Raw genomic sequence first — 54,919 nt, 5'->3', positions numbered from 1 at the left:
CCTCCTGCCTTTACTGTTTCGATTGTTTGCCGGACGGATTCGGCCTGCAGGGCCAGCCGCTGCTGCTCCCGCGCGAGCCAGTCGAGATGGCGGCTGAGCGCCGCTACGGGATCCGCCCGGCGCTCAAGGAGCTCCGCGATCGCCGGCAGGCCCAGGCCCAGTTCCCGCAGCAAAAGGATGCGCTGGAGCTGAAGGAGGGCGGCGCCGTCGTAATACCGGTAACCGTTGTGGCCCACCCGGCTGGGCGTCAGCAGGCCGATGCGGTCATAGTGCCGGAGCGTGCGGCTGGTGGTGCCGGCGAGCCTGGCTACGTCCTGGATGGACCAGTCCTTGCCACCGGCGTCGTAGAAATCCTGCATGCACCGAGCCTAGCCATTGACGCTGCGTCAAGGTCAAGGGCGGCGGACCGTCATCCAACCCGCCGGCCGTGGGGCCTCCGGCGCCTGGCCTGGGCCACTAAACGCGTGAAGGCGAAAACGAAGATGGCCTCGATGAGCAGCATGAGGCCCAGCAGCAGCCACTGCTGCCGGCTGATGAAGACGACGCACCCGGTCAGGGCCAGGACGGTTCCCAGGGCGAGCGCATAGATGGCGAAGCCAACGGCCACACGGGCGCTGCGGACCCCCGTCCGGAACCCGAAGCCGTGCGGCTCCCCGCCGGGCTGTCCGGGGACGCGGTCCGGCGCTGCGGGGCCAAGGGAGTCAAACTCCTCCCAGGGATCCCTGTCCTGGTCCTGTCCGGTCATGAATCAATTATCCCAAATGCGGAAACCCAGAGACGCCGGGTACAAAAACAGCGGCCCCTCCAACCTGGGTTGGAGGAACCGCTGGATGGGGTCCCGGCGTATGCCGGAGGCCGCCGAAGACTTAGAGCGGGCGGATGTTCTCTGCCTGCGGGCCCTTGGGGCCCTGGGTCACATCGAATTCGACCTTCTGGTTCTCGTCCAGTGAGCGGTAGCCGCTGGTGGCGATTGCCGAGTAGTGGGCGAATACGTCAGCGGACCCGTCATCGGGGGCAATGAAGCCAAAACCCTTTTCGGCGTTGAACCATTTAACTGTGCCTGTTGCCATGGCTGCATTCCTTCATGTGACTCTGATTCTCTCCCCGGGGATCGTCCCGGAGTGTGCGGGAGTTAGTCCCCCACAGACCCCAACGTACGGGGCGCAGGCTCTGGGTGCAAGGGTGTGCGCCATAAAGTGCCGTCAACGCATGCCCTCGCGCCGGATCGCGGTGGCGATGGCGGCCGCCCTGGTGTCCACCCCGAGCTTGGCGTAGATGTGCGCCAGATGGGTTTTGACCGTGGCCTCGGAGATAAAAAGCCGCCGGCCGAGTTCGCGGTTGCTGAGGCCCTCGGTGAGGAGGCCCAGCAGCTCGGCCTCCCGTGGCGTCAGGACTTCGTCGGGATTGCGGAGCTGCTGGAACAGCCGGGATGCCACCGGCGGGCTCATCACGCTTCTGCCCACGGCCGCCCCCCTGATGGCGGCAAAAATCTCCTCCGGGGCAGCATCCTTCAACAGGTAGCCCATGGCGCCGGCATCCACGGCGCGGACGATGTCGGCGTCGGAGTCGTACGTGGTGAACACGAGGATGGCCTGCCGGCCGTTGAGGTCCCTGATCCGCCTGATCGCTTCGAGCCCATCCATGCCCGGCCCCATGGCAAGGTCCATCACCACCACCGAGGGGGAGAACGCCTGGGCCAGGTGCACGGCGTCCTCGCCGGACGCGGCTTCGGCCACCACCTCGATGTCCGGCTCCGTGCTGAGCAGTGCGCGCAGTCCGCTCCTGACTACCAGGTGGTCGTCCACCAGCAGGACGGTGATGTTGTTCATGCGCCCGCCTCCACCGGCAGCTGCGCCGCCACGATTGTTCCGTCGCCGGGGGCGCTCTGCACGGAGAATGTTCCGCCCAGCTGCTCCACGCGCTGCCGCATGGCCCGCAGCCCGTAGCCTCCGGTGTGCGACGGCGGAGCTGCCGCCGCCGGATCGAAGCCGGCGCCGTCGTCGTAAATGTCCAAAGTCACGGCGTCCGGCAGGAAGCCCAGCGTTACCGTGGCCGCCGACGCCGCAGCGTGGAGCAGGATGTTCGACGCCGCGCTTTGAACGACGCGCAGCAGGGCGTGGCGAACGTCAGGGGAGACCGGCCGCAGCTCACCGGTCACCAGCAGCGTGGTCCCGGGAACGTACTGGCGGGCGGTGGCCAGCAGTGCCTCCGGCAAGGGAACCGATTCCAAACCGGGCGAGGCCAGCTCATGGACGAGGCTCCGGGTCTCCGCCAGGTTCGCGCGGAGCAGGCTGGTGGCCTGGAGAAGGCCGTCACGGGCTGCTGCACTGGGCCATCCACGGCCGGCGGCCTCGAGCAGGAGCAAGCTGCTGGCGAGGCCCTGGGTGACAGTGTCATGGATTTCCCGCGACACCCGCTCCCGTTCGGCAATGGTGCCCGCCCGTCGCTCGCTGGCGGCCAGTTGGCCCTGGGCCAGGGAAATGTCCGCATGCAGGCGGCGCTGCTCCTCGGCGTCGTGCTGTATCCGGTCGTAAATCAATGTCAGCATGACGCCCACGGCCAAGGGCCCCAAAAGCATGGCCAGGTCGGTACCGTTGCCCAGCCGGAACAGGCCGGCTGCGGTGGCGAGTGTGATGGCGCCGGCCAGGACATAGGACGCGGCACCGCGCAGGGCGCTCCTGCAGAGGAAGAAAAGAGCGAAGGAACACCACGCGAAACTCGGTGCAGCCACAACCAGGACCGCCCAGACGGCCACCAGGGCCACCATCCAGGGGGTTCCGCGGCGGTCCTGTACCGAGAGCAGGGCCACGACGGCGTAGAGCAGGCAAGCGGCAACGGCGAGCCCCAGGACCAGCAGATTGTCGGCCGGGGTATGCCGCATGACGTAGCGGACCACCGAGGCCACCAGGAGGACGGCGAAGCCCAGGTGGACGGCTGCTTCGATGCTGCCCGGCCGGCCTGTGGCATTGGGAAGCAGCGGACGGCGGGATCCGGCGCCCTGACCGGCGGCGGCTTGGGCTGGCCCGGTGTGTTGGGTGGTGTTTCTGGCGGGCATGCTGGATCCGGATCTGGTGGCGGGAAGTGCTGCCTTCCATGCTAGGGCTCACGGGTTCTCCCGTGCCTCAGCCTTTTGGCTGATACGGCTGGCCTTTCGTCGGAGCCGGGACCAGACGAAGGCCCGATGCCAGGTCCGGTGTTTCCCGAAAGCATGGATAGCGGCAACACGATCCCTCCCTGACCTAAGGAAACACCTTGAAGAAGTCCACCAAAGCCCTCGCCGCCGCCGCAGCCGGAGCCCTCATGATCACTGCCGGAGCAACGGCTGCCGCCAACGCCGGTACCGCGGGCACTACGGAAGCACCCGTCGTCGTACCTGCCGTTGATGTCCAGCCGGCTCCGGAAACGGTGGTGCAGCAAAACCGCATTGCCGCCGGCGCCTCGGCCCAGGCCGTCACGGCGGCGCTCGCGAAGTGCCAGGCCGACAAGATGCCGTTCGTCACGGTGGCCCTCGTTGACCGCTTTGGTACTGTCCAGGCCTTGCTCCGGGGTGACAACGCCGCCGCCCACACCATCGAAGCGGCAAAGCAGAAGGCCTATACGGCAGCCGCGTTCGGTGCCCCCACCAGCGAGTTGGCCAGGCGCGTCAACGGCAACGGTCCCTCCATCGCGGATCTGCCGGGCACCCTGTTTCTCGCAGGCGGTGTTCCACTGAAGGTCAACGGTGTCTCCGTGGCCGGCATCGGCGTCGGCGGGGCCCCTGACGGCGCCCTGGATGAAGCCTGCGCGGCGGCAGGCGCGGAGGCCATCGCCGGCGCCGCGAAATAGGCTGGACGCGTTGAGGCCCGGCAGCACCGCAGCACTCATGACCGTGGCCGCGCTGGGGTTGCTCCTGGCCGCGTGCCAGGCCAGTCCCGGCCAGCCGCAGGGAGTGGATACCCCGCCGCCCGTTGCCTCGGTCAGCCCCGGTGCCGGGACGCCCGCGCCGCCCTCCTCTGCGTCCCCACCGGCGCTGACGCCCGCGGACCAGGCAAGGCTGGACCAGGACCTTATCGTGGCCGCCAAAGCCAACAACGCCGCGTTGGTGGCCGAACTCATCGGCCAGGGTGGCAACGTCAACGCCAAGGACCCTATCCAGGACTCTGCGTTCCTGTTCGCCGGAGCTGAAGGGCTCAACGACGTCCTGCAGCTGACGCTGGCCTCCGGGGCAGACGTCACCAGCACCAACCGCTACGGGGGGACGGCGTTGATCCCGGCCAGCGAGCACGGACACGTGGAAACAGTGACGATCCTCATCAACGCCGGAGTGCCTGTCAACCATGTCAACAACCTTGGCTGGACCGCCATGCAGGAGGCCATCCTGCTCAACGACGGCGGCCCGCGCCAGCAGGAGGTGGTGCGGCTGCTGCTGGCGGCCGGCGCAGACCCCGGAATCCGCGACCCGGAAGGCCGGACGGCGCTGCAGAACGCTGAGCGGCTCGGCTTTTCAGGGATAGCCGCCGTGATACGCGGCCAGGGTTAGCCGGTCGGGGTGCCGGACCGCCGGGCTTGCCCACCTTTGCCGGTTAACGACGGCGGCGCGCCGCACTCTTGGTGCGACGCGCCGCCGTCGGGCTTTGAATCCGGGGAGATTCAGCGGGCTGTCAGCTCAGACCGCTTCCAGCACGCTCACATAGTTCGCGATGCCCACGCCGCCCATGTTCTGCACAGCCGCCCGCCGTGGCGCCGGGAGCTGCATGTCGCCCGCAGTACCGGTGAGCTGCATGGCGGCGATGACGTGCTGGGAAACGCCGGTGGCACCCACCGGGTGGCCCTTGGCCTTCAGGCCGCCGGAGACGTTGATGGGAAGCTTGCCGTCCTTGAAGACCCAGCCTTCGTTTACTGCCCTGGCCCCCTGGCCGGGTTCGGCCAGGCCGATGGCCTCGTACATGAGCAGCTCGGCGATGGTGAAGCAGTCATGCACCTCGGCGAAGTCCAGGTCCGCCAGGCCGACGCCCGCCATCCCCAGCGCCAGCTGCCAGGACGCGCGGGTGGCGGCGAAGGCGGTGGGGTCCCTGCGGTCGGCGGGGAAAAAGTCGTTGGCCTGACCGAAGCCCGCGAGCCGGACTGGGGCGGTGGCGCCGCCGGTGGGGGAGACGGACAGCACGACGGCGGCGGCACCGTCGGAGACGGGCGAACAGTCGGTGCGGCGCAGCGGGTCCGCCACCATGGGGTTCCTGTCCGAGACGGTGCGGCAGAATTCCTCGCCAAGATCCTTCCGGAGCTGGGCATACGGGTTGTCGACGCCGTTGCGGTGGTTCTTGGCCGCGATGCTGCCCAGTACGTCGGAAACAGGTCCGTGCCGCTTTTCGTAGTGCTTCGCGACCTCGGCGAAAAGTCCGGTGAAGCCGGTGGTGGAGGGCTTGCCGGCCATGTCGTAGTCAGCGCCGAGCAGGGCGGCGCCCACCACGTCTGCACCGGCGTGGGTCATCTTCTCGGCGCCGATCACCAGGACGGTTTTCGCGGTGCCGGCCAGCAGCGACTTGGTGCCCTGCTGGAAGGCGGCCGACCCCGAGGCGCAGGCGTTTTCCACCCGGGTGGAGGGCACGTTGGCCAGGGCCGGGGAGACCTGCAGGGCCAGCGAGGACGGGAACGCCAGCGGCATCATGCCGGAGTTGAACTGGCCCACGTAGATCTCGTCGATCTGCCCGGGGTCGATTCCGGCATTGCCGATCGCTTCGGTGGCCACCTGGACGATCAGGGACTCGAGGGTCTCCTCCGTCAGCTTGCCGAATCGGCTGTGTCCCCAGCCGGTGAGCAGGACATCCTTGCCGAACTGTTCCTTCAGGCTCATGCCGCCACTTCCTCATTCTCGAGCCGGACCTCAAAGCCGGCTTCGGTCTTTTCCCGGATCTCGTCCACGGTGACCCCCGGAGCCAGCCGGGTCAGGGTGAGCTGCCGGCCGCCGTCGTCCGCCTTGTGCAGATCGAAGACGGCGAGGTCGCTGATGATCCGGTCCACGCAGCTGAGCCCGGTCAGCGGCAGCGTGCACTCGCGCACAATCTTTGCGCTGCCGTCCTTGGCGTTGTGCTCGGTGAGGACCACGACGCGCGGGGTCCCGGCCACCAGGTCCATGGCGCCGCCCATGCCTTTAACCATCTTTCCCGGGATGGTCCAGTTGGCCAGGTCGCCGTTGCCGGAGACCTGCATGGCGCCCAGGATGGCCACCTTGACGTGTCCGCCGCGGATCATGCCGAACGAGGTGGCGGAATCGAAGATGCTGCCGCCGGGCAGGACCGTGACGGTCTGCTTGCCGGCGTTGATCAGGTCCGCGTCCTCCTCGCCCTCGTAGGGGAAGGGGCCCATGCCCAGCAGGCCGTTCTCGCTCTGCAGGACCACCCGCACGCCGTCGGGCAGGTTGTTGGCCACCAGCGTGGGGATGCCGATCCCCAGGTTCACGTAGTCGCCGTCGTTCAGTTCCTCGGCCGCGATGGCAGCCATTTCATCCCTGGTCCATCCCATGGGGTTTCTCCTTGGTCTTGTAGCTGTTCCCGTTGACTTAGTTGGGTATTACCGGCGGCACGAACTCGAACGTCATGCCCAGCAGCCACGCGAGCAGCAGCACCACCGGCAGGTGGAACAGGAACTGCTGGAACGTGAAGCCCACCAGGTCCCGGGCCCGCAGGCCCAGCACCGCGAGCAGCGGGAGCATGAAGAACGGGTTGACGAGGTTGGGCAGGGCCTCGGCCATGTTGTAGATCTGCACGGTCCAGCCAAGGTTCATGTTCACGTCCGTGGCGGACTGCATGACGTAGGGCGCCTCCACCAGCCACTTTCCGCCGCCGGACGGGACGAACATGCCCAGGATGGCCGTATAGATGGCGATGATGACGGCGAATGCCCCGTTGCCGCCGATGCTGGTGAAGAAGTGTGCCAGGTGTTCGGACACCGACAGGCCACCGGCCCCCTGGGCCTTGGTGAGGATGGCGGCCATCGCTGCATACAGCGGAAACTGCACCAGGATTCCTGCCGTGGCGGGTACGGCCTTGGTGACCGACTGCAGGAATTTGCGTGGGGTGCCGTGCAGCACCAGCCCCAGCATCAGGAAGACCAGCAGGTATCCGTTGAGTGAACTGACCACGCTGAGGATGGGCAGGGTCAGCAGCTGGGACACCAGCCAGCCCAGGGTCAGCACGCCGGCCAGGATGGGCAGGACCCTGCTGTATTCCAGCCATTCGCCGGGCCGGGACTTTTCGGCCGGCGGTTCGGGCTGGTCATCAAGGTCGACGCCGAGATCGGCCGCCGTCTTCACGCCGGCTCCCGTCGGGGCCGAGAAGTGCGCGATGACCGTGGTCAGCAGCATCAGGATGGCCAGGGTCAGCAGGGACTGCCAGGTGAAAATGGTGGTCCCGAAATCCAGGACGCCGGTGATCTTCAGCAGCGCCGGCGGAATGGAGGCCTTGGTTGCCTGCAGCTGGGCGGCGGAGGAGGACATGCCCAGGGCCCAGACGGCACCCAGCCCCATGAAGGCCGCGGCGCCCAGTGCCCGGTAGTCCACGTGCAGGTCCTTGCGCCGGGCCACGGCCCGCGCCAGGAGGCCGCCGAAGATCAGGCTCAGGCCCCAGTTCACGAACGAGACGGACATGGACAGGACCGCCACGAAGCTGACGGCGGAGCGGGCGGAGCCGGGAACCTGGGCCAGCCGGTCAATCAGCCTGGCCACGGGCGGCGAGGTTGCCACCACGTAGCCGGTCAGTACCACCATGGCCATCTGCAGGGTGAAGGCCGTGAGGTCCCAGAACCCGTTGCCGAACGAATCGACCACAGCCTTGGGTGAGGCGCCGATGGCCAGGGCCGCGATGGCCACCAGCAGCACGCCCGCCAGGGCAAAGATATAGGCGTCCGGGAACCACTTCTGCGTCCACCCGGCCAGCGTTTCAGCCATCCGGGCCAAACCCTTCTGGCGGACGTCCTGGTGGGTAGTCTGCGTGCTGGTCATGAGGGTGTTTCTCTCCATTGAGTACTGTGTTTCAGGGGCTGGCGTGGGTCCGGTCAGGCCGGGACAAGGCCGGTGCGCGGCCGGACGGTGCGCTGCTCGATGTCCTTGACCCGGTCTGTGGCCTGCACCAGCCGCTGGACAAAGACGCCCGGGGTGGCGATGTGGTTCGGGTCCAGGTCGCCGGGCTCCACGATCACTTCCGCCTCTGCAACGGTCAGGATCCCGGCCGTGGCCACCACCGGGTTGAAGTTGCGGGCCGTGTAGCGGTAGACGAGGTTGCCATCGGTGTCCGCGGTGTGGGCGTGGACCAGTGCGACGTCGGCGCGGATGGCCCGCTCCTGGACGTATGTTTCGCCGTCGAAGACCTCGTGCGGCTTGCCTTCGGCCACCAGGGTGCCCACCCCGGTCTTGGTGTAGAAAGCCGGGATTCCTGTGCCGCCGGCGCGGAGGCGCTCAGCCAGGGTGCCCTGCGGGGTGAACTCCACCTCAAGCTTGCCGGCGAGGTACTGCTCGGCGAACAGCTTGTTTTCCCCAACGTAGGAGGCGATCACCTTGCGGACCTGGCCCGCCTCGATGAGGATGCCCAGCCCCTTGCCGTCCACACCCATGTTGTTGGAGACCACAGTGAGGTCCCGCACGCCGGAATCCCGGACGGCTTCGATGAGGTCGGCCGGGATGCCGCTCAAGCCGAACCCGCCGACGGCGAGGGTGATGCCGTCCTGCAGGGACCCTTCCAGGGCCGTGGCGGCAGAAGCCTGGAGTTTCTTCATGACGTCTCCTCGTTGAGCGCGGTAGTCCACTTAGTGGACGCTTGGGATCTGAGTTTGGAGACTACGGGCGCCCGGCAGAACGTGTCAAGAATCACTAGTTTGTGCCTTACAGTATGGACAGTAGGGTGAAAAGCATCCATATTGTGGACAAAGGGGAAGTGATGGCATCGACGCCGGTGCAGGGTGCCCAGGTGGTGGCGCGGATCGCGGAACTGCTGCGGCTGGTGGGCCGTGGCTCGGAGGGGATGCCCCTCGCGGCCCTGGTCCGGGAATCAGGCCTCACGCGCCCAACGGCCCACAGGCTCCTGACATCGCTCGCCGCGGAGGGCTTGCTGGACCATGATCCCGTAACGGGCAATTGGGTCCTGGGTCCGGAAATCCTCCTGATGGGATCGGTGGCCTCGGCACGGTTTCCCATGGAGGACATCGCCCGGCCCAGCCTGCGCCGGCTGGCCCAGGCCACGGGGGAGAGCGCCTTCTTCTCCATCCGCCGGGGCAATGAGACGGTGTGCCTCCTGCGTGAGGAGGGCAGCTTCCCTGTCCGGTCTTTTGTCCTGCATGAGGGCGTCCGCTTCCCGCTGGGCGTCGCGTCAGCCGGGACAGCCATCCTGGCCTTCCTGCCAACGAATGAGCAGGAAGAGTTGCTGGGCCGGTGGCCGGAGCATGCGGGGACCTTCGCGGTGAACCACACGGTTGACCTGGTCCGGAAGAACCTGGCCCGCACCAGGCTGGCCGGCTACTCAGTAAACCCGGGGCTGGTCCTGGAGGGAAGCTGGGGGATGGGCGCGGCGGTGTTCGACCGTTCAGGGCGGCCCGCCTGGGCGTTGTCACTGACCGGCATTGAACCGCGGTTCAAGGCCGAACGGCAGGAGGAGCTGGGTGGCCTGCTGATGGCGGAGGCCCACAGGATTACACAGCAGCTGGGCGGACGCGCCGACGGCGGGCGCCGGGCCCGCTGAGCCGCCACGGCTGTGCCGGGATACGACGACGGCGGGTCCACCTGTCCGGTGACCCCGCCGTCGTACCCCAAAAGGTGGGGAATTCCTGCCTACAGCCCGGCGCGGGGCTCCACGGGCCCTTCGCCCTTCCACCACGTGTCAAAGATGGTCACCGGCACGGTGCGCTTGTGGCGGGTCCGGAGATACTTCTGCTCGATGGATTCGGCCACCGCGTCCGGGACCTCGCGGCCTTCGAGGTAGTCGTCGATCTGGTCGTAGCTGATGCCCAGTTCGTCCTCGTCGGTGCGGCCCGGCCGGTCGTCGAGCAGGTCCGCCGTGGGCACCTTTTCCCACACGCGCGCCGGTGCACCCAGTTCCGCCAGGAGGGCCCGGTTCTGCCGCTTGTTGAGGCCGAACAGGGGAAGGATGTCAGCCCCGCCGTCGCCGTACTTGGTGAAGAAGCCCGTGACGGACTCCGCGCCGTGGTCGGTGCCGAGCACCAGGTAGTTGAACTCGCCGGCCAGCGCATACTGGGCGATCATCCGGGTGCGGGCCTTGGTGTTTCCCTTGTGGAAGTCGGAGATCTCCGAGCCCACGGTCTTCTCGAACTCGTCCTCGAAGCCATCCACCGCCGCCGAGATGTTGAACGTCCATTCGGTCTTGGCCTTGATGAAGTCCAGCGCCGCCTGGGCGTCTTCCTCATCGTGCTGCACGCCGTAGGGCAGGCGGACTGCAACGAAGTTGGCCTCTACGCCCTCGGCCTCAAGCTCATCAACCGCCAGCTGGGCCAGTCTTCCGGCGAGCGAGGAATCAAGTCCGCCGGAGATGCCCAGGACAAAGCCTTTGGTGTGGGTGGCCTTCAAGTATTCCTTGAGGAATGTGACGCGTTTGCGCACCTCCCCTGCGGGATCGATCCGGGGCTGAACGCCCATTTCTTCAATGATCTTGGCCTGGAGTTCGCGCATGGTGTCCAGCCTAGCCAGCGCTGTCAACAACCCTCAACTGTTCCGGGCAGGCCCTGGGCGGCGTAGCTTAGGTGCATGGAGCGGACGGGATGCGCCGTGGTGGGCGGGGGCCCGGCAGGAATGATGCTGGGGCTGCTGCTGGCACGGGCCGGAGTGCATGTGGCAGTCCTGGAAAAGCACCGTGATTTCCTGCGGGATTTCCGTGGCGACACCGTGCATGCGTCCACCATCCGGCTGATCGACGAACTGGGCCTGGGCGCCGGATTCCGGGCCCTCCCGCAGAGCAGGCTGAGCAACGTCGCTGTCCCGGTCCCCGGCAGCGGGCTGGTCACGCTGGCGGCTTTTGACTCCCTGAAGCCCCCGTACAACTACGTGGCCATGATGCCCCAGTGGGACTTCCTGGATTTCCTCGCCTCGGCCGCCGCCGCGGAACCGACGTTCACCCTGCTCATGGAAACGGAAGCCACCGGCCTGGAGTTCGACGGCGGACGCGTCACCGGAGTGCGCTTCCGGTCCACCGCCGGCGGCGCGGAGGGCCCGGAGCAGGTGCTGCACGCCGACGTCGTAGTGGCCGCGGACGGCAGGCATTCAGTGCTGCGACAGGCGGCCGGGATGCGGGCGAAGGAGTACCCGGTGCCCTTTGACACCTGGTGGTTCAAAATCCCGCGCCGCGCCGCCGAGCGCGGCGAAGTCGCCGGGGTGGTCCCCGCCCTGGGGGACCGCGATGCCCTGATCGCCCTCAACCGCACCGACTACTACCAGATGGGATACCTGGCCCCCAAGGGCTCGGATGCCAAAATCCGGGAAGACGGCGTGGAACACTTCCGCCAGCGGGTGGCAGCGCTGCGCCCCGACCTCGCCGACCGCGTTGATTCCATCCGCAGCCTGGCGGACCTGCACTGGCTGGACGTCAGGCTGAACCGGCTGCGGCGCTGGTACGTCGACGGTTTTCTCTGCATTGGGGACGCCGCGCACGCGATGTCCCCCGCGGGCGGGGTGGGCATCAACCTGGCCATCCAGGACGCGGTGGCAGCCGCGGAACGCCTGGCCCCTGATTTGCGCCAAGGGCGCGTGCGGATCAGGACCCTTGCTTCGATCCAGCGCCGCCGCCGCATGCCCACGGTGCTGGTCCAGGCGGTGCAGCGGGTCATGCACCGGGTGGTGTTCGTTCCGCTCTTCGCGGGCACACTGTCCGGCGACATGCTGGCCCGGGTGGGTGACCGGAGGCCGTTCTCCATCCAGCGCCTGCTTTTCTTCATCCTGCGCCACAACCCCGTGGTCAAGCGTGTCCTGCCCCGGGTCATTGCGATCGGGCCGCGCCCCGAGCACGCGCCCGGCTTCGCCCGCCCGCTCACCGTCCCGCCACCCACTAAACTTGGGGCCATGACTTCGCCCACTGACACTGCGGTAGACACTGCAGCTGCCCGCGCCCGACTGCTCGAACTGATCAAGGAACTTGCCGTGGTCCGCGGCAAGGTGATCCTCTCCAGCGGAGCCGAGGCCGATTACTACATCGACCTGCGCCGCATCACCCTGCACCATGAGGCGTCCAAGCTGGTGGGCCAGGTAATGCTGGCACTGGCGGACGACGCCGGCATCGACTTCGAGTGCGCCGGCGGGCTCACCATGGGTGCCGACCCCGTCGGCACTGCAGTGATGCACGCTGCCGCTGACGCCGGCCGGACAGTTGACGCGTTCGTGGTCCGGAAGGCCCAGAAGTCCTACGGCATGGGCCGCCAGGTGGAAGGGCCGTCCGTTGAGGGCCGCAAGGTGCTGGTCCTGGAAGACACGTCCACCACAGGCGGCTCCGCGCTGACCGCAGTGGAAGGCGTCCGGAAAGCCGGCGGCAACGTCGTGGCCGTGGCCGTGATCGTGGACCGCGATACCGGCGCCAAGGAAAAGATCGAAGCCGAAACCGGCGTTCCCTACCTGTTCGCATTCGGCAAGGACGAGCTGGGCCTGGACTAGTCCCGTGACGGGGCCGGCCCCGGCGGCCGGCTCCGTCGGCCGGCTCCGGGACACCTGGGGGACCGGTGTTGGCCCGCCGCTGGTGGCTGATTTATTATTTGCGTTAACACCTTTCAGTTGCTTGGAGATCCTGTATTTTGCTCCCCCCACAACAGCCTTTGAGCGCGACGGACCAAGTCCAGAACCTCATCCTGGAAAGCGCCGATTTCGAGGACTTCCTCAACGAGTTGGCACGCTTCTCCGCGCATCAGATGGCAGGCGACGGCGACGACGCCCTGTGCGGCATCACGCTGCTCCGCGACCGCAAGGCAGCCACCATCGGCTGGAGCAGCGAAGCGGCGCGGGAAGTGGATGAAATCCAGTATTCGCTCGCCCAGGGACCGTGCTTGTCCGCGGCACAGGAAGAGCGCGAAGTCTACGTACCGGACCTCTTGCAGGAGGACCGGTGGGGGCCGGACTATGCGGCTGCCGTTGCCTCCCACGGGTTGCGTTCGGTGCTGTCGCTGCCGTTCAACCTGCAGGGGGAGGCCAAGGCCGCGCTGAACCTTTACTCCGACGCCCCGCGCAAGTTTGACGGCCGGGCGGCGGACAGGGCGCGGGACTTCACCCGGGAAATTTCCGAAGCACTCCGGCTGGCTGTCCGGTTCTCGCTGCACGCAGACAGTGCGACGAACCTGCGGGCCACGCTGGAGTCGAGGACCATCATCGATATCGCCATCGGCATCGTCATGGCGCAGAACCGGTGCAGCCAGGAAGCCGCCGTCGAAATCCTCACCGAGGCGTCCAGCAACAGCAACACCAAACTCCGGGACATCGCCAAGTCGCTGGTGGATTCGGTGGGCGGCACCGCCGGAGCGCGTACCCACTACCAGGAACCGGGCAAAGTCGGCCAGGGTCGGCGGGCCTGAAGGCAGGTTGTGCGGAGGCCCGGCGAGGGTTACGCTAGCGGAGGTTGAGCCGTCGGCCATAGAACCTCTTTTGGAGTACCTATGGACCGCGCGCTAGACGCACTCGTTAACCTTGATGTCCCCGCGGACATCGTCCGGATTGAAGTCCGGGGAGCCCTTCACCACGATTCCCGTGCTGAACTGGTCCACATCATCCGCCGCGTCCGGAGGATGGGCATCCGCTGCCGTATCTGCGTCGATCTCTCGCAGGCTGAACTTGTCGAATCATCCGCGCTGGCAGGTCTCCGCGGCGACCTCAACGCCATGGACACCACGTCCCTGCCGGGCGTCCCCTCCGCCGGGGTGTCCCTTCAGCTCACCCCCGCGGCGCACGACTGGGCACAATGGGACGCCTCCAGCCTCCGCCCGCTCCTGGTGGATGATGACATCAGGGAGCTTTTCCCCGGCGGTGAGTTCGCAGGTGAGTACCCCCAGTTGCCGGTGATGTGGATCGAAGGGCTGTATGGCCGTCCGCTGACGGAATACACGGAGCAGGAACTGCTGCACGCCAGCGACTCCGCTTTTGCCCTGCTGGATAACCCGGACGCCCCCGACGGCGCTGACCTGCTGGGCCGCTATAACGACATTGGCCTGGAGATCCTTCGCCGCCAGCAGGAACCGCAGGCGCCCTTCCCGGCCACAGAGGGGCAGGCCGCCAGCTGACGCTCAGCGTCACCGAACGTTAACATCCGCGGTTGCCGTGGTGACTTTCCCGGGGCTTACGGTAGGAGTGTGCCGTATGAGGGGGAAGTTAATCCACAGAGCCGGCGAGGGGTCTCCGATGCCCGGCTGCTGGCGGAAGCGGCTGCCCTCAAACGCTTTTCGCGGCGTACGTTCCTGGCCGGGGCCGGCGCCTCCGGGCTGCTGGCGGCGGACATGCTGATGACCCGTGAAGTGCAGTCGCAGCGCCGGACCACCAGGATCCTGACCATTGCGGACGACTTCGCCGATGCCTACTACCCGGACGCAAGCTGGTTCCTGTTCCCCGGGTACAAGACCAGCTGGGAAGAAGCGCAGTGGATCCTGAACACGCTCAGGGGCGCACTGAACAAGCGCGCCCGGCTCGCCGCCGTCGGATATTCCAACCTGGGGCTCAACATCACTGAGGTGGTCAACGCGATCACCGACTACATCACTGCAGAGAAGATCACCAAGCTCTTCTTTTACGGGCACAGCTTCGGCGGCATGCTCGCCACCCAGGTGGCGGCCCGGCTCCTGGCCCTGCAGGGTGTCCAGGTGCAGTTCATCCTCCTGGACTCCAGCCCCTACAGCGCCCATGACGTCCTGGACCAAAGCTGGTTCGACGGCGTGGTGTTCCTCTACGAGAGCGGCGTCAGGTTCCCCTCCACCCTGCGCGGCGGGTATGAACTGGGGGAGCGGATCATCCACAAGGACGAACGGAGCTGGCGCCAGATCCTGAACCAGACGCTGGAGCAGCTCTCACCCATTGCCCCGTCCAACGTCCTGGTCCAAACGGAGTCCGCCTACATCTACCACTTCGAGGGAAGCCAGTTCGCCGGCCACCTCGGAACAGCCAAGATGGCCTATATCGGCAACCCCAAAGACGGCACTGTTGACTATGAGACCGCGGCCGAAACCTGGGCGGTGGTGTTCAAGGACAACATGGTCTCCAGCAACCTGCAGACCACGGGTGCGGCGCCCGCCCACGCCAGCCCCGGCTGGAACCCGCAGATTTACCGGCCCCTGGTCACGGAACTGCTGGACGAGTACTTCCCGCTGCCCCGGGGCGGCTCCCGGGTCAGCATCTTCTAGATCTGGTTCTTCAGGTCCGCCACGGAATTCAGCACCTGGTTGGGCCGGAAGGGGTACGCGGCGATGTCGTCCTTGTGCGTGATGCCGCTGAGGACCAGGACGGTGTGCAGGCCTGCCTCCATGCCGGCGATGATGTCCGTGTCCATCCGGTCACCGATCATGGCGGTGGTCTCGGAGTGTGCATCGATCTGGTTCATGGCCGACCGGAACATCATGGGGTTCGGCTTGCCCACAATGTACGGTTCGCGGCCGGTGGCCTTGGTGATCAGGGCCGCGATGGCACCCGTGGCCGGCATGGGGCCGTCCTTGGAGGGGCCGGTGGCATCCGGGTTGGTGGCGATGAACCGCGCACCGGCCAGGATCAGGCGGATGGCCGTGGTGATTGCCTCAAAAGAGTACGTGCGCGTCTCGCCGAGGACCACGAAGTCCGGGCTCTGGTCGGTGAGGATGAAGCCAGCCTCGTGCAGCGCCGTCGTCAGCCCTGCCTCGCCGATGGTGTAGGCGCGGTTGCCCGATTCCGAGCCACCGGCAGACACCTGGTCCTTCAGGAACTGGGCGGTGGCCAGGGCGGAGGTCCAAATGTTCTCCTCGGGGATCTCCAGCCCGGAAGCGCGCAGGCGTGCGGCGAGGTCGCGGGGCGTGAAGATGGAGTTGTTGGTCAGCACGAGGAAGCGCTTTGAGGTGTCCACCCAGCGCTGGATCAGCTCAGCCGCCCCGGGGATGGGCTGGTTTTCATGGACCAGGACGCCGTCCATGTCCGTCAGCCAGCACTCAATCTCCTGGCCGCTCCGGTATACCGCCGGGTTGCCTGCTACCTGGTCCTCGTCTGCCATGCCCTGCCTCCGCCTGTGATGATTGCCCGAAGAGTCCAGTCTAGTGTTGAAGGGTGAACCAAACGCCCGGCATGACAGACGAACCCGACCACCAGCCCGGGGAGGCCGGACCCGCAAAGGCGGAGGTCGGCGTCGGGCCCTGGGAAGGGGAACTGCCGGAAGGCGACCACTGGGACCCTGACCTGCTGGCGGACGGCGACCGGCGCAACGTCCTGGACAAATACCGCTACTGGAAGCACGAGGCGATCGTCGCGGAGCTGGACTCCCGGCGGCACAACTTCCACGTGGCCATTGAAAACTGGCAGCACGACCTGAACATCGGCACCGTGGTGCGCACCGCCAACGCCTTCCTCGCCAAGGAAGTACACATCATCGGCCGACGGCGGTGGAACCGGCGCGGCGCCATGGTCACCGACCGCTACCAGCACGTCCGCCACCACCCCACCGTGGAGGACTTCGTCCAGTGGGCGCAGGGGGAGGGGCTGGCGATCATCGGGATCGACATCTTCCCGGACTCGGTGCCCCTGGAGACGTATGAACTGCCGCGCGACTGCGTGCTGGTATTCGGGCAGGAGGGCCCGGGCCTGACTCCGGAAGTGCACCAGGCGGCCGCCGCCACCCTGTCCATCGAGCAGTTCGGCTCCACCCGCTCCATCAACGCCGCCTCCGCCGCGGCTATAGCCATGCACGCCTGGATCCGCCGGCACGTCTTCAACCAGCACGTGTGAGTATTACCGACAGGTGACCCGAAACACCCTGGCAGCCCGGGAATGGCTAGGATGGTGCCAAGCCGTAAGCGGTCTATTTGAGGGTCATCCACCCACAGACGAAACTCAGCAGAGGAGCCAGCATGCCCATTGCAACCCCAGAGATCTACGCCGAGATGATCGACCGCGCGAAGGCGGGCGGATTCGCCTTCCCCGCCGTCAACGTCACGTCCTCGCAGACGCTGAACGCGGCACTGCGTGGCTTCGCCGAGGCAGAGTCCGACGGCATCGTGCAGGTTTCCACCGGCGGTGCCGCCTACTGGTCCGGTGCCTCCACCAAGGACATGGTGGCCGGTTCCCTGGGCTTTGCTGCCTTCGCCCGCGAGGTGGCCAAGAACTACGGTGTCAACATCGCCCTGCACACGGACCACTGCCCCAAGGACAAGCTGGACGGCTTTGTCCTGCCGCTGCTGGAAGCGTCCGAGGCTGAGGTCAAGGCCGGCCGCAACCCGCTGTTCAACTCCCACATGTGGGACGGCTCCGCAGAGACCCTGCAGGAGAACCTGAAGATCGCCCGCGACCTGCTGGCCCGCACCGCTGCCGCCAAGATGATCCTTGAGGTGGAGATCGGTACCGTCGGCGGCGAGGAAGACGGCGTGGAGAACGCCATCAACGACAAGCTCTACACCACGGTCGAGGACGCCCTGGCCACCATCGACGCCCTCGGCGCCGGTGAAAACGGCCGCTACATCACCGCCCTGACGTTCGGCAACGTGCACGGCGTCTACAAGCCCGGCGGCGTCAAGCTGCGCCCGGAGATCCTCAAGGACATCCAGGCCCAGGTGGGTGCAAAGATCGGCAAGGACAACCCGTTCGACCTCGTGTTCCACGGCGGCTCCGGCTCCTCCGACCAGGAGATCGCCGACGCCGTTTCCTACGGCGTGATCAAGATGAACATCGACACCGACACCCAGTACGCCTACACGCGTCCGGTGGCTGACCACATGTTCAAGAACTACGACGGCGTCCTGAAGGTTGACGGCGAAGTGGGCAACAAGAAGACCTACGACCCCCGCGTCTGGGGCGCCTCCGCCGAAGCCGGCCTGGCAGCCCGCGTGGTGGAAGCCACCAAGCAGCTCGGTTCGGCCGGAAAGACCTTCTAGATGTCGGACGAGTTCCGCCGGAACCTGATGGGGCCGGAGCCCACGCTCCTGCCTGCCGAAACCGAGGTGTACGGGCAGTTGGAGGCCGGCCACGAGGCATTGGACCTGGTGGCCAAGCACCCCACGTCCTCGCTGCTCTGGGCCGTGCTCGCCGAAGAAGCATGGGCGGAGGGCCGGATCATCGATTCCTACGCCTACTCCCGCGTCGGCTACCACCGCGGCCTGGACTCGCTGCGCCGCAACGGCTGGCGCGGCGTCGGGCCCATCCCGTGGGAGCACGAGCCCAACCGCGGATTCCTGCGGGCCCTCTACTCCCTGGGCAGGGCTTCCTCTGCCATCGGCGAGGCCGACGAGCCGGAGCGGATCGAAAAGTTCCTCAACGACTCGGACCCCACGGCGAAGGCAGCGATCGAGGGCAAATTTTAGTCCTTTGCGCTTAAACAACGACGGCGGGTGGTTACCTTTCCAGGAAAGGTAACCACCCGCCGTCGGTCGCTTAAGGCTTGGCGATGCCGGTGCGTGCCATGGCGTCGGCGTAGGCCGCGCGCATGTCCTCGAGGTACTCCTCCTGGCGCGCGGGGGAACCGGCGAAGGCGCGGCCGCTCAGGGAGCGCACCTTGTAGGTCTTCAGGCCGCGGCGCCACAGCAGGGGCACTTCGGTCTTCAGGAGTGCGTTGGCCAACCGGTTGGCTTCGGTTCCGTGCGCCACGATGACGGAGGCACGGGGCACCAGGGCCAGGAACTTCAGCAGCGGCTTCAGGCCTGCCTGGATCTGGTCGGGAGTGAACTTGCCGTTGGGCTCACCGGGAACGTGCCAGGGGTGGACGTTCCACGGCATCACGAACTCGGGGCGCAGGCCCAGCTTCCACTGCAGTCCCAGCATGCGGGTCGCGGCGTCCTGGTCCCCGGCCGTGATGAACCCGGACGGGTCCGCCTCGCCAATGTTGGAGAACAGGCTGATGATGCGGCATTCCTCCACGTCGTGCATGGGATCCACATAGGGGACCACGGTTCCGGGCTTGGTCTCCTGCAGGGAATCGCAGAGCTCGTTAACGGCAGCAACGCTGGGGTCGTAGCGGCGGCTCATGAGCTGTTCGTGGAATGTTTCGGGTGCCAGGGCTGTCATGAAGTGCTGGTTCTCCTGCGGGGATTGGCGTTGCTGCCGCCACGGAAACGGGCACGCGGGGGCGCGACACATCAGCGGCGGTTGATTGGGGTGGGCCGATTCCTGGTCGGCCTTACCCAGTTTAGCAAGCCCCGGGAAACGAAACGCCGGTCCCGTGCACCTGACTCAGCCAGGGCACGGAACCGGCGGGTTCCCGCGTCGCCTCTTGCAGCTACCAGAGGCGGCTGGTGGCCCGGCGGGCGCCCTCGCCGAGGGCCTCCAGCTTGGCGAAGGCGATCTGCGGGTGGACCCGGCCGCCCAGGCCGCAGTCGGTGGAGGCGATGACATTCTCACGGCCCACGACGTCGGCAAAGCGGACAATGCGGTCTGCCACCAAGTCCGGGTGTTCCACCACGTTGGTGGCGTGCGAGACGATGCCCGGGATGATCACCTTGCCCTCGGGGAGCTTGGTGTCCTCCCATACCCGCCATTCGTGTTCGTGGCGGACGTTGGCTGCCTCGAAGGAGTAGGCGCCGGCGTTCACCTGCAGCACCGATCCGATGATGTCGGCGAAGGGGATGTCGGTGGTGTGCGGACCGTGCCAGGAACCCCAGCAGACGTGCAGCCGGATCTGTTCCTGGGGCAGGTCGCGGAGGGCCCAGTTGGTGGCCTCGACGCGCAGCTGGATGAACTTCAGGTAGTCCTCCAGGGAGGGCTCGGGATTGATCTGGTCCCAGCTCTCGGCCAGGGACGGATCATCGAGCTGCACGGTGAGGCCGGCATCGATGATCGCCTTGTACTCCTCCCGCATGGCATCGGCGCAGGCGTAGACAAGTTCCTCCTCCGACTTGTAGTACTCGTTGGCCACGCGGGCGCAGGAGCCGGGGGAGAGGGATGCTACGAAGCCGTCCGACAACCCGGCGGCTGCGAGGCCGGTCTTCAGGTTCCTGATGTCCGATGCCACCAGGTCCTGGCCCGTGTAGGTCAGGGGTCCGGCGATCTTGGGCTGGGTCACGCTCTTGCGGTGAGACAGGATGCCCGAGGAGGGGTCGTTGTAGGCCTCGTTGAACGCCTGCCGGTCGCGCCGGTCGGGGAATGAGGTCAGGACAATGTTGCCGGGCGAGGAGCGGTGCACCTGGGCATCGGCCCAGCGGTCCACGTTGGTTGGCTCCAGGCCGCCCAGCCGTGCAAAGGAGTAGTTCCACCAGGCGCCGTAGTCCACGGAGCTGGACATCGTGTGCCCGTATTCGCCGTCGTTGGGGATGTCGATGCCGAGGTCCTTCTGGCGCTGGACCACCTCCACCACGGAGGCCTCCAGGAGTCCCAGGAATTCAGGGGTGACGCCGTCGGTTTCCTTGGCGGCGTTGGCCGCGATGAGTTCCGGGGTGCGGGGCAAGGATCCCGCGTGGGTGACGCGGATGTGGTCGGTGTTCAGGGACATGCTGGAATCTTCCTTTCCATCGGTCCTGGCAGTAGCACCTTCGGCCGGCAGGAATCCTGCTGGACCGTGGTTGCTGCGGCGTCATCGAGCCAGGTCTCTCGGCCGCTCCGGATGGTTCACTCTCACATAAATCCAGATGCCTGCCCCGGGGCAAGTCTGCGCCGCTTTATGTCGCGACGGGCTGCCCGGCGGCTTTCCTCGCCGTCTCCGGCGCCCTGGCGCTGGCCGTCGTCGCAGGTCCCGCCCCGCTGGCACACGCGGTAGGCGAAGGCCCCAACTACGACGCCAACGGCCAGATCACCACGTCCAGGCTCGCCACGTATGAACAGATGGTCTTATTCCTGAAGGACCAGGATGCCCGCCAGCCGGCAATGGAGCTGGAGGTCATCGGGCAGACGGTCAAGGGGCGTGACATCCACCTGATCAAGTACATTTCGGACCCCGCCAAGCCCACCATCCTGTACCTGACCCAGCAGCACGGCAACGAGCAGCTCACCACCGAGGGCGCCATGGAGTTCATCAAGCACCTGGGGACCGGCAAATCCGCGGACATCCTCAACGGCGTGAACATCCTGGTAGTGCCCATGCTCAATGCGGACGGCGCCATGGGTGACGTGGACTTCTCCCTGGACAATTACCTCGCCAAGGGCGACCGGCACCTCACCCGCTACAACGCCGAGGGCGTGGACCTGAACCGCGACCACGTGGCCAAGGTCCAGCCGGAGACCCAGGCGCTGCACAACAACGTCATGCGCAAATACCGGATCGACTACATGATCGACCTGCACCACCAGGGCACCCGGGCCGAGCGTGACGGCAAGCTGGTGTCGGGCTCCATCCTGTACCCCACCACCCCCAACGCCGACCCCGCCGTCGTCGAAAAATCCAAGCAACTCGGCGCCGTGGTGTTCAACAACGTCGACTCCACCGGCTGGGGGCACCTGGGCAAATACCAGGGCGGCAGTGCCGAAACCATCAGCCGCAACGGCATCTCCGTGGAGTACGGCATTGCCACCCTGCTCTTCGAGATGCGCGGCATGTCGGACCACTACCTGGACGGCTATGCACTCGGGCAGCGCAGCAACGGCTACCTGATTAAACAGACCGTCACCACGCTGACCTCCACGGCCGCGGCCATCGCGGACGGGTCCATTGCCGACGCCGACACCTCCTTCTGGAACACGCTCGCCGAACAGACGTCCCGGCCGGCCGGGGAGGCTGAGGACGAATAGACGGCACCGGCCGCCGCGGCCTTTTGGCAGAAAGGACCGCGGCGGGCCACAACAGTGGACAAAGTGCCCTATCGGCTAAACTTGGGTGGTAAGAGCCCCGGAACTCTTGCTTCGCTGCGCCGTGCTGCGGCTGTGCGAAGGCCGGTATGTTCGGGGCATTCTCATGAACGGCGCTGCATGGGCCCGCCACCTGGTGGCCGGCCCGGGCAGTCCGCACGAATGGGGGAGGATCCCATGCCAGCAATTGTGATCGTAGGAGCCCAGTGGGGCGACGAAGGAAAAGGCAAGGCCACCGACCTGCTGGGCGGCCGTGTTGACTACGTCGTCAAGCCCAACGGCGGCAACAACGCCGGGCACACCGTCGTCGTAGGCGGTGAAAAGTACGAACTCAAGCTGCTGCCGGCAGGCATTCTCAGCTCCAACGCCGTTCCCATCATCGGCAACGGCTGCGTGGTGAACCTGGAGGCACTCTTCCAGGAAATCGACGGACTCCAGGCGCGCGGCGCCGACACCTCAAAACTGCGGGTCTCCGCCAACGCCCACCTGGTGGCCCCGTACCACCAGGTGCTGGACAAGGTGACCGAGCGCTTCCTGGGCAGCCGTGCCATTGGCACCACCGGCCGCGGCATCGGCCCCGCCTACATGGACAAGGTGGCCCGGCTGGGCATCCGCGTCCAGGACGTCTTCGACGAATCGATCCTGCGCCAGAAGGTGGAAGGCTCGCTGCGCCAGAAGAACGAACTCCTGGTCAAGGTCTACAACCGCCGCAGCGTTGTGGTGGACGAGATCGTGGAGTACTTCCTGTCCTTCGCCGAGCGGCTCCGCCCGCTGGTCATCGACAGCACCCTGGTCCTGAACTCGGCGCTGGACGAGGGCAAGGTAGTCCTGATGGAGGGCGGCCAGGCAACGTTCCTGGACGTGGACCACGGCACCTACCCGTTCGTGACCTCCTCCAACCCCACCGCCGGCGGCGCCTCGGTGGGTTCCGGCATCGGCCCCACCCGGATTTCGCGTTCCATCGGCATCATCAAGGCCTACACCACCCGCGTTGGTGCCGGCCCGTTCCCCACCGAACTTTTCGATGAGATGGGCATGTACCTGCAGAAGACCGGCGGCGAATTCGGCGTCAACACCGGCCGCCCGCGCCGCTGCGGCTGGTACGACGCCGTCCTGGCGCGGCACGCTTCCCGCGTGAACGGTTTCACGGACTACTTCGTCACCAAGCTGGACGTCCTGACCGGCATCGAGCAGATCCCGGTGTGCGTGGCCTACGACGTCGACGGTGTCCGGCATGACGAGATGCCCATGACGCAGACCGAGTTCCACCACGCGAAGCCGATCTTCGAGTACTTTGACGGCTGGACCGAGGACATCACGGGAGCCCGGACGCTGGCGGACCTCCCCGAGAATGCCCGCAACTACGTGCTGGCGCTGGAGAAGCTCTCCGGAACCCGGTTCTCCGCGATCGGCGTTGGCCCGGACCGCGACCAGACCATCGTGGTGAACGACCTCATCAACGACTGACGCGCCCTCCCGGAGCAGGCATGACGACGGCGGCAGGCCACCTTTCGCAGGTGGCCTGCCGCTTCTCTTTTGGTGGCGGACAGCGAATTTACACAGGCTTAACGCGCATGGTCTTGTGAGGTTTCCGGTGCCGCGGCCAGACTCGTCTGTACAACCTGGTGCCCAAGGAAGGATCGTCATGGCCGGAAAATTTGAAGCATTCGTCGACGCTGATTCGTTTTTCCGGTTCCGTCTCCTGGCTCCGGACGGGGCCGTTATCGCCGTCTCCGGCCCCTTCGAGGACAAGGCCGCTGTGGCGGCAGGGATCGCCGCGGTGCGTGAATGTGCCGGCACGGGCCTGGTCACCGACCTGTGTCCCGCCGGAACCGTAGCCCGTCCCGCGGCTGAACCCGCTGCGGCTGCTGCCGCTGTTCCGGCCGGGCTGCCCGCTGCCGTCGTGCCCGTGTGCGGAGAAGAACGCGCGCCCTCCACGCGGCACGCCTTTGCGCTGGCCAATGCGCCGCGCCGGCATGCCACGGCACCCCGGTGGACCAGGGCAGCAGCCCGCTGACAGGCGGGGAAGGAAATTCTCACAAGTTTTTTTGAAAGCGCGTAACCCTTTGGGGGTCCCCGGCGATTACCCCTATGAAGTGCCGGTCTGGAACCTGTCCCCCATCACGTTCCAGGCCGGCTCTTTTGTCTTTCCGCAAGGGTGGCTGCACCCGCCTGGCCCGGCACCGGCCCTGTTGCCAGCGTCGTGGCGGTTCCGGCGGGGTGGTTACCTGAGGGTAAAGTAAGGGCAGCGTTCCGGATGTACTGAGCGCCCGCCTTGCCAACACCCTTCTTTGACGGAAAGCACTACGTCAGTGACCGATGCACAGACAGACGAGGCTCCGGACCAGCCGCTTTCCGGGACTGCCGCCTTCAGCCTTGTCTACAAGACCTACGCATCACAGGTGCTGGGCTACCTCACAGCCCGGGGAGTCGAGGATCCGGAGGCCGCCATGCAGGAAGTGTTCCTTTCCGTGCTGCCCCGCCTCCACACCGTGCACGGCGGCGAATCCGGCCTGCGGACTTTTATCTTCTCCGTTGCCCACGCCCGCATTGTGGATGACCACCGGCGGCAAAGCCGGACCCCGGTCAAGCTGCCCTTCGAGCCCGAGCTCGACCAGCGGGTAGACACCTCAGCGGAAAAGGAAGCCCTGCAGCGCATTTCGCCCCAGGAGGTCCTGACGCTGCTGGACGGTCTGCCGCAGGACCAGCGGGACGTCCTGTCGCTGCGCCTGGTGGGAGGCCTCACAGTGGAACAGACGGCCGAGACCATGGAAAAGAGCGCCGGTTCGGTGAAGCAGCTTCAGCGGCGCGCATTGTTGAAACTCCGGGAACTCGCCGCAGTGAAGGAGTACCTCGCGCCATGACACCCGCCCCGGAAAACCGCGCCGCCCTTGTTGATGACATGCTGCTGGACGCCGGCTGCCAGCTGGATGCGGACCTTCGCAACGCCCTGCTGTCGCTGGGCACCCTGGCTTCGCTGCCCGCGCCGGAACCCAGCGGTGAGCTTGCCGCACTGCTCACGGCAGGGGAACCGGGCGGGGAAGCAGCTGAACAGGCAGCTGAAGAGGTGCCGGAACAGCCCGGTGTACAGGCCACTGGACAGCCCGATGCGCTGCTTGGGGACGAACTGGCGCGCCGCCGCCGCCGGCGCCACCGCCCCACCGCGCTGGGCCTGGTGCTGGTGGCCGGGATGGGGCTGGGTGTGGGCGGGGTAGCCGCCAGCTCCAGCACTTCCGGAACCAGTCCCGTGGAGCACCTGCTGGAGGATTGGGCGCCCTGGAACAGTACAGCCGGGGAACCGTCCGCCGCCGGTTTCAGCTACCGGGGTCCCAAGGTGGCTTCCGACGGGGACCTTGCCGCTGCCGGCTCACCTGCACCCGGTGGGTCCTCCGATGCCGCAAACCTTGCCTCCAGCCTCCTTCGGGATCCTGCCGGCTCCTCCCGCCACACAGGACGGACGCACACCGGGTTCCCGCCGTGCGTCGGCCCGGTCAAACACGAGGCCGGCGCCGAAGCGTGCACGCCCGCGGCTCCCGGGACTTCTTTGCAGGGCAATGGACTTGGCAGGGGCAAGGAGAATCCCGGCGCCGCGACGGACGGGATGCCGGCAGGGCAAGGGGCTTCCGGGCCGGCGAAGGCCGGACTCCCGGCGGCCAGCACCGGGCCGTCAGCCGGGGATGCAGCCGCCGAGGCACTAAAGGCGGCGGGCTCCGCGGCCAACGCAATGCCGGGACAGGGCCAAACAGGCTCCCAGGCGGCAGGACAGGGATCCGGGCCCAAGCCCACGTCTCCGGCGAAATAGCCGAAACACAGCAACAGCGGGCCCGTCGGACGGACCCGCTGTCGCCGCATGCAGCCGCCGGTCAGGCCATGACCTGGCGCTTGGAGGAAATCACGCCGGTATCGAAGCCGGCCAGGTGGAGTCCGCCGTGGAAGCGCGCGTGCTCGATCTTCACGCAGCGGTCCATCACCACGTTGAGCCCCGCGGCTTCCGCGCCTGCCGCGACGCCTTCGTGCCAGGAACCCAGTTGCAGCCAGAGTGTTTTGGCGCCGGCGGCCACGGCCTCGTCCAGGACGCCCGGAAGGTCGTCATGCTTGCGGAAAACGTCGACGATGTCCGGGCTCTCCGGCAGGTCCGCCAGGGACGCATACGTGGGCTGGCCCAGGATCTCCTTGACCACCGGGTTCACGAAGTACACCTTGTAGCGGGTGGAGGACAGCAGGTACGTGGCCACGAAGTAGCTGGCCCGCGACGGCTTGTCAGAGGCTCCAACAATGGCAATGGATGTCGCCTGCCGGAGCAGGGCCAGCCGCTCAGGTGCCGACGGGCCGGACCAGGTGCGTTCGGCGGGGCTCATGCGTTTGCTCCGATCGTGCAGGCGCCTGCGGGTTCTTGGGCGACGGCGGCGTCCCGGGCCGCGGCGTTGGAGGCTTCGGTGAGTGCCTGGTCCAGATCCCACAGGATGTCCTCGATATCCTCGAGGCCCACCGAGATGCGGACCAGGTCCTCCGGCACGCCCGCGGATTCCAGCTGGGCTGCGCTGAGCTGCTGGTGGGTGGTGGAGCCGGGGTGGATCACGAGGGTCCGGGAGTCACCCACGTTGGCCAGGTGGGAGGCCAGCTGCAGGGACTCGATGAACTTCTGCCCTGCGGCGCGCCCACCTTTGACCCCGAAGGAGAACACCGAGCCCGGGCCAAGCGGCAGGTACTTCCGGGCCCGTTCGAAGTGCGGGTGCGAAGGCAGGCCCGAGTAGTTGACGTAGGCTACCCGCTCATCGTTTTCCAGCCATTCGGCCACGGCCTGCGCGTTCTTCAGGTGCTCGTCGAGCCGCTGTGCCAGGGTCTCAACGCCCTGGAGCAGCTGGAACGCCGACTGCGGCGAAAGGGCCGGACCGATGTCCCGCAGCTGCTCGCTGCGCAGCTTGGTGAGGAACCCGTACTCACCGAAGTTGCCCCACCAGGAGACGTTGCCGTAGGAAGCCACGGGCTCAGTCATGGTGGGGAACTTGCCGTTGCCCCAGTTGAACCGGCCACTCTCCACCACTACGCCACCCAGGGTGGTGCCGTGGCCGCCCAGGAACTTGGTGGCGGAGTGGATCACGATGTCGGCACCGTGTTCGATGGGCCGCACCAGGTACGGCGTGCTCAAGGTGGCGTCGACCACCAAGGGGATGCCGGCGTCGTGCGCCACCTTTGCCAACCCCTCCAGGTCCTGGACCTCCGACGACGGGTTGGCCACCACCTCCACGAAAATGGCTTTGGTGTTGTCCCGCACCGCCGCGGCGTAGTCAGCGGGGTCGGTGCCGGGGACGAACGTGGTGTCCACGCCGAACCGGCGCAGGGTCACGTCGAGCTGGGTCACAGTTCCGCCATACAGCTGGGAAGCTGCCACGATGTGGTCGCCCGCCTGTGTCAGGGCGGCGAAGGTGATGAACTCCGCTGCCATGCCCGACGCCGTCGCGACCGCTCCGATGCCACCCTCGAGGGACGCGATGCGCTCCTCGAACGCCGCGACGGTGGGGTTGCCGATGCGGGAGTAGATGTTGCCGTACTTCTGGAGGGCGAACAGGTTGGCGGCGTCGTTGGTGTCTTTGAAGACGAACGACGTGGTCTGGTAGATGGGAACGGCGCGGGCGCCGTGTTCGGCGTCAGGGGTGCCGCCGGCGTGCAGGGCGCGGGTGCGGAACCCGAAGGTGCGCTCAGCCATCAGACAGCCACCGCTTCGGCGGCAACCGGGGTGCCGGATGGGCCCACGCCCGCAGGGTTCCCTGGCCGAGCTTGCGAGGCTAGGGGGCGGGTGGGGACCAATTCGGTGCCGTTCCTGCGGGCCAGGTCCGCCTCAAGCTCCCGGACGATCGGCAGGATGTCGCGGCCGAACGCCGCCACCTCCTCCTGGAAGTGCAGGTAGCCGGTGAGGAACAGGTTCACGCCGATCTTCTTGTACTCCACGATGCGCTCGGCAATCTGCTCCGGGGTGCCGATGAGCTGGGTCTTGAAGCCGTCGTTGTACTGGACCAGGTCCTCGAAGGTGGAGTCGGCCCACATGCCCTTGCCGTCCTTGGTGGAGGCACCGGCTTCCTGCACCGCATCGCGGAAGCCCTGGACGGCGGGTTTGTGCGCCTTTTCCACGATCTCGCGCAGGGTGTCCCGGGCTTCCTTTTCGGAGTCGCGGGCGATGACGAACCCGTTGAGGCCGAACCGGGGAGCGGCCAGCCGCCCTTCGGCGCCGCGGCCGGTTTCGCCGGCAGCGGCCACCACGCCGGCGATGTTGTCCTTGAAACCCTCAAGGTCCTTGCCGTTGGAGAAGTACCAGTCCGCCACGCGGCCCGCGGTGGCCTGGGCCGCCGTCGAGTTTCCGCCGAAGAAGATCTCGGGGTGGGCGCGGCCGGGGACGTCCACGGGGGCCGGGTTCAGGGTGAAGTCGGTGATGTTGTAGTACTTGCCGGACTGGCTGTAGTCCTTTTCGGTCCACAATCCGCGCAGGACGTTGATGAATTCCTCGGTGCGGACGTAGCGCTCGTCGTGCTCCAGCCACTCCAGGCCGAAGTTGGTGAACTCGCTCTTCAGCCAGCCGGAGACGATGTTGACGGCGGCGCGGCCGTTGGAGATGTGGTCGGCGGTGATGATGTACTTCGCCAGCACGCCCGGGTGCCACATGCCCGGGTGGACCGCGGCGATGACCTTCAGGCGCTCCGTGGCGGCCAGCAGTGCCAGGCTGAACGACGTCGCCTCGTGCTGCTTGTCCGCGCCGTAGGAGGCGGCGTAGCGCGTCTGCGTCAGGGCATATTCGAAGCCGGATTCTTCGGCGATGCGGGCCAGCTTCTTGTTGTAGTCGAAGTCCCAGCCGGTGCGCTGTTCGATGGTGGATACCACCAGGCCGCCGGAGACGTTGGGCACCCAGTAGGCGAACTTGAGCGGTTCGGAGAGTCGTGCGACGTTGCTGATCTCGGTCATGAATTTTCCTTCGGTAGGGCCCGCTGGCGCAGGACGTCCTGGATACCGGCGATGGCCGGTTCGTTCTGGAGTGAAGTGGTGTCGCCCAGCGCAGTTCCCTCGAACAGCTGGGTGATCAGCCGGCGCATGATCTTGCCGCTGCGGGTCTTGGGGACATCGGGAACAACGACGACGTCGCGCGGCTTGGCGATGGGGCCGATCTCCTCGGCCACGTGGTGCCGGAGCTCGTCGATACAGTCTGCCGGGGCCCCGGCCTTCAGCACGACGAAGGCCACCACCGCGTGGCCGGTCTTCGGATCCGCCACCGGGCAGACTCCGGCCTCCACCACGTCCGGGTGCGACACCAGGGCGGACTCGATCTCGATGGTGGAGAGCAGGTGGCCGGAGACGTTCAGGGTGTCATCCACGCGGCCCAGGATCCAGATGTCGCCGTCGGCGTCGTACTTGGCGCCGTCGCCGGCGAGGAACCAGCCCTGGTCCGCGTACTTGCTCCAATAGGAGTCGAAGTAGCGGCGCGGGTTGCCCCAGACGGTGCGGGCGATGGCGGGCCCGGGGGAGTCAACCACGATGTTTCCCTGGACGCCCGGCGCAACGGTGTTGCCGCCGTCGTCCACGATCCTGGTGCTGACTCCCGGCAGGGGACGGGCGGCGCAGCCGGGCTTGAAGCTGCTGTCCGTCGGCGCGGGGGAGAGGATGGTGGCCCCGGTCTCGGACTGCCACCACGTGTCCACCACCGGTGCGGTGCCGGCGCCCACGTTGTTCCGCAGCCAGCGCCAGGCTTCGGGGTTGACCGCTTCCCCCACGGTCCCCAGCAGGCGGATGGAGGACAGGTCGTAGGTGTCCGGTACACCGTCCGGGAACCAGCCCATGAGGGACCGGACCAGGGTGGGTGCCGTGTAGTACTGGGTTACGCCGTAGCGTTCGATGACCTCAAAATGCCGGCCCGGGTGCGGGGTGTTGGGAGTGCCTTCGAAGATCACCTGCGTCACGCCGTTGGACAGCGGGCCGTAGATCTCGTAGGTGTGGGCCGTGACCCAGGCGAGGTCGGCCGTGCACCAGTGCACGTCGCGGTCGCGGAGGGCCGGATCCGGGTTGCTGAACAGGTGCTCGAAGCTCCACGAGGCCTGCGTCAGGTAGCCGCCGGAGGTGTGCACCAGCCCCTTGGGCTTCCCGGTGGTCCCGGACGTGTACATGATGAACAGCGGCGTTTCGGCGTCGAAAGCCTCCGGCTCGTGGACGTCCGGGGCGTTTCCGACGACGTCATGCCACCACACGTCGCGGCCTGCGGTCATGGGGACGGCGGCCAGGCCGTTGGCAGGGGTGGTGCGGTTGACCACCAGGACGTGCTCGATGGCATTGCCCCCGGCGACGGCGGCGTCCGCGTTGTCCTTCACGGGAACGGCCACGCCGCGGCGGAACTGGCCGTCGGTGGTGACCAGGAGCTTGGCGCCGGTGTCCTCCACCCGGAACTTCAGCGCTTCGGCCGAGAAACCGCCGAACACCAGGGAGTGGATGGCGCCGATCCGGGCCACGGCGAGCGTGATGATGACTGTCTCGGGGATGACCGGGAGGTAGATGACCACGCGGTCACCCTTGGTGATGCCCAGGGCCAGGAGCGCATTGGCGGCTTTTGCCACCTCGCGCTGGAGTTCGGCGTACGTGATGGACCTGCGGTCGCCCGGCTCGCCTTCGAAGTGGAGGGCCACCTTGGCGCCGCGGCCGGCCGCGACGTGGCGGTCCACGCAGTTGGCGGCCACGTTGAGCGTGCCGCCCTCGAACCAGGTGATCTCCGGGCCGCGGGCAGCCTCCGGGTCTGCCGGAAGCCAGCGGTGCGCCGTGTGCCACGGTGTGTCCCAGTCCAGACGCAGCGCCTGCTGCTCCCAAAAGGCAACATTGTCAGGGTGGACCCCCGCGTTCAGGTCCATCGTTTCAGCGGCGCTCAAGCCCATCGTTTCACTCCATCGGTCCTGGCGGTAGCACCCGACGGAGGCAGCCTTCCGGAAAAGCCAGTTCCGGAGATCCGCGGCTGCCATCCTTGTTATCGCCGGAGCGTGGGGGAACGTCCGGCGACCAGGGTTGCTGCGGCGTCATCGATCCAGGTCTCTCGGCCGCTCGGGATGGTCAAAGACCACTACACTCCAGTGAATCCGCGAGAGCAAACTCTCGCAGCCGCCGCTTAATATTCGTTCACAGGCGCCCAACGTTGCTGTATTCGTTCTTTTATTCGGTCCTTCAGGACTTCCAGCGGGGAGCGTAGGCTGATCCCATGGGCCACACGAACGATCCTGCAGTCATTGAACGCCTCATGCGAACCAAGGGCCGCTGGGCCATCGTCGGCCTCACCACCAATGAGTGGCGCGCAGCCTACGATGTTTCGCTCTTTATCCGCGACAAGCTTGGCATGGACATCATTCCCGTCAACCTGCCCGGCGATACTGTCCACGGCGAAACCGGGTACCGCACCCTGGCCGGCATCCCGGCCGAAAAGCAGCCCATCGACGTCGTGGATTGCTTTGTGAATTCGCAGAAGGTGGGCAGCGTGGTCGACCAGGCCATTGCCGTGGGGGCCAAAGCCGTCTGGCTGCAGCTGGGCGTCATCGATGAGGCGGCGGCGGAGCGCGCCAAGGCGGCCGGCCTCGACGTGGTGATGAACGCCTGCCCGGCGCAGCTCGCCTGGAAGTACAACCTGTAGAGCTTCAGCGGCTCCGGCAGTTAATCAGCTCCGGCCCTGCATTAAGTGAGGATAGTGCCGCTCTGTGACGTCAGGGTGTGCGCGCATGCGGCCCTTGAGCATGTTCATTCCGAAGGAAGCCAGCAGCGGGTTGGCGGGATCGTCCGTGATGCCCCGGGCCGCCGCCTTCAGCCCGGGAGCCAGCGGAACCGGTTCTATGACCGCATCGAGCCGGGGCGACCAGAAGAACGGTACCGAGTAGCGGTCCACACCCGGCGGCGGGGCCTGGACGCGGTGGATAGTGGCTGCGAGGTATCCCTCCGTGGCTACTTCCAGCATCTCGCCGAGGTTCACCACCAGGGCTCCCGGAAGGGGCTCCACGGGCAACCACTGGCTGGTGCCGGGCGGCAGTACTTCCAGGCCGCCCACGCCGTCCTGGAGCAGGAGGGTCACGAACCCGTAGTCGGCGTGCGAACCGACACCCTGGTCACCGGCGGCTTCCACCACGCCGCCCACGTAGTGCACCAGCTTGCCCATCCACGCCGGGGTGTCCCGGAACGGTTCATCGAAGTAGTCCTCCGGCAGCTGCAGCGACACCGCGATGGCCCGCAGCAGCTCCATCCCTACCTCCGACATGAGTTCGGCCCACTCCATGGCGGCAGGCCTTAGCCCGGGGAACGCTTCGTCCGGCCAGAGGTTGGGCCCCTGCAGCAGCCAGTAGGGCTGGTCCTCCGGATAGTCCTTCACCGGCTCACGTTCGGGGGAGTAGTCGATCTGCTCCCTCGCATCCGCCCGGCCCTGGGTCATTTCGGTGCCCATCCGGGTGTAGCCGCGGAAGTGCGGGGACAGCCGGTTGTCCAGCTTCATCCGCTCCTCAAGCGGCAGGTTGAAGAAGCGCCTGAGGAGGTCCAGCAGCTCTTCTGCCTGGCCAGGGCGGCCCCCGTAGCCGGTAATTTGGAAGAAGCCCACATCGTGGGTGGCATGCCGCAGCTGCTCGATGAACTCCGGGCTGAAGGGCCCGTAGGGCTGCCGTGCGGTACTCAGATCCAGAACAGGTATGGCTCCCTGGTCGCGTGACATCCTCGCAGACTAGCACCGTGCAGGCCTGCTTTATAGGCTTCCTGCATGGACCCAAATGCGCTGCGGACGATCTGCCTTTCGTTTCCGGGAGCCTACGAGGATTTTCCGTTTGGACCGGAAGTATCGGTCTTCAAGGTCCGGGCCCACATTGCCGGCGGCACCCGCCACGAGGCCAAGCTGTTTGCCCTGTCATCCATGGATGAGGACGACTTTTACGTGAACCTTAAGTGCGAACCGGCCCTTGCCGTGCAGCTGCGGGCGGTGCACCCGGCGATTACCGGCGCATGGCACATGAACAAGACCCATTGGAACGGTGTCCGCCTTGACGGTTCGTTGCCGGACGGGATGGTCAGGGACATGGTGGAGGACTCCTACGACCTGGTGGTGTCAGGATTGAGCCGGAAGCAGCAGGAACAACTGGGGTGGGCGCGCCTCGGGAAGGAAGGCAGCATTGACTGACAGGGCCGTGGCCAGGCTGGACTACCCGGGAGTGGGAGGCACGGAACAGGGCAGCGCTCCCGAAGGATACGGCCGTGTCCTTGAGGAGGCACGCCTGGGGACCGGACTGGACGTTTACCGTCGCGTGGCGGACGGCATCCTGGCCTGGGAGCTGCAGCGGCGGGCAGGTCTGCGCGTCCGCGCGGATTCGCCAAAGGCGGTCCCCGGCGCACGCGTGGTGAGCGGATTCGGCGTCGGGCCCTTCCGCCTGCCGGCCCCCTGCCAGGTGGTGTGGGTCCATGAGCCGACGCCGGACGGCGTGCCGCAATCGGCGGGTTTTGGCTACGGGACGCTGCCCGGACACCCTGCCCGAGGGGAGGAATCCTTTGAAGTGGAGATCAACAGCCAGGGTGAAGTATGGCTGCGGATCCGGGCGTTCAGCAGGCCTGCCAACTGGTTCTACGCGGCCGGCGGCGTGGTGACCCGTGCGGCGCAGCGCTACGTTACTTCCCGGTACATTGAAGGGGCACGCAGTCTCGCCGCGGAAGGAAAATCCCAGTGATCTTTATCGTCGTCAAGTTCAAGGTCAAGCCCGAGTGGTCCGAGCGCTGGCCGGCCCTCGTGGCGGACTTCACCGAAGCCACCCGGAAGGAACCCGGCAACCTCTGGTTCGACTGGTCCCGCAGCCTGGACGATCCCAACGAATACGTCCTCGTGGAAGCCTTCAAGGACGATGCCGCCGGCGACCACGTGAACAGCGGCCACTTCAAGAAGGCCATGACGGACATGCCGCAGGCCCTCGCCGAAACCCCCAGGATCGTCAGCCGGCAGCTCGACGGCGACGGCTGGGACCGGATGGGCGAGCTCACCATCGAGTAGGGAAGGTCCGAAGCCATGTGGATTGGCTGGATCGAGTTCGACATCCTCCTTGGCGACGTTCACAGCCTGAAGGAGAAACGGTCCGTCGTCAGGCCGCTCCTGGCCGAGCTCAAACGCCGCTTTGAGGTGTCGGTCGCCGAGGTAGGGGACCACAGCCAGTACCGGCGCACGCAGCTCGGCGTCGGCCTGGTGGCAGCGGACCGGCCACACCTTATGGAGGTGCTGGCCGCCGTCGAACGCTTTGTGGCCGGCCGGCCCGAGATCGAGCTGCTCAGCGCCCGCCAGCGCGAGCTCCACAGCGAAGACTAGCCCCACCGCCACCCTCGCCTCGCAAGCTCGGCCAGGGAACCCTGGCGGCGTGGGCCCACCCGCCGATTGCTGAGAACTTGTCGTTTTCACGCGCCAAAACGACATCTGCTCAGCAATGGATGGAGGGTGTGGATAACTTCTGCGGGTGTTGTCGGGATTCTGCTCTCATGGATCGATGAAGACCCCACACCCGCTGCCGGAGGAACTCCGGGGACGCCCCTTCACTCTTGTTGACGCTTCGGTTGCCGGAGTGTCCCCGCGCCGCTGGCGGCACGGGTCGCTGACATACCGTGGCCGGGGCATCAGGGTGGAAGGCACGACGACGGCGCTCCCATTAAGCGTTCGGGTTCGGCCCTTCATCGAGGTCAACGAGCTGTGTGCAGCCTCGCACGTGACGGCTGCGGAGCTGCATTCGCTGCCGCAGCGGCGCCAGGACGAGGCCTATGACGATTACCACCTCATCCGCCCCGAAGGTGCAGCCCACCTGGACAGGCCCCATGTCATCGTGCACCGCATGAAGCTGTTTGAGGATGAGGTCGCCACACTTGACGGAATTCCGGTGACAACGCCTGCCCGGACCTGGCTCGACATGGCCGAGTTGTTGTCCGTGGATGAAATCGTGGCCATGGGGGACGCCTGTGTCCGTGCTCCGCGCCCCGACTTCGAGGGCCGCGACTTGCCGCTGTGCAGCATATGGGACCTGCAGCGGACCATCGACAGGCACCGGGGAAAGCGGGGCCTCCGGAAGGCCAAGGAGGCCCTGGAACTTATCCGGGTCGGATCGGATTCGGCCCAGGAAACGATGCTCCGGCTCGCTATCGTCCGCGCAGGCCTGCCCGAGCCCGAGCTGAACGTTCCGATCATCACCGAGGACGGCGTCAGGCACCATGAACCGGACCTGTCTTACCGCAAATACAGGATCGGAATCGAGTACGAGGGCGAGCACCACGGAGATGAAAGCCAGATCGCCAGGGACATAACGCGCTCTGAACGGTACGCCTCCCTGGGGTGGACGGAGGTCAGGATTTCCAAACGCCACATGGTCAACGATGCGAAACCGGCCGCAGCCAAAGTTCTTGTTGCCCTGGCACAGGCCGGCTGGCGAAGGGGTTTTTAAAAACGAGTGCTCCGTACTTGTCGTTCTGACGGGTCAAAACGACAAGTACGGAGCAGTCGATGGGTGGTGCCGGTGGGGACTAGCCGAAGTACTTCGGCAGCGTCCCTTCGTGGGCTTCCCGGAGGGCGTCCAGGGACAGGCTCTCCACACCGTTGATGTCCAGCGTGCCGCTGGCTGCGTCCACCACGCCGATGCGCGTGTGCGCGAAGCCGCGGGCGGTGCACATGTCCGTGAAGCGGACTTCCTCGGACCGCGGGACGCCCACAATGGCGCGGCCCTGGGACTCAGAGAAGAGCGCCGTGAACAGGTCCACGCCGTCCCGGTCCATGATGTCCTGCAAGGCGATCCGGGCACCCACGCCGTAGCGCAGCGAGGACTCAACCAGCGCAGCTGCGAGGCCGCCCTCGGAGAGGTCGTGCGCGGAGTCGATCATGCCGTCGCGCGAAGCGTTGATCAGGATCTCGCCCAGGGCACGCTCGGCCTCAAGGTCAACCTTCGGCGGCTGCCCGCCCAGGTGGCCCCGCATGTTGGCCCACTCGGAACCGTCCAGCTCGGCGCCTGTGGTGCCCAGCATGTAGATGGCCTGGCCGTCTTCACGCCAGCCCGACGGCGTGCGGCGCGCGACGTCGTCGAGCTTGCCCAGGACCGCCACCACGGGGGAGGGGTGGATGGGGGTGGTGCCCGTCTGGTTGTACAGGGAGACGTTGCCGCCGGTGACCGGGATGCCCAGCACCATGCAGGCGTCGGACAGGCCCCGGATGGCTTCGGCCAGCTGCCACATCACGTCCGGATCCTCGGGGGAGCCGAAGTTCAGGCAGTCGCTGACGGCCATGGGGATGGCGCCTGCGGTGGCAACGTTGCGGTAGGCTTCGGCCAGCGCCAGCTGGGCGCCGTGGTAGGGGTCCAGGTAGGTGTAGCGGCCGTTGGCGTCGGTGGCCAGGGCAACGCCCAGGCCTGTTTCCTCGTCAACCCGGACCACGCCGGCGTCGTCCGGGAACGCCATGGAGGTGTTGCCTCCGACGTACCGGTCGTACTGGTTGGTGATCCAGGACTTGGAGCACATGTTCGGCGATGCCACCAGCTCAGTCACGGCCTTTGCCAGCTCGGCGGGAGCGGCCGGGCGGCCGGCGTCCTGCACGGAGCCGGTGAACGTGTCGGCCTGCACGGCATCCTGCCACTCGGGACGGGCGAACGGACGGTCATAGACCGGGCCGTCGTGCGCGACCGTGCGGGGATCGACGTCGACAATCACGTCGCCTTCCCAGGTGATGATGAGGCGGCCGGTGTCGGTCACCTCGCCCAGCCAGGAGTATTCCACGGCCCACTTGTCCATGACGGCTTCGAACGCTTCCACGTTCTCCGGCGTGACCACGGCCATCATGCGTTCCTGCGACTCGGACATCAGGATCTCGCCCGGTGTCAGCGTGGGGTCGCGCAGCAGGACGGAGGTCAGCTCAACCTGCATGCCGCCGTCGCCATTGGATGCCAGTTCCGAGGTAGCGCAGGAGATGCCTGCTGCGCCCAGGTCCTGGATGCCTTCCACCAGCGAGCCTTTGAACAGCTCCAGGCAGCATTCGATGAGTACCTTCTCGGCGAAGGGGTCGCCCACCTGCACCGCGGGGCGCTTGGAGGGCTTGGTGTCGTCAAACGACTCGGAGGCCAGCACCGAGGCGCCGCCGATGCCGTCACCGCCGGTGCGTGCACCGAACAGGACCACCTTGTTGCCCTTGCCGGAGGCGTTGGCCAGGCGGATGTCCTCGTGGCGCATGACGCCCACGGCGAGGGCGTTGACCAGCGGGTTGCCCTGGTAGACGGAGTCGAACACCATCTCGCCGCCGATGTTCGGCAGGCCCAGGGAGTTGCCGTAGCCGCCGATGCCGGCAACCGCGCCGTGCATGACACGGGCGGTGTCCGGGTGGTCGATGGCGCCGAAGCGCAGCGGGTCCATGACGGCCACGGGGCGGGCGCCCATGGAAATGATGTCGCGGACAATGCCGCCGATGCCCGTCGCGGCACCCTGGTAGGGCTCAACGAACGACGGCGAGTTGTGCGATTCGATCTTGAAGGTCACGGCCCAGCCGTCCCCCAGGTTGGTCACGCCGGCGTTTTCGCCGATGCCCACCAGCATGTCCTTCTTCATTTCCTCGGTGACCTTCTGGCCGAACTGGCGCAGGTGGTTCTTGGAGGACTTGTAGGAGCAGTGCTCGCTCCACATGACGGAGTACATGGCCAGCTCGGCGCCGGTGGGGCGGCGGCCCAGGACCTTGACGATCTCGTCGAATTCGTTCTGCTTCAGGCCCAGCTCGGCCCAGGGCAGCTCGGTGTCCGGGGTCTTGGCAGCGTTCTCGACGGTGTCGATGTTGAACTTCTTGGTGGTTTCGGTGGTCACTTGTCGCCTCCCACAATCTTGTTCAGTACGGAGGTGAAGAAACCGAGTCCGTCGGTGTCGGACCCGCCGATGCCGTCCAGCGACTCGGGGCCGAAGCCCGGTTCCACGGCGTGCTCCGGGTGCGGCATGAGGCCCACCACGTTGCCTGCGGCGTTCGAGATGCCGGCGATGTCCCGGCGGGAACCGTTCGGGTTGAAGCCCACGTACCGGAAGACGACGCGGCCCTCGGCCTCAAGGGCGTCCAGGGTTTTTTCGTCGGCGATGTACTGGCCGTCCTGGTTCTTCAGCGGGATGGTGATCTCCTGGCCGGCCTCATAGTCCAGCGTCCACGCCGTGTTACTGTTCTCAACGCGCAGTACCTGGTCGCGGCACAGGAACTTGAGGTGGTCGTTCTTGATCATCGACCCGGGCAGCAGGTGCGACTCGGTGAGGATCTGGAAGCCGTTGCAGATGCCCAGGACAGGCAGCTTGGCGTCGGAGTTCGCGGCGTCGATGATTTTGGACATCAGCGGCGCGAAGCGGGCAATGGCACCGGCACGGAGGTAGTCACCGTAGGAGAAACCGCCGGGGATGACCACAGCGTCCACGTCGCCGAGCCCGGTGTCGCCGTGCCAGAGTTCGACGGCGGTGGCACCGGCCAGGCGGACGGCGCGGGCAGCGTCCCGGTCGTCAAGGGTGCCGGGGAAGGTAACGACGCCAATCCGGGCGCCGGCGAGGCGCGGCTCCGCCGCGACGGCGACAGCCTCGCCAATCAGGGGAAGTTCAGTCATCTCAGGCCTCGACGACCTCGACGTTGACGACGTCCTCGATCACGGGGTTGGACAGGAGGGTTTCGGCGGCGTCGCGGGCCTGGGCCAGGATTTCCTCCGTCACCTCGCCGTCGACCGTCAGTTCGAAACGCTTGCCCTGGCGGACAGAGCTGAAGCTGGTGAAGCCCAGCCGGGGGAGAGCGCCAACGATTGCCTTCCCCTGCGGGTCCAGAATCTCGGGCTTGGGCATGACGTCAACAACGATCCGGGGCATCCGGCAACTCCTGTGCGTGAGCTTGGGTAAGGGCGCAGCGGAGTGGTGCCGTCTCACGCCGTACCGGGGGTGCCGGGGACAAAGGGGGTCACCTGCGTTGGTTCACCATGAGGTTCGGGCGCTCCGCGAGCTTGCTCTACCATTCTACCGGCCCGGGCGCATCCCTTTGAATCGCGCGGTTCCCTGCAGCGGAGCCGCGCGAAACGCCGGGGCCGCACGGCCGTTCTTTGGCTGGTTCTGGAGTTGCCGGGAGGCCTTCACTAGGATTGCTGGATGGCTGAGAATTCGAAGTCCGTGCTGTTGCCGGTGGTTGCCGCTGCCGTGTTCGCCGGTCTGGGCCGGATGGTGTTCCAGAAGGTGAAAGCGGACCGGCTGGCCCGCGAGACCCGGGTGGCCGGGCCTGTGGATGAAAAGACCAGGCAATGGATCAGTGATGTGGTGCGCACTCCCCGGCAGTAGCACGGGCAGGCTTCCTCCGCTCCTTGCAGGGCGTCCTTCGGGGCGCCCTTTTTTAGTTCCGCATTCCTTCGGTGTTCGCCGTATGACAAGCGGAATTTTCCTAAGTGTGCTCTATGTCATATCGCACTATCAGTCTGTACTCTGTGAACAGTCTGGTCGCGACAAATTACAAAACCTGTAATTCCCTCTGCAGTGCCAGTCATTGGGGCGCCCACCAAGTATGGGCCGCACATCGTGAAAGGGTTGCACGTGAAATCAACTGGAAAGAGCCCTTCGCGGGCTGGGGGACTCCGGAAGGCAGCCGCGCTGGCCGTCGGGCTGCCCCTGATCCTGAGCTCGCTGGCCGTGGCTCCCGCCTCGGCGGCGCCTGGCGTCCAAGGCCCGGGAAATGTTTCCTCCAGCGCAAAGGACAGTCAGTTCAAGGACGGCCGGTACATCGTGGTACTCGCCGGTCCGGCGGCCGCGGCCTACGAAGGGGGAGCTGCAGGACTTGGTGCAACCAAGCCCCAGCTGGGCCGGAAGCTCGACGCCGGCAGTCCCAACTACAAGGCGTACGACGCCCACCTGCGCACCCAGCAGCGGGACGTTGCAGCGGCCCAGGGCGTCACCCCCGCCAAACAGTACACCGCAGCCCTTAACGGGTTCACGGCGGAACTGACGGCAGTGCAGGCCGCAGCACTGTCAAAGGACAGCCGGGTCCTGGCCGTGGCACCGGACGTCGAGAACAAGCCCGACTACACCACCACCGACTTCCTCAAGCTCACCGGCCCCGACGGCGCCTGGGCCCAGCAGTTCGGCGGCGAAGCCAACGCCGGCAAGGGCGTTGTGATGGGCGTCATCGACTCCGGCTACGCGCCGGACAACCCCTTCCTCCAGGGCGAACCGCTGAAGCCGCTGCAGGGCGACCCGCAGGTCGGCGTTCCCTACCGCACCGGTGACGGCAGGATTGCCATGCTCAAGGCGGACGGCACAACCTTCGAGGGCGAATGCCAAAAAGGCCAGGGGACCGGGGCATCCTTTGACGGATCGCTCTGCAATTCCAAGGTCATCGGCGCCCGCTATTTCGCGGATTCCTTCCTTCAGTATGTGCCCCCGGCAGAGCGTGCCCCGGAAGAGCAGATCTCCCCGGTGGACGTGGGCAGCCACGGCACGCACACCGCCACCACGGCCGCCGGCAACGCCAACATCGAACAGGTGATCGACGGAGCCAGCTTCGGAAAGAGCTCCGGCATCGCCCCCGCCGCCAAGGTTGCGGTCTACAAGGTCTGCTGGGAGGACACCAACCCGGACACGGGCGGCTGCTACTCCTCGGCGTCGGTTGAGGCCGTGGACGCGGCCATCAAGGACGGCGTCGACGTCCTGAACTATTCCATTTCGGGCAACAACAACAGCACCACCGACCCTGTGGCGCTGGCATTCCTGAACGCTGCCGCCGCCGGGATCTTCGTCTCGGCCTCCGCGGGAAACTCCGGCCCGACCGCCTCCACGGTGAACCATGCGTCCCCGTGGCTGACCACGGTTGCTGCGTCCACCTTCCCCAGTGACCTGCTGGGAACGGTCAAGGTGTCCGACGGGTCGCTGTACCGCGGCGCGTCGATCATGAAGTCGGAAGTGGCGGACAAGCCCGTTGTCGTGGCTGCTGCTGCCGCGGCCCCCGGCGCGGCCAACCCCAACCTCTGCGGTCCGGGAACCCTTGACGCCGGCAAAGTGGCGGGCAAGGTAGTCGTCTGTGACCGCGGCGTGGTGGACCGGACCGCCAAGAGCCAGGAAGTCCTGGCCAAGGGCGGCGTGGGCATGATCCTGGTCAACCTCACCAGCAGCTCCGAGGACGCCGACAACCACGTCATTCCCACCGTCCACGTCAATGCCCCCAAGAGCCTGGAACTGAAATCCAAGCTGGAAGCCAACCCGGCGCTGACCGTCAGCCTGGTCAAGGGCGACCTGACCGGCCTGCCCCCGGCAGCCGCACCCCAGATCGCCGGCTTCTCATCCCGCGGACCCACCCTGGCCTCCGGCGGTGACCTGCTCAAGCCGGACATCTCTGCCCCCGGTGTCAACGTCCTGGCCGGCGTCTCCACCATCGGCAACCACGGCGCCCAGTTCGGATTCATGTCCGGTACCTCCATGGCAGCACCGCACATCGCCGGTTTCGGCGCGCTGGTGCTGGGTAAGCAGCCCAAATGGACCCCCGCCAGGGTGAAGTCCGCCATGATGACCACGGCCTATCCGCTGGTCAACGCCGATGGCACCCCCAATACGGATCCGTTCCAGGGCGGCGCCGGCCACATCGACTCCACCCGGGTGCTTGATCCCGGGCTGGTCTACGACTCCGGCATCCAGGACTGGCTTGGTTTCCTGAATGGACAAGGTGTGCAGACCGGAGCGCCACAGGCAGGCACCATCGCCGCCCGCGACCTCAACCTGCCCTCGATCGCCCTGGGCAGCCTGATTGGAGAGGTCCAGGTGAAGCGCAAGGTGACCGCCTTGGTGCCGGGCATGTACCGTCCCGAGGTGAACATGCCGGGTTTCAACGTCAACGTCGAACCCAAGGCCCTGAACTTCGCCAAGGCAGGCCAGACCCGTGACGTAACCCTGACCATCCGGAACGTCAGCGCACCAATGGGCAAATTCAGCACGGGAAGCCTCACCTGGAAGGGGCCCCGGACGGTGGCGTCACCAATCGCCATCCGCCCCGTTGACGCCCAGATCGCCCCGTCCTTCACCTTCAGCTCGGCCACGGGCACCGGCAGCGGCACCATGGAGCTTGTCTCCGGTTCGGACAATCCCATCGCCGTCGCCGTCGAAGGACTGGCGCCGCTGAGCCAGACCGCCATCACCAAGACCCCGGGCGCGTATGCCCCGACGAACGATGCGCACAATGCCCTGGTCCAGGTAAACGTGCCGGCCGGCACGTCGTTTGCCCGGCTCGGCATCCAGGCGCAGTCGAACGACGTCGACTGGGACATGGTGGTCTACGCCCCGAACGGAGCGGGCGGCCTCACGGCCACTCAGGTGGCAACAGCATCCGCCAGTGAGTTCCTGGACCTGGAATCACCCCGTCCCGGAACCTACTATGTGGTGGCCAACCTGTACGCCACACCTGACAACGGCCCCGCCACGGCCTCCGTCCAGGCCGTGACCTTCGCAGGGGACGCTGGCAATCTCACGGTGAACCCGAACCCCATCGTGGCGCCGAACGGAACCGCCACCTCGGCGACGCTGAACTGGACCGGCCTTGCTGACGGTTCCTACCTCTCACGGCTGAGCCTTGGCAGCAACGGCATCAAAACGTGGGTGAACGTGCAGGTGGGACCGGGCTCCGCGCCCGCCCCGGCCGGCGCTCCCCAGCTTGGCCTGGCGCAGGCGGTACCCGCCGCCTGACCGGGAAGACATGGGGGGAGGTCCCGGGTGGTCGTCAGGCCACCCGGGACCTTTTCGTTCCGGCCGCTTTCGTTCCTGGCTCGTTGCTGCCGCAGGAAGCTACGTGGCGGTCCCGCCGAGCAGGGGGCCCATGGCTTTCCAGCGGGCGATTTCGCAGCCGTCGGTACGGGAGAAGGTCGCGTGGACGGCGCGCCCACGGTACATACCCGTGACCAGGGCAACCTGCGGGCCCCCGTACTGCTGCGTGCACAGTTTGGGCGGCCCCGGCTTGGGGAAAAAGATGTCTTCGCCGAACCGCTCCACGGCGGCCAGGGCGGTCACGGGCTCTGGCAGGGTGGTCCCGGCAGCCGGGTGCCCGTCCTTTGATACCAGCCGGAACACGTGTTCGGGAGCGTCGGGGTGGTCCCGGATGCTGATGGTCAGGTCTATCACCGTGGCGCTCCTTCCGCGATGACCCCGAGTTCCGCTGCCAGCCGTTCGCGCAGTGCACCCGCTTCCGCTGCGAAAGAGCGCTGGTGCTCAACATAGGCGGCCTTGCCATGGGGCGTCTCAATGGGGATGGCGGGGTACCCCCAGTCGGCCAGGTCGTAGGGGGATGCCTGCATATCCATGGCCCTGATCCGCCATGACAGTTCGAAGCAGTCCATCACCAGCTCGCTGGGCAGCGCCGGCAGCAGTTTATAGGCCCATTTGTAGAGGTCCATGTTGGCATGGAGGCATCCCGGCTGCTCCATGTGCCGCTGCGATTCCCGGCTGGGCGAATGCTCGTTGAGCGGGATGGCGTCCGGGGTGTAGAACCGGAACGCGTCGAAGTGGGTGCAGCGGATCCTGTTGTCCTCCACCACCTTGTCCGTACCGGCCGCACCCAGCCGCAGTTGCAGGTACTCATGCCGGAGGTCGAACTTGTCCTGCCGGTAGACCATGGCCCACTCGTGCAGTCCGAAGCAGCCAAACTGCGCCGGCCTTGCGGCGGTGCCGCGGAGGATGATGCCGGCGAAGGCCACTGCATCGCTGCGGTCGGCCAAAAAGGCGTGCCGGTCGAAGGTGACCGCGGTGCTTCCCGCAGCCAGTCCCAGGGCGGCAAGCTCGCCGTCGTCGAGCGTCCGGTAATGCTTCCAGCCGAGCCGTCCGGCTGCCTGGGCGCCGGTGAGGACTGCGCCGGCACCGGGGTGCCAGCGCTTCAGCTGGCCGGGCTTCTGCGTGTAGTAGGTGAAGAGGAAGTCTTCCACCGGGTGTTTCTGTCCCGCGGAGCGCCGGGCCAGGTATGGATCGGCATAGCGGCTGACGCGCTGCAGGTGGGCCTCTTCCCTTGCCTGCGCAGTGTCTGCCGCCAGGAGCTTAAGAGGCTCCACCGGATGCGCCCAATACGTCCTTGGCAGCGTCCCACGCGCTGATCTCGCATCCGTTGGTCCGCGAAAACTTTGACTCCACGGCGACGCCGTCCACCATGCCCGTGACGGCGGCTGTCTGGGGGCCGCCATACTGCTGGGTGCAGGGCTGTGAGGTTCCGGGCGCGGCCGGAGCGGCGATGGCCGGATTGGCTTTGAGTGCCGCGCAGGCGGCAGCGGCGTTGGGATGGCTGCTTTCCGCGGCCGGCTCGCCTGAGGAGCAGACCAGGGTGTAGTTGACCTCGGGCGCGCCCGGGGACGGCACCAGGGTGATGGCGAGTTCAGCGTTCCCCTTCCCCGGGCCATTGCTTGGCCGTGACGTGGCGGGGGCAGGAGCCGGCACTGAAGTTTCGGTGTCAGGGGAGGGAGCTGCAGAGCCCGGGGAGCTTCCCGGGGCCGTGGAGGTTGAGGCGGAGGAAGGCGCTGTGCCCTTGGAGGTGCCGCTGTCAGGGGTGCCGCTGCAACCGGAGATCAGCCCGGCGCCGACCGCCAGGAATGCCGCGAGCATCCGAAATTTCCGCATCAGGCCACCTCTCCTTCGTCCAGTAATTCTAGTCGCTTGGCGTACGGCGGCAGGTTTCCGTTTGGCCGCAATCACTCACTGGGAGGTGGCGGCGATCAGCCCCATCATGGACGCGTGCAGTTCGGTGACCTGTCCGCGGGTCAACCCCAGCCGCTCCATCATGGTCCCCGGGACCCGGAGCGCCTGCTCCCGCAGTGCGGCGCCTTTGGGTGTCAGTTCGACGGCGAGCGCGCGCTCATTGCCGTCCGCACGGCGACGGGTGATGAGTTCCGCCGCTTCCAGCCGGCGCAGGAGCGGGGAGATGGTGGCCGGTTCCTGGGCCAGAGCTTCGCTGATGTTCCGGACAGTGCGGGGGCTGTCTTCCCACAGGCAGAGCATGACCAGGTACTGGGGATGGGTGAGGTTCAGCTTCTCGAGCACGGGCTTGTAGGCGCCCACCACGCTGCGGGCAGCCACGGTCAGCGCAAAGCAGAGCTGATGTTCGAGGAGCAGGTCTTCCTCGTGTGCTGCGTCGGTTTCTTTTGAGTCCGTTGCCGCTGTGGCAGTCATTGGTCCTCCGATTGTTAGTGCACTAATGATTAGTGTACATTGGTGGCAGGTTGGACAGTGAGTGGAAGGAACCTCTTCATGGGCAGGGACAGGTCCGCGGACAAGGGCAATGCCTCCCAGCGCTTCATGCGCGCCACCGGGAAGTTGCGGGCCGTTTTCGGTCCCGCCAGCCGCACCGCGCTGGCGCACGACATGACTGACGAGAACCGCCGCCTGCTGGCCCAGCGCCAGGCGGAGACCCAACAGTGGGAGACCATCACCAGGCCGGACGGCAGCACGTATGTTGTCCCACGGAATCCTGAAGACCGTTCCCTGCGGTAGCGATTCCTCCGCTTTACGCCGGAGCCTTTTCCGCGTCCCGGGCATAAAATGGGGGCACTGGCTCCTGCCGGGGCCTGCTGCACTTTCGCCCGATGGTCGGGAAGGGGGTGGAAAACAGTGGCACATGTCCTCACCAGCTTCATGGGCCTGACTGACAGGCTGCGCTTCGTCTTTGGTCCTGCCACCCGACTGGACGCCGACGCGCCCGTGGTGCACAAACACGACGAATTCGAGCAGGCCTCGGAAGAGGACCTTTCGCATTTCGTGGTGGAGACCGACTCAACCGGCCACCACTACGCGGTACGCCGTGAAGATTTGGAACGCGAAACCTGATTCTTCCTGGATACTTCCAGAAACAAAAAAGCCGGACTGCCTTCTCCTTTCGAGGAAAGGGCAGCCCGGCTTTTCGTTGGCGATCAGCGGCCGGTGCCGCCGTAAACCGTCGCTTCGCTTTCGGTGTCGAGCCCGAACGCGTTGTGGATGACGCGCACGGCCTCGTCCAGCAGATCGGCGTGCGTGACCACCGAGATGCGGATTTCCGAGGTGGAGATCATGTTGATGTTGATGCCGGCGTCGGAGAGTGCCTTGAAGAACGTGGCCGAGACGCCGGGGTGGGACCGCATGCCGGCGCCGATGAGGGACAGCTTGCCGATCTGCTCGTTGTATTCGATGGCCTCGAAGCCGATCTGGTCCTGCGCGGCGTGCAGGGCGGCCAGGGCATCGGCGCCTTCAACGATGGGCAGGGTGAAGGAGATATCGGTCTTGCCCGTGCCGTGGGTGGACACGTTCTGCACGATCATGTCGATGTTCGAGTGCGCGTCGGCGATGACCTGGAAGATTGCGGCGGCCTTGCCGGGGATGTCGGGGACGCCGACCACGGTGACCTTCGCTTCGGAACGGTCATGCGCAACGCCGGAGATGATTGGCTGCTCCAAGGCAACTCCCTCTTGAGTGGTGATCTTGTCGTCGGCGCTGGGGATGACCCAGGTGCCTTCATGCTGGCTGAATGAGGAGCGGACGTGGAGCGGGACGCCGAACCGGCGGGCATATTCCACGCAGCGCAGGTGGAGGATCTTGGCGCCGGAGGCCGCCAGTTCCAGCATCTCCTCGCTGGAGATCGTGTCGATCTTCTGGGCTGACGGGACAACGCGCGGATCGGCGGTGAAGATGCCATCCACGTCGGTGTAGATCTCGCAGACATCCGCTTCGAGGGCTGCCGCGAGTGCCACGGCCGTGGTGTCGGAACCCCCGCGGCCCAGGGTGGTGATTTCATTGGTGGCCCGGGTCATGCCCTGGAAGCCTGCCACGATGGCGATGTTGCCCTTGTCCAGGGCGGTGCGGATGCGGTGGGGGTCGACGTCGATGATCCGCGCCTTGCCGTGGATGCCGTCGGTAATCATGCCGGCCTGGGACCCGGTGAAGGACTGGGCGGAAGCGCCGAGCTTGTTGATGGCCATGGCCAGCAGCGCCATGGAAATGCGCTCGCCGGCAGACAGGAGCATGTCCATTTCGCGGGCGGGGGCGGAGTCGGTCACCTGTGCGGCGAGGTCCAGGAGCTCGTCCGTAGTGTCGCCCATTGCCGAGACGACAACCACGACCTCGTTGCCGGCCTGCTGGGCATCCACGACGCGCTTTGCAACGCGCTTGATGCCGTCAGCGTCCGCGACGGAGGAGCCGCCGAACTTCTGCACAATGAGTTGTTTGGTCACCGCGCCGGAGGCGGGTGCCGCCAGCGGCTGTGTTGCGTTGTGCACTTCGGTGGTGGGCGTACTCATGCGCGTACCTTCATTGGATCAATTGGAGTTCTGGAGGCCAGGCAGCCTGACGCTGGACGGCGCGGCTTTCCTCCACAGTTTATCGCCGCGCCCGGAGGGACGTTGAATTGTGACCACATTCCGGCCATGGGGCGCCGTGGTGACCGCGGGCAGGGCTGCGGCACGTCCGGCCCGGCGGGAGTACTACGGCGGGAGGCCGCCGGGTGCATCAGCCCAGGGCGTTCCGGCGTCCTTCGAAGGCGCGGCCCAACGTGACCTCATCGGCATACTCCAGGTCGCCGCCCACAGGAAGTCCGGAGGCAAGGCGGGTCACTGCGATGCCGATCGTCTTGAGCATCCGGGCCAGGTAGGTGGCCGTTGCCTCACCCTCCAGGTTGGGGTCGGTGGCGATGATGACTTCCTGGATCTCGCCGTCGTTAAGCCGGGTGAGCAGTTCGCGGATCCGCAGCTGCTCCGGTCCCACGCCCGCAATGGGATTGATGGCCCCGCCGAGCACGTGGTACCGGCCACGGAACGAACGGGTGCGCTCCACCGCCAGGACGTCCTTTGACTCCTCCACGACGCAGATCACGGCGGGGTCGCGGCGGGGGTCGCGGCAGATATTGCACAGTTCCTGCTCCGTGACGTTGCCGCAGACGGTGCAGAACTTCACCCGTTCCTTGACGGTGGTGATGGCCTCAACCAGCCGTTTCATGTCCTGGGGGTCGGCTTCAAGGATGTGGAATGCCAGCCGCTGTGCGGACTTGGGCCCCACGCCCGGAAGGCGTCCAAGCTCATCGATCAGCTCCTGGACAGCACCTTCGTACACGTTTCCCTCTTTAGCTTGGTGTGAATAGCGGATGAATCAATCGGTCGGCAAGGCCCGGCCGCAGGCCGGGCCGTCAGTAGCGTGGCGTGACCGGGCTTCCGTCCAGGGACCGCTCCTCGATCAGTTTCCCGCCCAGGATGCGTTCGACGGCGGCCCGGCCGAAGACGCCTGATTCCTCGATTGTTTCATCGTCGGCGCTTGGTATGTCCTGGACGTAAGCGCTCGGCGCCGCGGCGGCCCTGGCCGGGGCCTTGGCGCGGCCTGCCTCAGCTTCGGGGCTGTTGGATAGCCGCTGGTACAGGCTTTGCCGCGTTTCCGTTCGTCCGGCCGCGGGTGCAGAAGTTCCTGCAGAAGCCGGCGCGGCATTTCCCGGCTGCGGCCGGGAGGGTGCGGCCGGTGCCTGCGCAACGGACGCACGCGCGGCCGCCTGTGCAACCGCTGCCTGGGAAGCGGTTGGCTGTGGAACCGGTGCCTGGGCAACAGTGGCCTGGGCAGCCGAAGCATGGGTGACCGGGGCAGGTGCGGCGGCCGCCATGGCGAACTCGGGTACCGGGGAAGGATCCGGGGATTGGGCCTGGTACGGCCCCGCATCCGGCTCCGTCCGGCCGGAGCCGAAAACTGCCCCCGCAGCCCAGTCTGGCCCCGCTGCGGCAGCAGCCGTGGCCGCCGGGGCCACGGGAATGGAGGGCGGCACTTGGGCGGTTGCGGGCTCGTAATGGGGGACGCTGGCGGACGCCCCAATGTTGTCATTCGCGGATGCAGGTGCCGGCTTGGCGCCGACGTTGCTCTTGTCTCCCACTACCCATACGCCGGGTGCCTGTTCCACGGCCCGGGTCCAGGGATCGTGGGCGGCACCAGCAGGCAGGGAAGCCGGTTGGCCAGCGGGTTGGGAAGCGGTGCTCGAGCCCGGGCCACCAGTCCCCTGGGGGCGCGCGGCAGCTGCAGGGTGGGCGCCGCCTGCCGCCTGGTCGGCGCCAGTGGCAGGGGAAGGTGGTGCCGGCCGGTTGCCCGGACGTGCGGAGGGCTCCCAGTCCATGGGGGGTTCCTCATCCAGCGGGGGAGCGTCCTCATCCCGCGGCGGTCCCCAATCGTCATCGGAGTAGGAATAGTCGCCTCCGGCAGGCGGGTACGCGGGGTGGGCGGAATTCGTGCCGGAGGAGTCGGCAGCGGTCCCTGCTGCCCGGGCGCTGGCACCGGCAGTGGCAATGGGGCCAGACCCCGCAGGATCCATGCCGTGGTTGCCCCTCGCGTTGGCGTCGGCCGCCGGGCGTGCCCCCGGAGAGGGGGCACCCGGAGGGGTGGCAGTAGAAGGGGCGGCAGTTGAAGGGGCGGCTGCAGGTGCGGCCGACGGGCTTGCGGCGACAGCAGAACTTCCCGAACTGCCGTAAGGGGCGGTGCTTCCCGCGGCGGGGGAGCTGCCGGCAGCGGCTGGGCTTCCGGAACTACCGCCCAGCGGCGTTCCGGTGGCCGCCGCTGCTGCGGGTACCTGCACCGCTGGGGTTGCCTGCGCAGAGGCAGAGGCAGAGGCAGAGGCAGAGGCAGGGGCCAGGCCCCAGGCAACGTCAGCTGAGGTGGCCGGAACCACCGGGCTGGCGGGAACTTTTGGGTTTGGCTCAGAGCTCGCCTGGCTGGCGCCGCCGGCAACCGCCTGGATCTGGCAGTCAATGCCGACGGTCTTGTGGATGGCTTGGCGCAGGTTGTCCGAATGGTCCGCCCTGCCGAAGGCGCCGGCAAGGCCGGACGTGGTGAAGGACAGGGTCAGGACACTGCCGTCGAACGCCTGGACCTGCGCATTGGGTTCAACGAGGGCCCAGGTGCTGCGCTTAATTTTGGACAGCGCCTGCAGGACATCCGGCCAGGCCCTGCGAAGAACCTCGACGTCGCCCATGGCCGGGGGGTTGGCCGGGGACGACCCGCCGGGTGCTTGGTGGTGCGCTGCGGGAGCCTGATGAACAGGGGCCTGCTGGCCTTGCACCTGCTGGCCTGGCGTTTGGGCGCCGGGGGAGTTGCTGCCAGGCCCGTGGCTGGCTGGCACCTGGTCGCTTTGGGCCTGCGGCCGGTCCGGGACGCGAGTGGCTGCGGCCTGGCCGGGCGCCGGCCGGTCTTCCTGTCCCTGCGGTGCTGCTTGGGCTTGGGCTTGGGCCTGGGGCGCTGCGTTGTCTTGGGCCTGCAGCGCTGCATGGTCTTGCGGCCCTGAAGAGGCCCGCTGGGTGGGGTTGGTGGTCCCCGCGCCGGGGGCAGAACCTTGGGGGCCCTGTGGTGTCCGGGGCCGGGACGGTTCCTCGACGGGCCAGTCGCTGGTGCTGACCCGCGGGGGTGTCAGGGGACTGCGGGCGCCGTCAGGGGCGGGAGCAACCTGTTCGTCCCCGGAACCGGGCCAGGCGGGAGCAGCCGGTCCGGCCTGGGCGGACGCGGATTGGGCCCCTGCAGCCTGGGCTGCGGAAGGGTGGGCCGCAGCAGTATTGGCAGAAGGCTCCGGGGCGGCCGGCTGGTGCGCGCGCTGGGAATTTAGCGGGGAGCCGGCGGGAGTGGCAGCTGGTGCCGTGGGCTGGACTGCCGTTGGTTGGACTGGTGTTGGCTGGACCGCCGCCGGCGCCTCCGCCGATGCCGGCGCTGCCGTGGCGGGAGCACCGACGTCGTTCCCGGCGTAGTTCAGCCGCCGCTCCACCCGTTCGATCCGGGCTGCCATGCCGCGCTCATTCTGTTCAGCGCTGGGCAGCAGGATCCGGGCGCACAACAGCTCCAGGTGCAGCCGGGGGGACGTGGCCCCGGTCATTTCGGTCAGGGCCGTGTTGGTAACATCAGCGGCCCGGGAAAGCTCCGCCGCGCCAAGGTTGTGGGCCTGGTTCTGCAGCCGGGCTATCTGGTCCGCCGGCATCCCGCGCAGGATGGCGTGGGCGCTCTCGGGCATGGCCTGCACGATGATCAGGTCGCGGAAGCGCTCCAGCAGGTCCTCTACGAACCGGCGGGGATCGTGGCCCGTCTGGATGACCCGGTCCACGGCGCGGAAAACGGTGGCGGCGTCAGAAGCAGCCACGGCTTCCACGACGTCGTCCAGCAGTGAAGCGTGGGTGTAGCCGAGCAGGGCCACGGCGAGCTCATAGTCCAGCCCGTTGGGTCCGGCGCCTGCCATGAGCTGGTCCAGGACGGAGAGCGAATCGCGGACGGAGCCGCCGCCGGCGCGGATGACCAGTGACAGGACGCCAGGGGCGACGGGAACGTTTTCCTGGCGGCACAGAAGCTCCAGGTAGGCCATCAGGGGCTCCGGCGGTACCAGCCGGAACGGGTAGTGGTGGGTCCGGGAACGGATGGTTCCAATGACCTTGTCCGGCTCTGTGGTGGCGAAGATGAACTTGATGTGTTCCGGCGGCTCTTCCACGATCTTCAGCAGGGCGTTGAACCCGGCGGAGGTGACCATGTGGGCTTCGTCGATGATGAAGATCTTGTAGCGGTCCCGCACGGGGGCGTAGGTGGCGCGCTCGCGGAGGTCCCTGGCGTCGTCAACACCGCCATGGCTCGCGGCGTCAATCTCGATGACATCGAGGGAACCCGAGCCGCCACGGGCCAGCTCAACGCAACTGGGGCAGGTTCCGCAGGGAGTGTCCGTGGGGCCTTGGGCGCAGTTGAGGCAGCGGGCCAGGATACGGGCGGACGTGGTCTTGCCGCAGCCCCTGGGGCCGGAGAAAAGGTAGGCGTGGTTGACGCGGTTCTTCCGCAAAGCCGTCATCAGCGGCTCGGTGACATGCTCCTGGCCAATAACGTCAGCGAACGAGTCGGGACGGTATCTGCGGTACAGGGCGGTAGTAACTGTCACAGAGAAAACCCTACCAATCCGGGCTGACATCATGCCGCCCTGTGGGGGAATAGTAAAGACCCCCCATGCACCCGCCAGAGCCCGTCTACCCTTGCTACCTTCCGGTCCTGGGGGAGTTCAACAGGATGACGCCACATGAGGGGCCGTCAGATACTTTACCCGAACATCCTGCCCGACTCGAATCGGACCCGCCGCCGCCGCCGGAGGCCCTGGCACGCCGCCCGGCGGGTCGGCGGCAGCTGGCCGGTGGATGCCCGGGTACGGATGTCCATTGCTTATCCCCGCCCCAGCCGGGATCATGGCTATGTACACCGATTGGGGCAATTTCAAGGTTGTGAGCTGCGTGGCCTGGCTTAACGGGGTTGGACCCGGCAGCTCAACGGTGCAACAGGGAATGGGCGCATTGGGGGCGTCCATTTTCAGGTTAAGGCAACCGTCGCCGCGCCCCTTTGAGGCGGGCTGCGGCCGGCAAAAAACCGCCGCCGGATGGGCCAATTGGGCGATGCGGAAAACTTCAGGTAATCTAGTACCTGCTTTTGATTCAGAAGCAGTTGGAGAATTCGCCTAGCGGCCTATGGCGCACGCCTGGAACGCGTGTTGGGTTAACGCCCTCGGGGGTTCAAATCCCCCATTCTCCGCCGGTCAAGAACCCGGCCCCGGTAACCCGGGGCCGGGTTTTTGCTTTTTTGCCTCCGTTGCAGCCTTCCGATTCACGATCAGGCCAGATCTGCCAGCGGTTCACCAAGCCGCCTCAGGCGCTGCCTCGCTGCTGTTTCGCTGGGACCCATCCGCCTCCGGGGACCGCCCAGGGCCAGGTGGACGACGCCGAGCACCACCTTTGTGATTAACCGCACGGGCAGGGGAAACGGGCCCAGCCGTGGAAGAGAGAGCCCCAGCATCTGGCGGTACCGGGGTTCCAGGCTGTAGACCGCAGCGGCAAACAGGATCCGGTAGCCAGGCTTCAGCAGCGGATGCAGCGGCGCATTGCGGATGAACTCCACCGTTTCTTTGACCCGGCCGTCCGCCCGCAGCGCCCCCTGCGCGTACCAGCGTTCCAGTTGGCTGCGCATCTGCGCCTCCGTCAGCGGCGGGTCTTCCACCCCCATCAGCCGCCCGGCCTGGGCCCACTCCTGCACGTAGGCGTCCGGGCCGCCGGGGATGGGGCCGCCCCAAATCCTGTGGGCTGCGAGGAAACCGTCTGTGAAGGCCAGGTGGATCCAGTTGGCCAGCCCCGGGTCGTTGGCACTGTAGGTGCGCACTTCGCCGTCGTTGTCCTCGTAGTTGCCCTGGACTGGCTCATGCAGGCGGCGTACCCGCCGTGTTGCTTCCTCCGCGGCGTCCGTGGATCCATAGGTGACCGTAAAGATCCAGCGGATTGTGTTGGCCAGCCGGCGCAGGGGGTCGTCACGGAAGTTGGAGTGCTCGTGCACGCCCGCGAGCGCACCAGGATGGAGCGACTGCATGAGCAGTGTGCGGATTCCACCCACGATGGGCGTCATGGAGCCGTGCACCGCCCACACCGCCGAACCGGGCAGGTGGTAGCCAGCGTTGTCGCCCTCGGCCAGCTTGAGCGTCCAGTCCGGCGGGGCGTCGGCCCTGCCTGAGAAGGTCTTTTTGATTTCGTCCTGCCAGGTACGAAGGACATTGCGCATGAGACATTGTTGCCCATTTGCGCCACGCGCGGCTGGATCCGGCAGGGAAGCCCAGCTCCGCCCCCTAACGACCCACAAAAAACCCGCATTGTCCGGCTATGGGGTTTCCACGCCTGCGGTCCTGTGGTCCCATGGGACATACCGTCGAGACACCGTGCGGCAGGCCACGTCGTGGAGTCAGTCAATTGGGCAAGAATTCCGTGCCCGGCAACCGCAAGCCGGACCAGCGTACCTTTCCCCCCGTTGCCCGGGCTGTCGCTGCTGCCGGCGTGCTGGCGGCCTCCGTCTGCGCCGTCAACCTTTCCGCCGGCTCCGCTGAGCCGCCACAGTTGGCGCGGTCGGTAGCCGGAACCGCGACCACTCCGGGCAGTGCCGCACCGTACGGAACGTCCGGAACGGCGAAGCTCCGGGAAGGGCACGGCGAACCAGCCCCGACGGCAACGGACCAGCTTGGCGCCACTGCCCTTCCGCCGGCCATCTTCTCCAATCCGCAGGTGGCCCTGGCCTTCCCGCACACGTCCATCGGCGGCGTCGACCAGGGCGCCACGGCGGCCCTCACGCTGGGTCCGGCCGGTGCCGGCAGGCCATTGCCCGGCTTCCTCATGGCGCCCCTGCAACTTCTGGACCCGAGCTCGCCGTTCGGGTTCCGGGTCAGCCCGATCAGCGGGGCGGCGGGAGACTTCCACCTGGGCCAGGATTACGCTGCCCCCTGCGGAACCCCGGTCTACGCCGCTGATTCCGGTGTTGTGCGGGCAGCCGGCTGGCACCCCTGGGGCGGCGGCAACCGGATTGAGATTGACCACGGCGACGGGCTCATCACCACCTACAACCACCTGGAATCCATTGGTGTGCACACCGGCGACCAGGTGCGGGTGGGCCAGGTCATCGCGCGCGTTGGCACCACCGGATGGTCCACGGGCTGCCACCTGCATTTCGAGGCAATCCTGAATGGCCGCTACACCAACCCCCTGAGATGGAACTTCCTCCAGCTCCGGGCGCTTGACCAGGCCCTTCCGGGTGAGATGGTTTCGTACGCGCCCGGCATGGGGTTGTCCGGCGGCAGGATCAGCTGGACCATCCCCCTCCAGGTTGATCCGGGTGACGGACTTCCCGCAGCGGGGCTCCAGGTTTCACCCTTCCCGCCGCTTTTCGTACCCGGCCCGGCACCGTCGCCATCCCAGGCAACGGGCATCGTGCTGCCCGCTCCCAACGTGCAGTTGACGACGACGGCACCGCCGACTGCTGAACCGTCGGTAAGTACCGCGCCGCCTTCGCCCGCGGCGGCACCCAGCGATCCGTCGACCGTCCCGGCAAGCCCGACGCCGTCTCCGTCACCGACGGAGCCATCGCCGTCGCCCACTTCACCCACCCTGACTTCACCAAGTCCCACGCCGTCGCCGACACCCACTTCGCCGACCCCGACTTCGCCAACTCCGACGTCACCAAGTCCCACGCCGTCGCCGTCGCCCACGGACCCTGCAAGCCCAACGCCGACGACTTCGCCGGTTCCCGCCC

At 66.8% G+C, this 54,919-nt stretch carries 55 protein-coding genes, 1 tRNA gene, 1 other RNA gene, 1 pseudogene and 1 riboswitch (1 of these 59 only partly in view); of the genes and pseudogenes, 28 read left to right on the top strand and 30 right to left on the bottom strand.

The annotated features are described in order from the left end of the window. The 5 genes from BACI349Y_RS17295 to BACI349Y_RS17275 all read right to left on the bottom strand — a co-directional run. A protein-coding gene (locus BACI349Y_RS17295; RefSeq protein WP_159633606.1) for a MerR family transcriptional regulator crosses the window boundary here: on the bottom strand, positions 1 to 359 show its 5' portion. 427 nt of this gene lie to the left of the window's left edge; only the first 359 of its 786 coding nucleotides appear in the window; it begins with the start codon at positions 357 to 359; the stop codon falls past the left edge of the window. Between the two features lie 50 nt (positions 360 to 409). After that, positions 410 to 745: a hypothetical protein gene (locus BACI349Y_RS17290; protein WP_159633603.1), complete on the bottom strand. Its 336-nt coding sequence runs from the start codon at positions 743 to 745 to the stop codon at positions 410 to 412. 121 nt (positions 746 to 866) lie between these two features. After that, entirely contained in the window at positions 867 to 1,070 is a 204-nt protein-coding gene (locus BACI349Y_RS17285) for a cold-shock protein (protein ID WP_009357211.1), read from the bottom strand. A gap of 132 nt (positions 1,071 to 1,202) precedes the next feature. After that, entirely contained in the window at positions 1,203 to 1,829 is a 627-nt protein-coding gene (locus BACI349Y_RS17280; RefSeq protein ID WP_159633600.1) for a response regulator, read from the bottom strand. Then, positions 1,826 to 3,055 (bottom strand): sensor histidine kinase, encoded by a 1,230-nt coding sequence (locus BACI349Y_RS17275; RefSeq protein ID WP_159633596.1) that lies wholly within the window; start codon positions 3,053 to 3,055, stop codon positions 1,826 to 1,828. The genes BACI349Y_RS17280 and BACI349Y_RS17275 overlap by 4 nt, the downstream gene beginning before the upstream one ends. A gap of 197 nt (positions 3,056 to 3,252) precedes the next feature. Between BACI349Y_RS17275 and BACI349Y_RS17270 the strand changes: the two genes are divergently transcribed. Together BACI349Y_RS17270 and BACI349Y_RS17265 are read left to right on the top strand one after the other, a co-directional pair. Continuing rightward, a complete protein-coding gene (locus BACI349Y_RS17270; RefSeq protein ID WP_201302468.1) occupies positions 3,253 to 3,825 on the top strand; it encodes a GlcG/HbpS family heme-binding protein in 573 nt (190 codons plus the stop codon). Positions 3,826 to 3,835: 10 nt separating this feature from the next. Further along, positions 3,836 to 4,519 (top strand): ankyrin repeat domain-containing protein, encoded by a 684-nt coding sequence (locus tag BACI349Y_RS17265; RefSeq protein WP_236560898.1) that lies wholly within the window; start codon positions 3,836 to 3,838, stop codon positions 4,517 to 4,519. Between the two features lie 126 nt (positions 4,520 to 4,645). On the opposite strand, the gene BACI349Y_RS17260 is transcribed toward BACI349Y_RS17265, so the two are convergent. Genes BACI349Y_RS17260 through BACI349Y_RS17245 form a run of 4 tightly spaced genes read right to left on the bottom strand, consistent with a single transcriptional unit; the run spans position 4,646 to position 8,745 of the window. Next, positions 4,646 to 5,830: an acetyl-CoA acetyltransferase gene (locus tag BACI349Y_RS17260; RefSeq protein WP_159633593.1), complete on the bottom strand. Its 1,185-nt coding sequence runs from the start codon at positions 5,828 to 5,830 to the stop codon at positions 4,646 to 4,648. Then, positions 5,827 to 6,498 (bottom strand): CoA transferase subunit B, encoded by a 672-nt coding sequence (locus BACI349Y_RS17255; protein ID WP_159633590.1) that lies wholly within the window; start codon positions 6,496 to 6,498, stop codon positions 5,827 to 5,829. Before BACI349Y_RS17255 ends, BACI349Y_RS17260 begins: the two co-directional genes overlap by 4 nt. Positions 6,499 to 6,535: 37 nt before the next feature. Next, positions 6,536 to 7,975: a short-chain fatty acid transporter gene (locus BACI349Y_RS17250; protein WP_159633587.1), complete on the bottom strand. Its 1,440-nt coding sequence runs from the start codon at positions 7,973 to 7,975 to the stop codon at positions 6,536 to 6,538. Positions 7,976 to 8,028: 53 nt separating this feature from the next. Next, positions 8,029 to 8,745, bottom strand: coding sequence for a CoA transferase subunit A (locus tag BACI349Y_RS17245; protein WP_159633584.1), 717 nt, complete (start codon positions 8,743 to 8,745; stop codon positions 8,029 to 8,031). A 161-nt stretch (positions 8,746 to 8,906) separates the two neighbouring features. Here BACI349Y_RS17245 and BACI349Y_RS17240 point away from each other — a divergent pair, with 161 nt between their 5' ends. Next, positions 8,907 to 9,704: an IclR family transcriptional regulator gene (locus BACI349Y_RS17240; RefSeq protein WP_159635852.1), complete on the top strand. Its 798-nt coding sequence runs from the start codon at positions 8,907 to 8,909 to the stop codon at positions 9,702 to 9,704. Between the two features lie 89 nt (positions 9,705 to 9,793). On the opposite strand, the gene nadE is transcribed toward BACI349Y_RS17240, so the two are convergent. Beyond that, the gene (gene nadE, locus BACI349Y_RS17235) at positions 9,794 to 10,648 is read right to left on the bottom strand and encodes an ammonia-dependent NAD(+) synthetase (protein WP_159633581.1); all 855 of its coding nucleotides are present in this window, start codon (positions 10,646 to 10,648) and stop codon (positions 9,794 to 9,796) included. Positions 10,649 to 10,723: 75 nt separating this feature from the next. Here nadE and BACI349Y_RS17230 point away from each other — a divergent pair. From BACI349Y_RS17230 to BACI349Y_RS17210, 5 genes and pseudogenes are all read left to right on the top strand, one after another. Next, positions 10,724 to 11,983, top strand: a pseudogene (locus tag BACI349Y_RS17230) (FAD-dependent oxidoreductase); the annotation flags it as partial. A gap of 48 nt (positions 11,984 to 12,031) precedes the next feature. Continuing rightward, positions 12,032 to 12,616 carry an orotate phosphoribosyltransferase gene (gene pyrE, locus BACI349Y_RS17225; protein WP_200830744.1) on the top strand — a complete coding sequence of 195 codons (585 nt, stop codon included), beginning with the start codon at positions 12,032 to 12,034 and terminating at the stop codon, positions 12,614 to 12,616. A 158-nt stretch (positions 12,617 to 12,774) separates the two neighbouring features. Further along, positions 12,775 to 13,524, top strand: coding sequence for a GAF and ANTAR domain-containing protein (locus BACI349Y_RS17220; protein WP_224024702.1), 750 nt, complete (start codon positions 12,775 to 12,777; stop codon positions 13,522 to 13,524). An 81-nt stretch (positions 13,525 to 13,605) separates the two neighbouring features. Then, the gene (locus BACI349Y_RS17215) at positions 13,606 to 14,226 is read left to right on the top strand and encodes a hypothetical protein (protein ID WP_159633572.1); all 621 of its coding nucleotides are present in this window, start codon (positions 13,606 to 13,608) and stop codon (positions 14,224 to 14,226) included. A 69-nt stretch (positions 14,227 to 14,295) separates the two neighbouring features. Beyond that, positions 14,296 to 15,336, top strand: a complete 1,041-nt coding sequence (locus BACI349Y_RS17210) for a thioesterase domain-containing protein (RefSeq protein ID WP_159633569.1) — start codon at positions 14,296 to 14,298, stop codon at positions 15,334 to 15,336. Here the strand turns inward: BACI349Y_RS17210 and BACI349Y_RS17205 are convergent. Beyond that, the gene (locus BACI349Y_RS17205) at positions 15,333 to 16,169 is read right to left on the bottom strand and encodes an HAD-IIA family hydrolase (protein WP_159633566.1); all 837 of its coding nucleotides are present in this window, start codon (positions 16,167 to 16,169) and stop codon (positions 15,333 to 15,335) included. The genes BACI349Y_RS17210 and BACI349Y_RS17205 overlap by 4 nt on opposite strands. Before the next feature lie 71 nt (positions 16,170 to 16,240). Here BACI349Y_RS17205 and BACI349Y_RS17200 point away from each other — a divergent pair, with 71 nt between their 5' ends. The 3 genes from BACI349Y_RS17200 to BACI349Y_RS17190 all read left to right on the top strand — a co-directional run bounded on the left by BACI349Y_RS17200 (position 16,241) and on the right by BACI349Y_RS17190 (position 18,465). Next, positions 16,241 to 16,897, top strand: a complete 657-nt coding sequence (locus tag BACI349Y_RS17200) for a TrmH family RNA methyltransferase (RefSeq protein ID WP_236560896.1) — start codon at positions 16,241 to 16,243, stop codon at positions 16,895 to 16,897. A gap of 122 nt (positions 16,898 to 17,019) precedes the next feature. After that, entirely contained in the window at positions 17,020 to 18,039 is a 1,020-nt protein-coding gene (gene fbaA, locus BACI349Y_RS17195; RefSeq protein ID WP_141158310.1) for a class II fructose-bisphosphate aldolase, read from the top strand. Beyond that, positions 18,040 to 18,465, top strand: a complete 426-nt coding sequence (locus tag BACI349Y_RS17190; protein WP_159633560.1) for a DUF3151 domain-containing protein — start codon at positions 18,040 to 18,042, stop codon at positions 18,463 to 18,465. 70 nt (positions 18,466 to 18,535) lie between these two features. Here BACI349Y_RS17190 and BACI349Y_RS17185 read toward each other — a convergent pair whose 3' ends face one another. After that, positions 18,536 to 19,165: a uracil-DNA glycosylase gene (locus BACI349Y_RS17185; protein ID WP_159633557.1), complete on the bottom strand. Its 630-nt coding sequence runs from the start codon at positions 19,163 to 19,165 to the stop codon at positions 18,536 to 18,538. Positions 19,166 to 19,376: 211 nt separating this feature from the next. Next, positions 19,377 to 20,585: a cobalamin-independent methionine synthase II family protein gene (locus BACI349Y_RS17180; RefSeq protein ID WP_159633554.1), complete on the bottom strand. Its 1,209-nt coding sequence runs from the start codon at positions 20,583 to 20,585 to the stop codon at positions 19,377 to 19,379. 13 nt (positions 20,586 to 20,598) lie between these two features. Continuing rightward, positions 20,599 to 20,703, bottom strand: a riboswitch (SAM riboswitch). A gap of 97 nt (positions 20,704 to 20,800) precedes the next feature. Between BACI349Y_RS17180 and BACI349Y_RS17175 the strand changes: the two genes are divergently transcribed. The 5 genes from BACI349Y_RS17175 to BACI349Y_RS17155 all read left to right on the top strand — a co-directional run bounded on the left by BACI349Y_RS17175 (position 20,801) and on the right by BACI349Y_RS17155 (position 25,676). Continuing rightward, positions 20,801 to 21,817, top strand: coding sequence for a M14 family zinc carboxypeptidase (locus BACI349Y_RS17175; RefSeq protein WP_236561063.1), 1,017 nt, complete (start codon positions 20,801 to 20,803; stop codon positions 21,815 to 21,817). A 234-nt stretch (positions 21,818 to 22,051) separates the two neighbouring features. Beyond that, on the top strand, positions 22,052 to 23,341 hold the full coding sequence (locus tag BACI349Y_RS17170) for an adenylosuccinate synthase (protein WP_159633551.1): 1,290 nt from the start codon (positions 22,052 to 22,054) through the stop codon (positions 23,339 to 23,341). 178 nt (positions 23,342 to 23,519) lie between these two features. Next, positions 23,520 to 23,891: a YegP family protein gene (locus BACI349Y_RS17165; protein WP_159633548.1), complete on the top strand. Its 372-nt coding sequence runs from the start codon at positions 23,520 to 23,522 to the stop codon at positions 23,889 to 23,891. A gap of 295 nt (positions 23,892 to 24,186) precedes the next feature. Further along, complete coding sequence (locus tag BACI349Y_RS17160; protein WP_159633545.1) at positions 24,187 to 24,738, top strand: RNA polymerase sigma factor; 552 nt, start codon at positions 24,187 to 24,189, stop codon at positions 24,736 to 24,738. After that, positions 24,735 to 25,676, top strand: coding sequence for a hypothetical protein (locus BACI349Y_RS17155; protein ID WP_159633542.1), 942 nt, complete (start codon positions 24,735 to 24,737; stop codon positions 25,674 to 25,676). Before BACI349Y_RS17160 ends, BACI349Y_RS17155 begins: the two co-directional genes overlap by 4 nt. A 61-nt stretch (positions 25,677 to 25,737) precedes the next feature. Here the strand turns inward: BACI349Y_RS17155 and BACI349Y_RS17150 are convergent, their stop codons facing one another. The 4 genes from BACI349Y_RS17150 to acs are packed head-to-tail and all read right to left on the bottom strand — an operon-like array spanning position 25,738 to position 30,861. After that, the gene (locus BACI349Y_RS17150) at positions 25,738 to 26,232 is read right to left on the bottom strand and encodes a CoA-binding protein (RefSeq protein WP_159633539.1); all 495 of its coding nucleotides are present in this window, start codon (positions 26,230 to 26,232) and stop codon (positions 25,738 to 25,740) included. After that, complete coding sequence (locus tag BACI349Y_RS17145; protein WP_159633536.1) at positions 26,229 to 27,581, bottom strand: O-acetylhomoserine aminocarboxypropyltransferase/cysteine synthase family protein; 1,353 nt, start codon at positions 27,579 to 27,581, stop codon at positions 26,229 to 26,231. Before BACI349Y_RS17145 ends, BACI349Y_RS17150 begins: the two co-directional genes overlap by 4 nt. After that, positions 27,581 to 28,828: a dimethylsulfone monooxygenase SfnG gene (gene sfnG / locus BACI349Y_RS17140; RefSeq protein WP_236560894.1), complete on the bottom strand. Its 1,248-nt coding sequence runs from the start codon at positions 28,826 to 28,828 to the stop codon at positions 27,581 to 27,583. The genes BACI349Y_RS17145 and sfnG overlap by 1 nt, the downstream gene beginning before the upstream one ends. Then, positions 28,825 to 30,861: an acetate--CoA ligase gene (acs, locus tag BACI349Y_RS17135; protein ID WP_442858418.1), complete on the bottom strand. Its 2,037-nt coding sequence runs from the start codon at positions 30,859 to 30,861 to the stop codon at positions 28,825 to 28,827. Before acs ends, sfnG begins: the two co-directional genes overlap by 4 nt. Before the next feature lie 233 nt (positions 30,862 to 31,094). Between acs and BACI349Y_RS17130 the strand changes: the two genes are divergently transcribed. Further along, complete coding sequence (locus BACI349Y_RS17130) at positions 31,095 to 31,520, top strand: CoA-binding protein (RefSeq protein WP_159633530.1); 426 nt, start codon at positions 31,095 to 31,097, stop codon at positions 31,518 to 31,520. Positions 31,521 to 31,544: 24 nt separating this feature from the next. Here the strand turns inward: BACI349Y_RS17130 and BACI349Y_RS17125 are convergent, their stop codons facing one another. Beyond that, entirely contained in the window at positions 31,545 to 32,579 is a 1,035-nt protein-coding gene (locus BACI349Y_RS17125) for an isopenicillin N synthase family dioxygenase (protein WP_159633527.1), read from the bottom strand. Positions 32,580 to 32,624: 45 nt separating this feature from the next. Here BACI349Y_RS17125 and BACI349Y_RS17120 point away from each other — a divergent pair, with 45 nt between their 5' ends. The 5 genes from BACI349Y_RS17120 to BACI349Y_RS17100 all read left to right on the top strand — a co-directional run bounded on the left by BACI349Y_RS17120 (position 32,625) and on the right by BACI349Y_RS17100 (position 35,322). Beyond that, positions 32,625 to 33,038, top strand: coding sequence for an MmcQ/YjbR family DNA-binding protein (locus tag BACI349Y_RS17120; RefSeq protein WP_159633524.1), 414 nt, complete (start codon positions 32,625 to 32,627; stop codon positions 33,036 to 33,038). Next, positions 33,031 to 33,579 (top strand): DUF1990 family protein, encoded by a 549-nt coding sequence (locus tag BACI349Y_RS17115; protein ID WP_159633521.1) that lies wholly within the window; start codon positions 33,031 to 33,033, stop codon positions 33,577 to 33,579. Before BACI349Y_RS17120 ends, BACI349Y_RS17115 begins: the two co-directional genes overlap by 8 nt. After that, a complete protein-coding gene (locus BACI349Y_RS17110; protein WP_159633518.1) occupies positions 33,576 to 33,896 on the top strand; it encodes a putative quinol monooxygenase in 321 nt (106 codons plus the stop codon). Before BACI349Y_RS17115 ends, BACI349Y_RS17110 begins: the two co-directional genes overlap by 4 nt. Positions 33,897 to 33,911: 15 nt before the next feature. Next, complete coding sequence (locus BACI349Y_RS17105; protein WP_159633515.1) at positions 33,912 to 34,205, top strand: DUF503 domain-containing protein; 294 nt, start codon at positions 33,912 to 33,914, stop codon at positions 34,203 to 34,205. 175 nt (positions 34,206 to 34,380) lie between these two features. Then, positions 34,381 to 35,322, top strand: a complete 942-nt coding sequence (locus BACI349Y_RS17100) for a hypothetical protein (RefSeq protein WP_236560892.1) — start codon at positions 34,381 to 34,383, stop codon at positions 35,320 to 35,322. 79 nt (positions 35,323 to 35,401) lie between these two features. On the opposite strand, the gene purL is transcribed toward BACI349Y_RS17100, so the two are convergent. The 3 genes from purL to purS are packed head-to-tail and all read right to left on the bottom strand — an operon-like array spanning position 35,402 to position 38,734. Next, positions 35,402 to 37,711, bottom strand: coding sequence for a phosphoribosylformylglycinamidine synthase subunit PurL (gene purL, locus BACI349Y_RS17095; protein WP_159633512.1), 2,310 nt, complete (start codon positions 37,709 to 37,711; stop codon positions 35,402 to 35,404). Then, positions 37,708 to 38,481 (bottom strand): phosphoribosylformylglycinamidine synthase subunit PurQ, encoded by a 774-nt coding sequence (purQ, locus tag BACI349Y_RS17090; RefSeq protein ID WP_159633509.1) that lies wholly within the window; start codon positions 38,479 to 38,481, stop codon positions 37,708 to 37,710. Before purQ ends, purL begins: the two co-directional genes overlap by 4 nt. A gap of 1 nt (position 38,482) precedes the next feature. Beyond that, positions 38,483 to 38,734 (bottom strand): phosphoribosylformylglycinamidine synthase subunit PurS, encoded by a 252-nt coding sequence (gene purS / locus BACI349Y_RS17085; protein ID WP_015935902.1) that lies wholly within the window; start codon positions 38,732 to 38,734, stop codon positions 38,483 to 38,485. Between the two features lie 273 nt (positions 38,735 to 39,007). Between purS and BACI349Y_RS17080 the strand changes: the two genes are divergently transcribed. Both BACI349Y_RS17080 and BACI349Y_RS17075 read left to right on the top strand, forming a co-directional pair. Continuing rightward, positions 39,008 to 39,193, top strand: a complete 186-nt coding sequence (locus tag BACI349Y_RS17080) for a hypothetical protein (protein ID WP_159633506.1) — start codon at positions 39,008 to 39,010, stop codon at positions 39,191 to 39,193. Positions 39,194 to 39,442: 249 nt separating this feature from the next. Then, on the top strand, positions 39,443 to 42,574 hold the full coding sequence (locus BACI349Y_RS17075) for a S8 family serine peptidase (protein WP_201302467.1): 3,132 nt from the start codon (positions 39,443 to 39,445) through the stop codon (positions 42,572 to 42,574). Positions 42,575 to 42,673: 99 nt separating this feature from the next. Here the strand turns inward: BACI349Y_RS17075 and BACI349Y_RS17070 are convergent, their stop codons facing one another. From BACI349Y_RS17070 to BACI349Y_RS17055, 4 genes are all read right to left on the bottom strand, one after another. Then, entirely contained in the window at positions 42,674 to 43,006 is a 333-nt protein-coding gene (locus tag BACI349Y_RS17070; RefSeq protein ID WP_159633503.1) for a serine protease inhibitor, read from the bottom strand. Next, the gene (locus tag BACI349Y_RS17065) at positions 43,003 to 43,926 is read right to left on the bottom strand and encodes a 3-methyladenine DNA glycosylase (RefSeq protein ID WP_159633500.1); all 924 of its coding nucleotides are present in this window, start codon (positions 43,924 to 43,926) and stop codon (positions 43,003 to 43,005) included. Before BACI349Y_RS17065 ends, BACI349Y_RS17070 begins: the two co-directional genes overlap by 4 nt. After that, positions 43,913 to 44,485, bottom strand: coding sequence for an SSI family serine proteinase inhibitor (locus BACI349Y_RS17060; RefSeq protein WP_159633497.1), 573 nt, complete (start codon positions 44,483 to 44,485; stop codon positions 43,913 to 43,915). Before BACI349Y_RS17060 ends, BACI349Y_RS17065 begins: the two co-directional genes overlap by 14 nt. Positions 44,486 to 44,560: 75 nt before the next feature. Beyond that, positions 44,561 to 45,034 carry a MarR family winged helix-turn-helix transcriptional regulator gene (locus tag BACI349Y_RS17055; protein ID WP_159633494.1) on the bottom strand — a complete coding sequence of 158 codons (474 nt, stop codon included), beginning with the start codon at positions 45,032 to 45,034 and terminating at the stop codon, positions 44,561 to 44,563. Positions 45,035 to 45,112: 78 nt separating this feature from the next. Between BACI349Y_RS17055 and BACI349Y_RS17050 the strand changes: the two genes are divergently transcribed. Beyond that, the gene (locus BACI349Y_RS17050; protein WP_159633491.1) at positions 45,113 to 45,355 is read left to right on the top strand and encodes a hypothetical protein; all 243 of its coding nucleotides are present in this window, start codon (positions 45,113 to 45,115) and stop codon (positions 45,353 to 45,355) included. A 117-nt stretch (positions 45,356 to 45,472) separates the two neighbouring features. Continuing rightward, a complete protein-coding gene (locus BACI349Y_RS17045; RefSeq protein WP_159633488.1) occupies positions 45,473 to 45,688 on the top strand; it encodes a hypothetical protein in 216 nt (71 codons plus the stop codon). A gap of 83 nt (positions 45,689 to 45,771) precedes the next feature. Here BACI349Y_RS17045 and BACI349Y_RS17040 read toward each other — a convergent pair whose 3' ends face one another. The 4 genes from BACI349Y_RS17040 to ffs all read right to left on the bottom strand — a co-directional run bounded on the left by BACI349Y_RS17040 (position 45,772) and on the right by ffs (position 51,900). Next, positions 45,772 to 47,130 carry an aspartate kinase gene (locus BACI349Y_RS17040; protein ID WP_159633485.1) on the bottom strand — a complete coding sequence of 453 codons (1,359 nt, stop codon included), beginning with the start codon at positions 47,128 to 47,130 and terminating at the stop codon, positions 45,772 to 45,774. A gap of 208 nt (positions 47,131 to 47,338) precedes the next feature. Next, on the bottom strand, positions 47,339 to 47,938 hold the full coding sequence (recR, locus tag BACI349Y_RS17035; protein WP_141158226.1) for a recombination mediator RecR: 600 nt from the start codon (positions 47,936 to 47,938) through the stop codon (positions 47,339 to 47,341). Positions 47,939 to 48,011: 73 nt separating this feature from the next. Next, a complete protein-coding gene (locus BACI349Y_RS17030) occupies positions 48,012 to 51,752 on the bottom strand; it encodes a DNA polymerase III subunit gamma and tau (protein WP_236560890.1) in 3,741 nt (1,246 codons plus the stop codon). A 51-nt stretch (positions 51,753 to 51,803) separates the two neighbouring features. After that, an RNA gene (ffs, locus tag BACI349Y_RS17025) (signal recognition particle sRNA small type) lies at positions 51,804 to 51,900 on the bottom strand. A 405-nt stretch (positions 51,901 to 52,305) separates the two neighbouring features. Here ffs and BACI349Y_RS17020 point away from each other — a divergent pair. After that, positions 52,306 to 52,390: transfer RNA gene (locus tag BACI349Y_RS17020), tRNA-Ser, on the top strand. A 78-nt stretch (positions 52,391 to 52,468) separates the two neighbouring features. On the opposite strand, the gene BACI349Y_RS17015 is transcribed toward BACI349Y_RS17020, so the two are convergent. Next, entirely contained in the window at positions 52,469 to 53,404 is a 936-nt protein-coding gene (locus tag BACI349Y_RS17015) for an oxygenase MpaB family protein (protein WP_159633479.1), read from the bottom strand. Between the two features lie 185 nt (positions 53,405 to 53,589). Here BACI349Y_RS17015 and BACI349Y_RS17010 point away from each other — a divergent pair. Next, positions 53,590 to 54,919: M23 family metallopeptidase (locus BACI349Y_RS17010; protein WP_236560889.1), on the top strand; the 1,330-nt coding region annotated here is incomplete at its 3' end.

The sequence above is a fragment of the Arthrobacter sp. 8AJ genome (genome assembly GCF_902506025.1).
In the GTDB taxonomy this organism is placed as follows: Bacteria; Actinomycetota; Actinomycetes; order Actinomycetales; family Micrococcaceae; genus Arthrobacter.
Note: the sequence above shows the minus strand (reverse complement) of the source record. Positions and strands in the feature narration are given on the sequence as shown.

Bases quoted from the DNA above. Each gene is read 5' to 3' on its own strand.
- BACI349Y_RS17055 (WP_159633494.1), bottom strand. From the start codon at position 45,034: ATGACTGCCACAGCGGCAACGGACTCAAAAGAAACCGACGCAGCACAC.
- BACI349Y_RS17255 (WP_159633590.1), bottom strand. From the start codon at position 6,498: ATGGGATGGACCAGGGATGAAATGGCTGCCATCGCGGCCGAGGAACTG.
- purS (WP_015935902.1), bottom strand. From the start codon at position 38,734: ATGCCCCGGATCGTTGTTGACGTCATGCCCAAGCCCGAGATTCTGGAC.
- BACI349Y_RS17120 (WP_159633524.1), top strand. From the start codon at position 32,625: ATGGACCCAAATGCGCTGCGGACGATCTGCCTTTCGTTTCCGGGAGCC.
- BACI349Y_RS17130 (WP_159633530.1), top strand. From the start codon at position 31,095: ATGGGCCACACGAACGATCCTGCAGTCATTGAACGCCTCATGCGAACC.
- BACI349Y_RS17170 (WP_159633551.1), top strand. From the start codon at position 22,052: ATGCCAGCAATTGTGATCGTAGGAGCCCAGTGGGGCGACGAAGGAAAA.
- BACI349Y_RS17125 (WP_159633527.1), bottom strand. From the start codon at position 32,579: ATGTCACGCGACCAGGGAGCCATACCTGTTCTGGATCTGAGTACCGCA.
- BACI349Y_RS17150 (WP_159633539.1), bottom strand. From the start codon at position 26,232: ATGAGCCCCGCCGAACGCACCTGGTCCGGCCCGTCGGCACCTGAGCGG.
- BACI349Y_RS17080 (WP_159633506.1), top strand. From the start codon at position 39,008: ATGGCTGAGAATTCGAAGTCCGTGCTGTTGCCGGTGGTTGCCGCTGCC.
- BACI349Y_RS17215 (WP_159633572.1), top strand. From the start codon at position 13,606: ATGGACCGCGCGCTAGACGCACTCGTTAACCTTGATGTCCCCGCGGAC.
- acs (WP_442858418.1), bottom strand. From the start codon at position 30,861: ATGGCAGCCGCGGATCTCCGGAACTGGCTTTTCCGGAAGGCTGCCTCC.
- pyrE (WP_200830744.1), top strand. From the start codon at position 12,032: ATGACTTCGCCCACTGACACTGCGGTAGACACTGCAGCTGCCCGCGCC.
- BACI349Y_RS17155 (WP_159633542.1), top strand. From the start codon at position 24,735: ATGACACCCGCCCCGGAAAACCGCGCCGCCCTTGTTGATGACATGCTG.
- BACI349Y_RS17290 (WP_159633603.1), bottom strand. From the start codon at position 745: ATGACCGGACAGGACCAGGACAGGGATCCCTGGGAGGAGTTTGACTCC.
- BACI349Y_RS17100 (WP_236560892.1), top strand. From the start codon at position 34,381: ATGAAGACCCCACACCCGCTGCCGGAGGAACTCCGGGGACGCCCCTTC.
- BACI349Y_RS17165 (WP_159633548.1), top strand. From the start codon at position 23,520: ATGGCCGGAAAATTTGAAGCATTCGTCGACGCTGATTCGTTTTTCCGG.
- BACI349Y_RS17060 (WP_159633497.1), bottom strand. From the start codon at position 44,485: ATGCGGAAATTTCGGATGCTCGCGGCATTCCTGGCGGTCGGCGCCGGG.
- BACI349Y_RS17040 (WP_159633485.1), bottom strand. From the start codon at position 47,130: ATGAGTACGCCCACCACCGAAGTGCACAACGCAACACAGCCGCTGGCG.
- BACI349Y_RS17200 (WP_236560896.1), top strand. From the start codon at position 16,241: ATGACAGACGAACCCGACCACCAGCCCGGGGAGGCCGGACCCGCAAAG.
- BACI349Y_RS17015 (WP_159633479.1), bottom strand. From the start codon at position 53,404: ATGCGCAATGTCCTTCGTACCTGGCAGGACGAAATCAAAAAGACCTTC.
- BACI349Y_RS17050 (WP_159633491.1), top strand. From the start codon at position 45,113: ATGGGCAGGGACAGGTCCGCGGACAAGGGCAATGCCTCCCAGCGCTTC.
- BACI349Y_RS17190 (WP_159633560.1), top strand. From the start codon at position 18,040: ATGTCGGACGAGTTCCGCCGGAACCTGATGGGGCCGGAGCCCACGCTC.
- BACI349Y_RS17180 (WP_159633554.1), bottom strand. From the start codon at position 20,585: ATGTCCCTGAACACCGACCACATCCGCGTCACCCACGCGGGATCCTTG.
- BACI349Y_RS17280 (WP_159633600.1), bottom strand. From the start codon at position 1,829: ATGAACAACATCACCGTCCTGCTGGTGGACGACCACCTGGTAGTCAGG.
- BACI349Y_RS17275 (WP_159633596.1), bottom strand. From the start codon at position 3,055: ATGCCCGCCAGAAACACCACCCAACACACCGGGCCAGCCCAAGCCGCC.
- fbaA (WP_141158310.1), top strand. From the start codon at position 17,020: ATGCCCATTGCAACCCCAGAGATCTACGCCGAGATGATCGACCGCGCG.
- BACI349Y_RS17285 (WP_009357211.1), bottom strand. From the start codon at position 1,070: ATGGCAACAGGCACAGTTAAATGGTTCAACGCCGAAAAGGGTTTTGGC.
- BACI349Y_RS17260 (WP_159633593.1), bottom strand. From the start codon at position 5,830: ATGAGCCTGAAGGAACAGTTCGGCAAGGATGTCCTGCTCACCGGCTGG.
- BACI349Y_RS17185 (WP_159633557.1), bottom strand. From the start codon at position 19,165: ATGACAGCCCTGGCACCCGAAACATTCCACGAACAGCTCATGAGCCGC.
- nadE (WP_159633581.1), bottom strand. From the start codon at position 10,648: ATGCGCGAACTCCAGGCCAAGATCATTGAAGAAATGGGCGTTCAGCCC.
- purQ (WP_159633509.1), bottom strand. From the start codon at position 38,481: ATGACTGAACTTCCCCTGATTGGCGAGGCTGTCGCCGTCGCGGCGGAG.
- BACI349Y_RS17250 (WP_159633587.1), bottom strand. From the start codon at position 7,975: ATGACCAGCACGCAGACTACCCACCAGGACGTCCGCCAGAAGGGTTTG.
- BACI349Y_RS17105 (WP_159633515.1), top strand. From the start codon at position 33,912: ATGTGGATTGGCTGGATCGAGTTCGACATCCTCCTTGGCGACGTTCAC.
- BACI349Y_RS17205 (WP_159633566.1), bottom strand. From the start codon at position 16,169: ATGGCAGACGAGGACCAGGTAGCAGGCAACCCGGCGGTATACCGGAGC.
- sfnG (WP_236560894.1), bottom strand. From the start codon at position 28,828: ATGACCGAGATCAGCAACGTCGCACGACTCTCCGAACCGCTCAAGTTC.
- BACI349Y_RS17240 (WP_159635852.1), top strand. From the start codon at position 8,907: ATGGCATCGACGCCGGTGCAGGGTGCCCAGGTGGTGGCGCGGATCGCG.
- BACI349Y_RS17245 (WP_159633584.1), bottom strand. From the start codon at position 8,745: ATGAAGAAACTCCAGGCTTCTGCCGCCACGGCCCTGGAAGGGTCCCTG.
- BACI349Y_RS17145 (WP_159633536.1), bottom strand. From the start codon at position 27,581: ATGGCTGAGCGCACCTTCGGGTTCCGCACCCGCGCCCTGCACGCCGGC.